The 57,671-nt window shown below is 48.3% G+C and carries 43 protein-coding genes and 1 riboswitch (1 of these 44 running past the window's edge); of the genes, 32 read left to right on the top strand and 11 right to left on the bottom strand.

Annotated elements, in window-relative coordinates; genetic code table 11:
• The 16 genes from HRU42_RS09430 to HRU42_RS09355 all read left to right on the top strand — a co-directional run.
• Positions 1 to 166, top strand: partial view of a YcfL family protein gene (locus tag HRU42_RS09430; protein ID WP_295030560.1) — the final stretch only. The gene continues 224 nt to the left of window position 1, outside the view; 166 of the gene's 390 nt are visible here — the last part of the coding sequence; its start codon lies off the left edge, out of view; it ends in the stop codon at positions 164 to 166.
• Between the two features lie 138 nt (positions 167 to 304).
• Positions 305 to 418: riboswitch (TPP riboswitch) on the top strand.
• A gap of 98 nt (positions 419 to 516) precedes the next feature.
• A complete protein-coding gene (locus HRU42_RS09425) occupies positions 517 to 2,691 on the top strand; it encodes a TonB-dependent receptor (RefSeq protein WP_295030559.1) in 2,175 nt (724 codons plus the stop codon).
• A gap of 119 nt (positions 2,692 to 2,810) precedes the next feature.
• Positions 2,811 to 3,071, top strand: a complete 261-nt coding sequence (locus HRU42_RS09420; RefSeq protein WP_144047032.1) for a hypothetical protein — start codon at positions 2,811 to 2,813, stop codon at positions 3,069 to 3,071.
• 103 nt (positions 3,072 to 3,174) lie between these two features.
• Positions 3,175 to 3,816, top strand: coding sequence for a nicotinamide riboside transporter PnuC (gene pnuC, locus HRU42_RS09415; RefSeq protein ID WP_295030556.1), 642 nt, complete (start codon positions 3,175 to 3,177; stop codon positions 3,814 to 3,816).
• A 52-nt stretch (positions 3,817 to 3,868) separates the two neighbouring features.
• A complete protein-coding gene (locus HRU42_RS09410) occupies positions 3,869 to 4,912 on the top strand; it encodes a phosphotransferase (RefSeq protein ID WP_295030576.1) in 1,044 nt (347 codons plus the stop codon).
• A gap of 114 nt (positions 4,913 to 5,026) precedes the next feature.
• A complete protein-coding gene (locus tag HRU42_RS09405) occupies positions 5,027 to 5,638 on the top strand; it encodes a DoxX family protein (RefSeq protein WP_295030554.1) in 612 nt (203 codons plus the stop codon).
• Positions 5,639 to 5,792: 154 nt separating this feature from the next.
• Positions 5,793 to 6,341: an NAD(P)H nitroreductase gene (locus tag HRU42_RS09400; RefSeq protein WP_295030553.1), complete on the top strand. Its 549-nt coding sequence runs from the start codon at positions 5,793 to 5,795 to the stop codon at positions 6,339 to 6,341.
• Between the two features lie 107 nt (positions 6,342 to 6,448).
• A complete protein-coding gene (locus HRU42_RS09395; protein WP_295030551.1) occupies positions 6,449 to 6,985 on the top strand; it encodes a GNAT family N-acetyltransferase in 537 nt (178 codons plus the stop codon).
• A gap of 282 nt (positions 6,986 to 7,267) precedes the next feature.
• The gene (locus HRU42_RS09390) at positions 7,268 to 7,720 is read left to right on the top strand and encodes a hypothetical protein (RefSeq protein WP_295030549.1); all 453 of its coding nucleotides are present in this window, start codon (positions 7,268 to 7,270) and stop codon (positions 7,718 to 7,720) included.
• A gap of 137 nt (positions 7,721 to 7,857) precedes the next feature.
• A complete protein-coding gene (locus tag HRU42_RS09385; RefSeq protein WP_295030547.1) occupies positions 7,858 to 8,247 on the top strand; it encodes a hypothetical protein in 390 nt (129 codons plus the stop codon).
• Between the two features lie 324 nt (positions 8,248 to 8,571).
• Positions 8,572 to 9,258, top strand: a complete 687-nt coding sequence (locus HRU42_RS09380) for an ABC transporter ATP-binding protein (RefSeq protein ID WP_295030546.1) — start codon at positions 8,572 to 8,574, stop codon at positions 9,256 to 9,258.
• Entirely contained in the window at positions 9,248 to 10,297 is a 1,050-nt protein-coding gene (locus HRU42_RS09375) for an HlyD family efflux transporter periplasmic adaptor subunit (RefSeq protein WP_295030544.1), read from the top strand. Before HRU42_RS09380 ends, HRU42_RS09375 begins: the two co-directional genes overlap by 11 nt.
• On the top strand, positions 10,294 to 11,493 hold the full coding sequence (locus tag HRU42_RS09370; RefSeq protein ID WP_295030543.1) for an efflux RND transporter periplasmic adaptor subunit: 1,200 nt from the start codon (positions 10,294 to 10,296) through the stop codon (positions 11,491 to 11,493). Before HRU42_RS09375 ends, HRU42_RS09370 begins: the two co-directional genes overlap by 4 nt.
• Complete coding sequence (locus tag HRU42_RS09365) at positions 11,490 to 12,698, top strand: HlyD family efflux transporter periplasmic adaptor subunit (RefSeq protein WP_295030542.1); 1,209 nt, start codon at positions 11,490 to 11,492, stop codon at positions 12,696 to 12,698. Before HRU42_RS09370 ends, HRU42_RS09365 begins: the two co-directional genes overlap by 4 nt.
• A gap of 79 nt (positions 12,699 to 12,777) precedes the next feature.
• Positions 12,778 to 14,034, top strand: coding sequence for an ABC transporter permease (locus HRU42_RS09360; RefSeq protein ID WP_295030541.1), 1,257 nt, complete (start codon positions 12,778 to 12,780; stop codon positions 14,032 to 14,034).
• A gap of 374 nt (positions 14,035 to 14,408) precedes the next feature.
• On the top strand, positions 14,409 to 15,446 hold the full coding sequence (locus tag HRU42_RS09355; RefSeq protein ID WP_295030539.1) for a Preprotein translocase subunit SecY: 1,038 nt from the start codon (positions 14,409 to 14,411) through the stop codon (positions 15,444 to 15,446).
• A 142-nt stretch (positions 15,447 to 15,588) separates the two neighbouring features.
• Here the strand turns inward: HRU42_RS09355 and HRU42_RS09350 are convergent, their stop codons facing one another.
• Complete coding sequence (locus HRU42_RS09350; protein ID WP_295030538.1) at positions 15,589 to 17,148, bottom strand: Vps62-related protein; 1,560 nt, start codon at positions 17,146 to 17,148, stop codon at positions 15,589 to 15,591.
• A 598-nt stretch (positions 17,149 to 17,746) separates the two neighbouring features.
• Here HRU42_RS09350 and iolB point away from each other — a divergent pair.
• The 7 genes from iolB to HRU42_RS09315 all read left to right on the top strand — a co-directional run bounded on the left by iolB (position 17,747) and on the right by HRU42_RS09315 (position 28,678).
• Complete coding sequence (iolB, locus tag HRU42_RS09345; protein WP_295030536.1) at positions 17,747 to 18,565, top strand: 5-deoxy-glucuronate isomerase; 819 nt, start codon at positions 17,747 to 17,749, stop codon at positions 18,563 to 18,565.
• 61 nt (positions 18,566 to 18,626) lie between these two features.
• Positions 18,627 to 21,149, top strand: coding sequence for a phosphoenolpyruvate--protein phosphotransferase (gene ptsP / locus HRU42_RS09340; RefSeq protein WP_295030535.1), 2,523 nt, complete (start codon positions 18,627 to 18,629; stop codon positions 21,147 to 21,149).
• Positions 21,149 to 22,333, top strand: coding sequence for a mannose-6-phosphate isomerase, class I (gene manA, locus HRU42_RS09335; RefSeq protein ID WP_295030533.1), 1,185 nt, complete (start codon positions 21,149 to 21,151; stop codon positions 22,331 to 22,333). Before ptsP ends, manA begins: the two co-directional genes overlap by 1 nt.
• Positions 22,334 to 22,398: 65 nt before the next feature.
• Positions 22,399 to 22,713: a PTS fructose transporter subunit IIB gene (locus HRU42_RS09330; RefSeq protein WP_295030531.1), complete on the top strand. Its 315-nt coding sequence runs from the start codon at positions 22,399 to 22,401 to the stop codon at positions 22,711 to 22,713.
• Between the two features lie 37 nt (positions 22,714 to 22,750).
• A complete protein-coding gene (locus HRU42_RS09325) occupies positions 22,751 to 23,839 on the top strand; it encodes a PTS fructose transporter subunit IIC (RefSeq protein ID WP_295030529.1) in 1,089 nt (362 codons plus the stop codon).
• A 5-nt stretch (positions 23,840 to 23,844) separates the two neighbouring features.
• On the top strand, positions 23,845 to 25,935 hold the full coding sequence (locus HRU42_RS09320; RefSeq protein ID WP_295030528.1) for a metallophosphoesterase: 2,091 nt from the start codon (positions 23,845 to 23,847) through the stop codon (positions 25,933 to 25,935).
• 82 nt (positions 25,936 to 26,017) lie between these two features.
• Complete coding sequence (locus HRU42_RS09315) at positions 26,018 to 28,678, top strand: glycoside hydrolase family 38 C-terminal domain-containing protein (RefSeq protein WP_295030527.1); 2,661 nt, start codon at positions 26,018 to 26,020, stop codon at positions 28,676 to 28,678.
• A gap of 617 nt (positions 28,679 to 29,295) precedes the next feature.
• Here the strand turns inward: HRU42_RS09315 and HRU42_RS09310 are convergent.
• The 5 genes from HRU42_RS09310 to iolC form a co-directional block, all read right to left on the bottom strand.
• Positions 29,296 to 29,424 carry a hypothetical protein gene (locus tag HRU42_RS09310; protein ID WP_295030526.1) on the bottom strand — a complete coding sequence of 43 codons (129 nt, stop codon included), beginning with the start codon at positions 29,422 to 29,424 and terminating at the stop codon, positions 29,296 to 29,298.
• A gap of 30 nt (positions 29,425 to 29,454) precedes the next feature.
• Positions 29,455 to 30,957, bottom strand: a complete 1,503-nt coding sequence (locus tag HRU42_RS09305; protein ID WP_295030525.1) for a CoA-acylating methylmalonate-semialdehyde dehydrogenase — start codon at positions 30,955 to 30,957, stop codon at positions 29,455 to 29,457.
• A gap of 65 nt (positions 30,958 to 31,022) precedes the next feature.
• Complete coding sequence (gene iolE, locus HRU42_RS09300) at positions 31,023 to 31,922, bottom strand: myo-inosose-2 dehydratase (RefSeq protein ID WP_295030523.1); 900 nt, start codon at positions 31,920 to 31,922, stop codon at positions 31,023 to 31,025.
• Positions 31,923 to 31,937: 15 nt separating this feature from the next.
• Positions 31,938 to 33,797, bottom strand: coding sequence for a 3D-(3,5/4)-trihydroxycyclohexane-1,2-dione acylhydrolase (decyclizing) (gene iolD, locus HRU42_RS09295; protein ID WP_295030521.1), 1,860 nt, complete (start codon positions 33,795 to 33,797; stop codon positions 31,938 to 31,940).
• A 13-nt stretch (positions 33,798 to 33,810) separates the two neighbouring features.
• Positions 33,811 to 35,727, bottom strand: a complete 1,917-nt coding sequence (gene iolC / locus HRU42_RS09290; protein ID WP_295030520.1) for a 5-dehydro-2-deoxygluconokinase — start codon at positions 35,725 to 35,727, stop codon at positions 33,811 to 33,813.
• Between the two features lie 395 nt (positions 35,728 to 36,122).
• Between iolC and iolG the strand changes: the two genes are divergently transcribed.
• The gene (iolG, locus tag HRU42_RS09285) at positions 36,123 to 37,109 is read left to right on the top strand and encodes an inositol 2-dehydrogenase (protein WP_295030518.1); all 987 of its coding nucleotides are present in this window, start codon (positions 36,123 to 36,125) and stop codon (positions 37,107 to 37,109) included.
• 150 nt (positions 37,110 to 37,259) lie between these two features.
• Positions 37,260 to 38,084, top strand: a complete 825-nt coding sequence (locus HRU42_RS09280) for a MurR/RpiR family transcriptional regulator (protein WP_295030517.1) — start codon at positions 37,260 to 37,262, stop codon at positions 38,082 to 38,084.
• A gap of 82 nt (positions 38,085 to 38,166) precedes the next feature.
• On the opposite strand, the gene HRU42_RS09275 is transcribed toward HRU42_RS09280, so the two are convergent.
• Positions 38,167 to 39,042: an endonuclease/exonuclease/phosphatase family protein gene (locus tag HRU42_RS09275; protein ID WP_295030516.1), complete on the bottom strand. Its 876-nt coding sequence runs from the start codon at positions 39,040 to 39,042 to the stop codon at positions 38,167 to 38,169.
• 582 nt (positions 39,043 to 39,624) lie between these two features.
• Here HRU42_RS09275 and HRU42_RS09270 point away from each other — a divergent pair.
• Both HRU42_RS09270 and HRU42_RS09265 read left to right on the top strand, forming a co-directional pair.
• The gene (locus HRU42_RS09270; RefSeq protein ID WP_295030514.1) at positions 39,625 to 42,450 is read left to right on the top strand and encodes a TonB-dependent receptor; all 2,826 of its coding nucleotides are present in this window, start codon (positions 39,625 to 39,627) and stop codon (positions 42,448 to 42,450) included.
• A 158-nt stretch (positions 42,451 to 42,608) separates the two neighbouring features.
• Positions 42,609 to 43,682, top strand: coding sequence for a phosphoglyceromutase (locus HRU42_RS09265; RefSeq protein WP_295030513.1), 1,074 nt, complete (start codon positions 42,609 to 42,611; stop codon positions 43,680 to 43,682).
• 177 nt (positions 43,683 to 43,859) lie between these two features.
• On the opposite strand, the gene cobN is transcribed toward HRU42_RS09265, so the two are convergent.
• Genes cobN through HRU42_RS09250 form a run of 3 tightly spaced genes read right to left on the bottom strand, consistent with a single transcriptional unit; the run spans position 43,860 to position 48,722 of the window.
• On the bottom strand, positions 43,860 to 47,819 hold the full coding sequence (cobN, locus tag HRU42_RS09260) for a cobaltochelatase subunit CobN (protein WP_295030511.1): 3,960 nt from the start codon (positions 47,817 to 47,819) through the stop codon (positions 43,860 to 43,862).
• 16 nt (positions 47,820 to 47,835) lie between these two features.
• Positions 47,836 to 48,192 (bottom strand): DUF2149 domain-containing protein, encoded by a 357-nt coding sequence (locus HRU42_RS09255; protein ID WP_295030510.1) that lies wholly within the window; start codon positions 48,190 to 48,192, stop codon positions 47,836 to 47,838.
• 2 nt (positions 48,193 to 48,194) lie between these two features.
• Positions 48,195 to 48,722 carry a MotA/TolQ/ExbB proton channel family protein gene (locus HRU42_RS09250; RefSeq protein ID WP_295030508.1) on the bottom strand — a complete coding sequence of 176 codons (528 nt, stop codon included), beginning with the start codon at positions 48,720 to 48,722 and terminating at the stop codon, positions 48,195 to 48,197.
• 186 nt (positions 48,723 to 48,908) lie between these two features.
• Here HRU42_RS09250 and HRU42_RS09245 point away from each other — a divergent pair, with 186 nt between their 5' ends.
• The 5 genes from HRU42_RS09245 (at position 48,909) to HRU42_RS09225 (ending at position 56,671) form a co-directional block, all read left to right on the top strand.
• A complete protein-coding gene (locus HRU42_RS09245) occupies positions 48,909 to 51,068 on the top strand; it encodes a TonB-dependent hemoglobin/transferrin/lactoferrin family receptor (RefSeq protein ID WP_295030506.1) in 2,160 nt (719 codons plus the stop codon).
• Positions 51,069 to 51,075: 7 nt separating this feature from the next.
• Complete coding sequence (locus HRU42_RS09240; RefSeq protein WP_295030504.1) at positions 51,076 to 53,529, top strand: proprotein convertase P-domain-containing protein; 2,454 nt, start codon at positions 51,076 to 51,078, stop codon at positions 53,527 to 53,529.
• A gap of 4 nt (positions 53,530 to 53,533) precedes the next feature.
• Positions 53,534 to 54,961 (top strand): DUF1566 domain-containing protein, encoded by a 1,428-nt coding sequence (locus HRU42_RS09235; RefSeq protein ID WP_295030503.1) that lies wholly within the window; start codon positions 53,534 to 53,536, stop codon positions 54,959 to 54,961.
• Positions 54,962 to 54,979: 18 nt separating this feature from the next.
• Positions 54,980 to 55,561: a DUF1566 domain-containing protein gene (locus HRU42_RS09230; protein ID WP_295030502.1), complete on the top strand. Its 582-nt coding sequence runs from the start codon at positions 54,980 to 54,982 to the stop codon at positions 55,559 to 55,561.
• Between the two features lie 417 nt (positions 55,562 to 55,978).
• Positions 55,979 to 56,671 (top strand): aspartate/glutamate racemase family protein, encoded by a 693-nt coding sequence (locus tag HRU42_RS09225; RefSeq protein WP_295030500.1) that lies wholly within the window; start codon positions 55,979 to 55,981, stop codon positions 56,669 to 56,671.
• A 363-nt stretch (positions 56,672 to 57,034) separates the two neighbouring features.
• On the opposite strand, the gene HRU42_RS09220 is transcribed toward HRU42_RS09225, so the two are convergent.
• Positions 57,035 to 57,292 carry a hypothetical protein gene (locus HRU42_RS09220; protein WP_295030499.1) on the bottom strand — a complete coding sequence of 86 codons (258 nt, stop codon included), beginning with the start codon at positions 57,290 to 57,292 and terminating at the stop codon, positions 57,035 to 57,037.
• Positions 57,293 to 57,671: the final 379 nt, after the last annotated feature.

The following is a 57,671-nucleotide window of genomic DNA, read 5'->3' as shown; positions in this document are numbered from 1 at the left end:
CAAGTTTACCTGGTATGACATAAATGGTTTTACCCTAGAAGATGAGGCCAGCCCATGGAAGTCATTAAAGTTACACGGCATGCAGCGTATGCAAGTCATGGCGATAGCGCCCAATGCCAACGCCGTTCGCTATGAGCTATATGTGAGAAAAGCCTTCTCTAATTAATCTTTTGTTGATTGAACGCGTACCGCGATAAAATAGGCAAACGTCGGCTTGGCCGACGTTTTTTGTGTCTCATGTGTATGTAAATTCACCACCCCATGGCATATCTTTGTCAATACCTTGTGTGATTCATGTATAATTGCGCCTGCCAAGGGGTGAGACTGTTTTTATATACCAGTTTCTGAGATGTCAGATGACAAACCCTTTGAACCTGATCCGGCTAATACCGGCGTAGGAATGGGCCAATAGGTTTGATGCTTTCGAGGTGTCTGTTAAGGACATCTGTAGTCGACCACAACATCCTTTCTCGCTTTTCCAGTTGCCGGATCTCAAAAATTATAATTTGGGGTCCTATGTTTATACTTAAATCTTTATGTTTTGATTCACCCGTCTTGCAGAGATTCTCTGTGCTATCGCTTGCGGTATCGACCGCACTAATCAGCCCAAACGCGTTCGCTGTTGAACCAACAGACACACCTTCCGATGAGATGGAAGTGATCGTGGTGACTGCTGATTTTCGCGGCTCGTCGCTCGATAAGATGCCGTCGAGCATTACGATTATCGATCAGCAGCAGATAGAAGACGAAGGCGCGCAGCACTTCGAAGATGTGCTTAACTCCATCGCAAACTTTAACTGGTCCGGCGGCAGTTCTCGTCCTAAATATTTCCAAATTCGTGGTGTCGGCGAGCAGGAGGAATACCAAGGTGCGCCAAATTCATCTGTTGGTTACATTATCGATGATATCGACATGTCTGGCCTGGGCATGATTGCCAGCATGTATGATCTGCAGCAAGTAGAAGTGCTGCGTGGTCCACAAGGTACGCGATACGGCGCCAATGCGTTAGCCGGCTTGATATACCTTAAGAGCAATGACCCAACCGATGTGTTTGAGCATGGGGCTGAAGTGTCAATGGGGGATGATAACCTGACGACGTTTAGCGGCTTTAGCTCAGGGCCGCTGACGGATTCGGGCAAATTACTCTACCGAGTCTCGATGCAGCAACATCAGCAGAATGGCTATCAAAACAACCTCTATCTAGATCGAGACGATACCAATGCCAGGAAGGAGTTTTCCGGTCGGGCGAAATTACGCTGGTATGCCAGCGACGATCTGCAGATTGACTTTACCTTGCTTCAAGCCGATTTTGATAATGGCTATGATGTATGGACCTTAGATAACAATGGCAAAAATACCTTCACCGATGCGCCGGGCGTCGATAAGCAACGCACCACAGGTAGCTCGCTTAAGTTTACTTATTCGGCTGCCGAGCAGTTCGAGCTCGTGTCCTTGACGTCATATGCCAAGTCTCGAACGCAGCATAACTATGATGGCGACTGGGCTAATTCTGATTACTGGGGGGGACTCGATTGTGACGGTGAGCCTTGTCAATACGATTATACCTGGGACAAACAGGGCGAGCGAAAAACCATTAGCCAAGAGTTTAGACTCAGCTCAACTCAAGCTGGACGTATCTTCGGCGGGAGCACCGATTGGTTACTGGGCGTTTATGGTATGCGCTTAACTGAAGACAACGACACAATTGAAGAATATAACGGTTGGATAGACACGCTTGCTGCCGAATATGAAGCGAATAATACTGCCGTGTTTGGCCAATTAGATTCAGATCTCGGTGCGGGTTATGCTTTGTCCTTCGGCCTGAGAGTCGAACGTCGAGACAGTGATTACAGCGACAGTGCTGGCGATGAATTTAGTCCAGGTGAAACCATGTGGGGCGGACATATTGCTCTGAGCAAGGCGTTAAACAGCAATCATGAAACCTATGCGCGTATCGCTCGTGGTTATAAGGCGGGAGGGTTTAACATGTCATTGCCAGCGGAACTGGCAGACAAGAAAGAGTATGATACCGAAACCTTATATAACTATGAGATAGGGCTTAAATCACGCTGGCTCGATGGCGCTGTGAGCACCAATTTATCGCTATTTTTTATGGACAGACGCGATCAGCAAGTTTCAGCATCTCAGCAGAGCTTCGACGATCCGCATAAATTTATCTTATATACCGAGAATGCAGGTAGCTCACACAACTATGGTGCCGAGCTAGATGCCAACTGGTATGCGACAGATAACCTCAAGCTATATGCCAGTCTTGGTTGGTTAGAGACGGCCTATGGCGATTATTCTTATCAGGATAAATACGGTGGGACGGTGGATCTAACCGGTCGTGAGCTAGCCCATTCACCTAACTTCACCTACAGTGCAGGAGCGACCTATCGCAGCGATTCTGGTTGGTTCGCGAACGTGACCACCAGTGGCAAGAGTGAGTTTTACTACTCAGACAGTAACGAATCTACGTCCGAAGCCTATATTATATTCAATGCCCGTGTCGGCTATGAAACCGAGGTCTGGTCGGCTTATCTATGGGGCAAGAACCTGTTTGATGAGCAATACGGCACACGGGGCTTTTATTTTGGTAATGAGCCAGATCAAGGCTGGGCAGATAAGCAATATATCCGCTATGGTGATCCACGCCAGTTAGGATTGACTGTCAGCGTCAAGTTTCACTAATGTATCCCAGCACGATAACATCGCTGCCGCTTGGGGCTGAAAGATTAAAACGAGTGTAACAAAACAGAAATTTAATGCTGTGACTCCGCCTAAAAAAGCGGGTCACCTGAGGTCAGAAAATGAAATTAACCGCCGAAATAAGTTGTTACCCGCTGCAAGATAACTACCTGGATCCTATCCTCTGGTTCATCGACCGTCTGGATAGCTATGAGAATATTGAACGTAAGACCAATGCCATGGCTACTCAGGTGTGTGGCGAGTATGGCGACGTGATGGCCATGCTGGCGACTGAGATGCAGGCTGCCCATGAAAAGTGGGGCAAGGCTGTGTTCGTGTGTAAGTTTATTGGTGGTGAGCTGGATTTGTCACACACTCAATAAAGTTATCGGATTAAGTTTACCTGTTTAGCCTATGCTCGCCTGACTTGTAAGAGTATGGCGAGCATCTGTTTTACGTTAGCAAAGTCTTATATCGGAAAAAATGATGATAGATTTTTGGTCCGCGCTCATGAGCACCATAAACGGTGCATTAATACAAGCAACGGCATTAACTGCCTGGGAGGCCGTTGCAGTAGTGCTAGCCGCAGCCTACCTGATACTGGCCATGAAGGGCAATATTTTCTGTTGGTTTGCCGCGTTCGCCAGCACGGCTATCTATACGGCGCTCTTCTGGAAAGTGTCGCTATTGATGGAGTCTGTGCTCAATGTGTACTACATGGCGATGGCGGTCTATGGTTTTCGTCAGTGGTCAAAGGGCAAAGGGGATGATTCTGGCATCGAAGTCATTTCCTGGAGTCTGAGACGTCATATTCTGCTTATACTCACCACCGCTAGCATCTCAGTGGTCGTGGGCTATTTAATGGCGACCTATACCCAAGCTTCCTATGCCTACCTCGACGCCGCGACCACGTGTTTCGCGGTTATGACGACCTATTTAGTCGCCAAAAAGGTGCTAGAAAACTGGCTCTATTGGGTGGTGATCGATTTCGTCTCCATCTATCTTTATCTGCAAAAAGGGCTCATGCTAACATCACTGTTATTTATCTTGTATGTCGGTATGGCCATAGGTGGCTATTTCTTATGGCGCACGGCGATGCGTGATCAAAAAATGGCATTGGCTCAATAGAGCGAGAGCATGACATATATAACATGAGATACAGCATGAGATATTGGATGTGATGAAGCAATTCCAAGGATTGACGAGTTTGCCCCAGGAGGTGAAGACTGGTCTGCAAGGGGCAGGCTTAGTGCTGTCCTCTTCTGTTTCAGTGTCTGTGTTGGCTGAGGGCCTGAGTAATCAAAATTACTTGATTCGAGATAGACATGCCAGTTGGGTATTGCGAGTGAACTCATTGGCGAGTAGTCAAATTTGTGATCGCGATGCCGAGGTAAAAAACTGGAAAATTGCGGCGGAGCGGGGGCTGGCACCAGATTTGTATTTTGTCAGTGACGACAGAAAATATTACCTCAGTGAATATATCGAGCAAGAGGAGGGGCAAAGTTGGGGTAAGTTGATCACCGCCAAATCGGCGCACCCCCTTATCGATGAATCGATACCTTGGCCCGGCGCAGAGTCAGCACTGTTGCGACTCTTGACCGAGTTAGCCGGACTCGAATGCCCAGAAAACAGTCTCAGCGTATCCAGGCAGTGGTCCATTTATCAGGCTTCTATGTATGATATATGGAGCAAAATTTGCAATGAGCAAGCGCTGGGAGGTGGGGGCCGTCAGCACAGAGAGTGGCGAGAGAAGCATCTTAAGCTCCTGTCTCTTAGAGACGACATCAGTCTATGGTTAGATGAACTCGATGCCTGCGCATTGGGGGAACAATACAGCCATAGAGATCTCAACCCGCATAACTTATTGTTTCAAAATGGCCGACTTCAGTGCATAGATTTCGAATATGCCTGCAGTTCACATCCGTTATTCGATCTGGCTGGCGTGTTATCGAGTCACGCGCTGTCGACGACGCAACGGCATTTTTTAATCGATGCCTATCTGGATAATCATCCGAATTTAACCCTTGACGCCAAAGCAGCATTGCCCGCGGCAATCAATATCTATTGGGTGTTTTCCGCCTGCTGGTCCCTGCTGATGTCTGCAGACGCGGGAACCGAGGTTGATGTAGAAGAAACTGTTGATTTAGCAGTAGATTCAAGCAATGAGAATAGGGCGAAATACCTGGATTGTTTCAGTCAATTTTATGCGTTAATTTCGCCCTAAGCCAGCAGGCACTGCCGCAGCATTCACCTTGTTTACTCTGAGTTCGATATAAAGATGAAAGATATTCCCTGTCAATATGGTCTATTCTGACAATAGCATTTGTCAGGAGTAAACATGTTAATGGTTAACGCGTATCAGAAGTTTTTAAATGTGGTGGAGCAGGTATCGGGTATCGCTCCCTTAGCGTTACGTTTGTACTTGGCACCTGTGTTGATGCAAGCGGGATATAATAAGTTATCTCATTTCAGTGATACTGTGGCCTGGTTTGGCAACCCTGATTGGGGGCTAGGCCTGCCTATGCCTGAAGTGATGGTGACTATGGCGGCGGGGACCGAGTTTGTCGGTGGTTTCTTGCTGATTATTGGTCTCGGGACGCGATTAATCTCCATACCTTTACTCGCTACCATGTTAGTCGCGGCTTTCTCCGTGCATTGGAATAATGGCTGGTTAGCCATAGCCGATGGTGGTTCCTGGTTGGCAAATGATCAAGTACTGGCTGCGGGTGAGAAGCTCAATGCCGCTAAAGCGATATTACAGCAACATGGCAATTATGAATGGCTGACTAGCTCAGGTAGTTTTGTCATCTTAAATAATGGTATCGAGTTCGCGATAACGTATTCGATCATGTTGCTCGCCTTGGTGATGTTAGGTGGAGGACGTTATACCAGTGTGGATCACTTCATCCGTAAGCGAGTCTCTAAACGTTATCCTGATACTAGTTTATAGCCTGAATACATCGCATAAAGTGACCTTTTCAGCTTGAAGATTGTGTCAATCCCACCACATTGGTGGGATTTTTATTTGCGTCTTTGTTATTCTTGCCTGTAAATCAAAGTTAGAACACTTGAATTATTCAAGCCCATCACCGAAGGAAATACTCTTGGACGCGACTGAATTATTGCTGACTCGCCAATCTTGCCCACGCCTTATAGCCCCCGCTCCCGATGAAGTTCAACTAAAAGTCATCTTAGACGCCGGTGTGCGTGTCCCCGATCATGGGGGATTATCACCTTGGGAGTTTATTATCGCTCAAGGCGAAGGCCTTAATCGTCTGGGAAATATTTTCTTACAAGCGGCCATTGAAAATGGTGCCGATGAGACGAAACAGGCGAAGGCCCAGTCTATGCCATTGAGGGCACCCATGGTGATCGTGGTGGTCGCTAAGCCTCAGCCTCATGGGAAAGTCCCTGAGCTTGAGCAGTTGATCGCGGCAGGATGTTCGACAATGGCGATGCAGCAGGCGGCTTTTGCACTCGGGCTGGGTGGTATTTGGCGAACGGGTGACTTGGCGTTCGATAAGCGAGTACACCATAGCTTAGGTTTATCTGATGGCGATCAAATCGTCGGGTTTCTTTATCTGGGGACTCAAGCGATAAAAGCCCCCTCGAAGCCAGGTAAGAGTGGCAGTGAGTTTGCTCGCTACCTTTAGCGCTGAAAAGTCATAGATAGCGTCGGCTAATATTGATCTTAGTTCGGCGGTAATCATGGTTGAGCTCATCTTTGTTAGCGGATTCTGTTAGATAAATAGGGATAAAATTGATTGTTTTAGAAACATCCAGACTCATTCTTAGGCACGCTGTATTGACCGATGTTGAGTTTATCTTAGACTTGTTAAACACCCCAGGCTTTATCGAAAACATCGGCGATCGTGGTGTCAGGGATCTTTGTCAGGCCCAGACCTATCTTATCGATGGACCGATATCCAGTTACCAACAACATGGCTTCGGTCTCTATGTGGTGCAGTTAAAATCCAGCGGAGAGCCAATAGGTCTCAGCGGCTTAGTCAAACGTTCTGTGCTCGACTCTCCCGATCTCGGTTATGCGTTTCTGCCTGCGTTCTGGGGGAAAGGCTATGCGGTCGAATCGGCTCAGGCGATAGTTAGCCACAGTAGAGACCTGTCTATTTCACGACTTTGGGGGGTCGTGAGCCCGGGGAACACAGCTTCCATCTCAGTGTTAGAGAAAGTGGGTATGGCATTCGATTCGACCATGGTCTGGGAAGAGGACAATTCAGAGGTCTTGCTTTATCGATTAGTGCACAGCGAAACCAGTGCTAATCGGGCGAAGATATAGTACGAATATATAGTACGAAGATATAGTGCTTGAACCTTTAACGCTAGAGCTGGCTGCTGCCTTATCTCTGGCAGTGGCGGATGGGTAACTCTGGCAACTCTGGTATGCCTAAGTGCCAAGCAAGACGCTTGATTAACTCCTGGCTAGCGGTCTACAATCCATGAACAATAACTTATGCAGCGCTTGATTAACTAGGCCTGTCTGAATATAGTCAAGGTTACGAGTTACGCCTTAGAGCCGTTTCATCTCAGGTGAAGCTGTATAACAAGAAAGGGATCCCCAATGCCGAGTTCAACTACTCGCTTAATATCGATTAAGAATCGACGTATTAGTCAAATAAAACATAGTCTTATTCTCCCTCTTTTATGCTTGGCACCGCTTACTGTTTCTGCGGCGCCTAGCGAAGCTGAAATGATATTTAGCAATGAAGTGATCGAGTGTGCATCCTATTACCAGATAAGTTCCGCTGCCATCTCTGCTATGAATGCGCCTCAGATGCAGGCTGTCGGTGAACGCTTGAAGAGTTCATCGGTCAAGGCCATCTCGATTGCTGAGGAGTATCAGGCTAAAGAAGATGTCGCCGATGGGTTATCGAGCGTTCAGCAGAAGCATTTGGCATCACTGCCGGACAACAAGAGTTTACGAGACTTGATGAGCAAGTATAAGGACAGCTGTAAAAGTTTACTTGCAGAACCGCAGCAGCGCCTGGACTATTGGATCATGGCCACCATGTAACTTGGCAGTGCTTCACAGCGTTATTATTGCTATAAAAAAGAGCCACTGGGCTCTTTTGTTGCAATAAAAATGTGCTCTTCTCTGTCTATCTGAATAGTACCATTCATTAGTGACACAGATTAAATGTGAGGATGTCTATGAACTATTATTTTATCGCGGCCGCAATTCTTGGTTGTTTGACCTGTATCGGTCACTTTACCTATGGTGTGAAGCAGTACCTTAATCCTATGCTAGCGGCGTCTTTCGATCCCGTGGCTAAAGCGGTCATGCACTGTGTATTTCATTATGTGTCGGCATTTCTGGTGTTATCGACCCTGGTATTAGCCGTCTGCGGTTTAGATCTGGTGTCATATATGCAAGGCATTAGCCTGGTGCTCTTTGTCGCACTGAACTTCGCCCTCTTCGCGGTATGGCAGATATATTTCGCTTTCTTCAGTGACATAAATGCGCCCTTCAAGCACCTTTTCCAATGGACTCTGTTCTCAAGTATCTCGGCCTTGAGCCTAATGGGGATCTATCTTACCTAATACCTACTCTAGTGGAACGGGTATTGGATTAATCAGGTCCTCACTAATCTGCGCCACGGGTGAATATTCGACTATGTGTCATTGCAGTGATTTTCGTTAATTATTATCTATTAACTTTGCAAAGTTAATTAAAATTAATTGCCTGTACACGCGTTTGTAGGGCATGGTATCAAGGCACTGAACAAGCATTGAACCTGATGAGTTCAAAGCTTTCACTAGTGGAATACCAAGCGGCATAAGCAAAACAATCGAACCCAGGCTAATAAAAATAACCACGATGACTAAATTCTAGGGATGGAATATGAGTGTCAGTGAGAGATTATTATGATAAGAGTGAATGGATTAACTAAAGAGTATCAGATGGGGGAGTCGTCAGTTTTTGCCCTCAGAGGTGTCGATTTCACCATTAAACAAAATGAATTTGTGGCGATCATGGGGCCATCTGGCTCGGGTAAATCCACCTTGATGAACATCATAGGTTGTCTGGATAAGCCTAGCTCGGGGAGCTACCAACTCAATGAGCAAGAGGTTGCCAGCCTGGATGATGATGCGCTATCCGCGGTGCGAAATAAGGACATAGGTTTCGTGTTTCAGAGTTTTCACTTGTTGCCTAGAATGAGTGCGCTGCAAAACGTGCTGTTACCGCTACGATTTGCCATCCCGCCTAATAACGATACCAGCTATGCCAATGAGCTCTTGATGCGAGTGGGCTTAGGTTCACGTCAAAATCATAGACCCAATCAGCTGTCCGGTGGTCAAAGGCAAAGAGTCGCCATCGCGCGGGCTCTGGTGAACAAACCTGCTATTTTATTGGCCGATGAACCTACGGGTGCACTGGACAGTAAGACATCGGTGGAGATCATGGATCTATTCACCGAGCTGCATAAGGCGGGCCAAACCATCATCTTAGTGACCCACGAAGAGGAAGTGGCAGCCTATGCCCAGCGGGTGATCCGCATGCGGGATGGCCATATCGTAGAAATAGAGGAGCGTGGTGTCTATGCGGCTTAATTTACATCGATCTCCATTGCTATCAAAACTTGTCTTGCTGACTGCATTTTCTTTACCGGTCAATATGCTGGTGGCCGGAGAAACGAATGTCAGTACAGCGACGAGTGATGTATCAGACTCAGGCGTTGCCAACCTAGGCGAGCAGACCTTGTTATTGACCGGACAGATCTCCTCGGTGCAGTCTCAATCCTTTATGGTGCCTAAGGCCGGTGATGCCTGGCGCTATCAAATCCAGTGGATGCTGCCCGAGGGCTCAATTGCCGAGCCGGGTCAGACCGTGGTGATCTTCGACAAGAGCCAAATTGCCAATCAGATCGAACAGCTAGAGGCGAGTCTGCTGCGGGTCACGGCTCAGGAGCAGAGTCTGAGTATCGATCTTACCGCCAGTGTGCTGCAGGCCAAATTCGATGTTAAACAGCAAGAATCTGAACTCGAGAAGAGTCGGCTCGATGCCGATGTGCCAGCGAATTATATCGCGGCTAAAGATTATGCCGAGAATCAATTTAACTTGATGCAGGCAGGCAGCGAGTTATCTAAGGTCGAACAGGCGCTCAAAGAAGTATTGGACAAACAAGCCGCCAGTAAGGCGCAATTAGCCATAGAACGGCGCCGCGCGCAATTAGAGTTAGCGCAAGCATTAAACGGCTTAGAGCAACTCGAACTCAAGGCCAAGATAAAAGGCCCTGTGCTCTATGGTAGCGATCCCTGGAGTAATAAGAAATTTGCCGTCGGTGATACCGTACAGATTGGCCGGCAAATAGCCAGAGTGCCGGCGATGGAAGAACTAGAGGTAGTCGCCTGGGTCAATGAGGTGGATGTCGACAAGTTAGCCGTGGGGAGCCGAGTGACACTCAGACTGGATTCACAGTCGGCCAAGCCGTTTAGCGGCAGTATTAAAAATATCGGCCGCCAGGCGCAGAAACAGCCAGCCTGGGGTCAGAGTAATTGGTTCAAGGTTGAGGTGAGTTTTGCGGCCGATGAAGATATCAAGATCGTTCCCGGCATGAGTGTCTTAGTCAGTACCGGAGCCGTATCATGAGCAAGGTATTTCAGATTTCACCGCTATCACATCGCTTGTTGCCCTCGAGTTTACTGCTTTCGCTTTCCTTGCTAACGGCATGTAGCGGGGCGGCAGTGACTTCGGTGGAGCTAGGAGTGTTAAGACAGAGTATCGAGGCTACCGGAGAGCTGGTATCCGCCGATACCGTATCTATGAAGCCGCCTTCGATCCGTAGGGTGTGGCAATATCAGGTCAAGCAGCTCGCAGCGGAAGGCTCCCTGGTTCAAGAAGGCGACATGGTCGCTCAACTCGACACCTCCGAACTGACCCAACGTCTATCGGTCAAGACGGCCAAGTTAGAGGCGACCCTGCAAGACATTGAAACATCTAAACTGCGTAATGCCAAACAGTTGGAGGAGCTGAGGCTAGCGCTCGCCGAGGCTAAGATGAGTTTCGACAAAGCGGAGCGTAAATTTAAACTGTCTGATGAAACTGTCGCCGCAATCGATAGAATCAAGTATGAGAAGGATGCCGTCATCGCCAAGGATAGGGTGCAACTCAACAAGCAAAAAATAGCGCTTGAAAATCAGAGTGCTAAGCAAAGAGAAGCCATGTTAGAGGGGGACCGACAAAAGTTCTCCTCCGAAGTCGCAGCACTTAAAAAGGGAATAAAATCCCTGACGTTAATCGCTCCCCGAGAAGGCATGGTGGTGTACGGTAATGATTCTCAAGGCAATAAGATTAAGGAAGGTCAGTCTGTTTTTATGGGAGATACGGTACTCAGTATACCGGATCTGAATCATATGCAGGTGAACATGACCATACCTGAGGTCGAGGCGAGTCGGGTCAAGTTAGGTCAGAAACTCAAAATAAGACTGGATGCGAATCCGGATAAAGTCTTTTACGGAGAAATTATCGAACTCGGGGCCGTGTTTCGTCATAAAAATCAGGATGTGCCTCTGGTGGTGTTCGATGCGGTGGCCAGCATAAATGAAGCGGATACCGACCTGATGAGACCGGGTATGACGGCAAAAATAGCCATCGATATCGCCAATGATAAACAGGAACTTCTGTTGTCACTGGACGCCGTTCATTACGAGGCTGGTCAGGCTTATGTACTATTACCTAGTTTGTTTGGCGAGTCTAAGCAAGCCGTTACCATAGGCACCATAGGCAAAGAGCTGGTATCAATAAACACCGGACTCGATGTGGGTCAGGAGGTATTACTGCCATGATGTTTAGTTTCAGAAACTGCTTACTGGTTTTTAGCTTGGTATGGATTGCGGGCTGCAGTCAACAGGCCAGCGACGGGGTACTCACCATGGATGTGAGCCGAGCCGACTTTAAGGTCGACATTCCGGCCACCGGAGAGCTAGAAGCCAGCGAGTCTACCTCAGTGAACGTGCCGGTAGGGTTACGTGGCCCACAGTCATTAGCCTGGATCTTGGAAAACTTCAGTCGAGTCAAGGCTGGGGATGTCGTCGCCAGAATGGATCCCACCCGTGAACATTATCGCCTCAAGATGGAGCAGTTCGATTTTGACAAGTTGAGCTTCGATAGTCAGATGCAGACAGAGAAGGACAAGACCATCAGTCAGGCACTCTCAACGGGTAGCCGAGTGACTAGCGAAGAAAAAGCATTAGCCGAACGTTTCTTCAGTGACGATGAGCGCGTCTATACCAAGATAGAGATTATCGATCAGATGCGTAATCAAGACTATCTTGTCGCTAAGATGCATTACTTCGATTGGGGGCTAGATCAGCATGGCGATCAGGCTGCTGCCGAGCAGGAGCTGATAAAGCTCAGGCAGAAAGGTCACTCAGCCAAGATAAACCGTTATGAGAATAACCTCAACCAGATGGAGATCATCGCCCCTCATGATGGCTTATTTGTCTATCAGGCGGGTTGGGATGGCTCGTTTCCTGTGGTGGGTGACATGATGTGGTCAGGTTTTTCCATCGGCCTCTTGCCCGATACCTCTGTGATGCAGGCGAAGTTATTTGTGCAGGAATCTGAGGCGGCGGGTCTCGCCATAGGAAAGACGGCGACCGTCTATCTGGATGCTTATCCGGATAAACCCTTCACCGGTAAGGTGACCCAAGTCGATGCCTTGGCTAAACCTAAGGAGAAGGACAGTCCGGTCAATTATTTCCAATTCACCATCAGCCTGGATAAAACCTTAGTGGCGATCATGCAGCCGGGCAGGCAAGTAAAGGCTCAGGTGCATCTGCTTAATCTGCAAGATGTACTGACTGTGCCTAATCAGGCATTGTTTCAGAAAGAGGGCCAATATTGGGTCTACCTTAAGACCAGTGCCGGTTTCATTAAACAGCCGGTGACGCCAGGGAGCCGTAGCCTGAATCGAACCGTGATCACCGATGGCTTAAACCAGGGCGATGTGATTGCACTCACGACGCCTCCCAAAAGGAGCCGAGTATGAATATCGTCACAGTGATCGCCCAGAGGCAGAACCAAGGTGATGTTATTGCGATTACCACACCTCCCAAAAGGAGCCGAGTATGAGCTTAGTCGATGAGAGTAAGATTTATATCGAAGGCATAAAGCAAGCCTTCGATGAGATGCGCCATCACAAGTTGCGTACGGCTCTGACCCTGTTAGGTATGATATTTGGTGTCGGCGCCGTGATAGCCATGTTGAGTGTGGGCGAGGGCGCGGAGCGAGAATCGCTGAAGATGATCGAGTCCATGGGAGTCAGAAATCTGGTAGTTAACGCCAGAACATCGGACGGCGAAGCGCTAAAATCGATTCGAGAGCACAGCATAGGTTTGAGTCTCAGAGATGTTGAGAGTGCCAAAGATACCTTACCCTTCGTGGAAAACTGGAGCGCCGAGAAGCAGATCAAAACCTTCAGCTTATTTAGCCTAGAAGGCCGTAGTGATGCTCAAGTTAAGGGGGTGACGCCCAGTTATTTTGACTTGAGCGCCCTGAAAATGAGTGAAGGCGGCGCCTTCGATTCAAAAGATGAGGCTCATTATCGACAAGTTGCCGTATTAGGTCCGGAAGCTGCCAGAGGCCTGTTTCCACAAGGAAAGGCTATCGGCAGCGTGATCAAGATAAATCATCAGTGGTTTACCGTGGTGGGTGTGTTGACCGATGCCCAGAGTGGTAAGTCAAAAATTCAGGGCGTTAAACTGGGTGGAGAGCGCAATGAGGTATTCATTCCTCTGGCCACGGCTCTGAAGAAGATGAATTTTAAGAGTCTGGAAGATGAATTAGATGCCTTTAAGGTGTCACTTGCCGAAGGGGTGGAGCCATCATTGGCGGCCAAGAGCCTGAGGCATCTGCTCAAGCGTCGCCATGGCGGCGAGCAAGATTATGACATAGTGGTACCGGCGGACTTGCTGGCTCAGCATCAGCAGACGCAACAGATATTCAATATTGTCATGGGCTGTGTGGCGGGGATCTCCTTGCTGGTGGGCGGCATAGGCATCATGAACATCATGTTGGCCACCATCATGGAGCGTACCACTGAGATAGGCTTACTCAGGGCGTTAGGGGCCAGGCGCAAGGATATTGCCCGCCAGTTTCTTATCGAGAGTATAGTCATCTCGGCCACGGGCGGCGTCATAGGCATAGGTGTTGGCCTCTTGTTGGCGTTCGTGATCTCTTCCGCCGCAGGTTGGCCGGTGGCCTGGTCCCCCTTTTCCATCGTGTTAGCGCTGGGAGTGTGTATGACTATCGGTGTGGGTTTTGGCCTCTACCCGGCCAAGAAGGCGGCTAAACTGGACCCGATCGTCGCCCTGCAAAGAGATTAGTCTCAGTTGCATTGAATTCATGATTCATGAGTGATAAAGGATGAGTCAATTTACGGCCTTGTATCGATAGCGATGCAAGGCCGTTTTTATGCCGATTGGGATAATCCCTAGAGTCGATATCAATCTGGCTGTGTTTGTCCGTACCTATATTAGGTGTTACTAAAAAATAACACTGTATCAATACGCGATGCACATAGGTGAGCAGGCTTTAAGCAGGTTTTTCAGCTGTGATTGAAAAAGCTTCAATAAGCGCTGTTAAACCATGCTTTATAAGGGAAATGGCTCGGTTTTCATGTATGCTGGCGCTCCATTTTTCTGTCTGCGCCGCCAAGCTGCAGACCAAGAGCATCGGCTCGCCGAAATAGAAGTCAGATATGTTTTACAATCAAGATTTAGCCCTGCGTTTTCCGAAAGGTAAGTTTGCCATGTGGAGCGTCTATAGCTTCACCGGCGCTTCCATCTTAGCCTCCATCGTATTCTCTTTATTGCTGTTTCTGTCCATCGATGATGACCCTGTTATGCAGTTACTGTTTGGCGGTTTGGCGGTGATTTTCGAACTGGGTAAATTTTTTGCCTGGTATGAGGTGGGTGAACGACATGCGAGACGTAACTATCCGGGCATGCTCTCTGCGTTGGGTTTCTATCTGGTGCTGGCCGTCATCTCCATCGGTGGCTCAGTGGGCGGTATTAACAGTGCCACCAATAAGGCTCAGGAACATGTGAATGTGCAGCAGAGCAAGGTGAGCGCTTACAACATGCAGATCCAGGCTATCGATGCACAGATCAAGCTTAATAATGTTGCCGCCGAAAAATACATTCAGATGGAGCGGATCGCCACCGGTGTGACCCGTATTCAGAAAGAGAATAATAAGCTGAGACAGGAGCAGCAAGCCCTGGCGATGGAACGCGATAACTTGCCCGTAGTCAGTCAAGGCTCTGTCATTGGCTTGATCGACAGTTTAGCCAGCTTCTTGAACATTCAGGCAAGCACGGCTCAACTCGGCCTGGTGGTCTTTCTGTCGGTACTGCTAGATTTCTTCGCCGCCTTCTTCGTCGGCCTCATCGGCGAGGAGAATCGTTTTCGCCATCAGTTCCACAACATGAAGCCGCTGACCATAGAGGGGTTTAACCCGGCAGAGAGTAAATCACCCGAGTTACTGTCTCATTTCGACGATGCTGACATAGTGGCTGAAGCCGAGAAATCACCTTACGAGCAAGTGCTGCAAGCATTAAGTCTGAATTGGGTGAATTGCAGTAAACGGGCGGTGAGCAAGTACTTAAATTTGTCCAATGATGAGGTGGATGAGATTTTTAAGCGGCTGTTTGATGAAGGAATAGTCAGCAAGAAAGCCAATAATCATTATCAGTGGCATGGGGTGACAAGGGCAGAACCAGAGGCTGACTCGCCATAATCTTATGAAGGTTATACGTTCGTTAGCCTGAGACGATTCAGACTCAATCGGCTGTAAATGGCAGGTAAGCGGTGTGTTTCAAGATAGTCGTCAAAGGTGTAAAAACGGCTTGGCAGCAGATGTGTGCTAAGCCGTTATGATGCTATTCTAAAGAAAAATGATCCGGATCTAAGGCCTCTTTTCTTATGGGACCCGTAGGACCATCTTCGAGCCGACACACGCCAATATCTACAATGTTATCGATACAGGCTTGTTGTGGATTTCCCCAACGTCCCTGATAATTCATCCAGCTGTGAACGCCAGCATATTGCCCCGGTGTTTGATAGACGATCACCTCAATATTATCTTTGGTATCCCAGACTATTCCTTTACTGGTTTTGTCGATCAAATCGATATAAACAATCGTTTTGTATACGATATTGCCGGTATAGCCATATAATCCATGTGAGCCCTCGGCTGAATACACCTCGGCGCCAAATCCTCCGTCTTGCGTCCCCAAGGCTAGCGTCTTATCGCCGAACATATAGGTATCGCCGTCACTGTGTTGGCTCAAATAAACCTGATAAGGGTAGCCATTGACAAATCGGACGGTCATATGTTCCCAATCACCCACATGGTTACCATAATATGTGTCGGCGTAGGTTAATGGTGGCCAGTCAATAAACTTGCCTCTATTGTAGGGATAGAACATCCAATAGATGATATCTGTCACTGTGTCTGTCGGCTTGATCCCGTCAGTGGTGATATTCGGCGACTTTTTCTGGATGATACTGGTATAAACAGGCACATCGTTCGAGGCCGGGTTTTGTCCCAGCAGGAATATCTGATTGGTGCAAATAGCACAGTCTAACGGGGTGGTTAGAAAGTTGTTGCTGTCGGCAATGTCGTTATTGTCACCATAAAATGGACTGCCACAGGGTGCATGATAGGGGACGGATGAGGGAAAAAACGATTCATCCTCGTGTAAGTATACTTTCGGGGCGAATTGACTGGCTAATGCTCTCCAATCATCATCGGTTACGGGGCCTTGGTTAAACCCTAGCCCGTCGATCTTAGCCTTGTCTAATACAAAAAATTGCTGGCTGCCAACATGGTGACTCTTCCGTGTAATAAATGTGTTGGCTGCGAGTCCTGCTTCATCGCCTGATACTACTGATGCTTGCCATACCCCTGTATCGTCATCGGCACCGGAGCCTGTATCATCCCAAACTTTAATATAGCTTCCCGCCTTTAGATAATCGGTTTTTACGCAACGTATCCAATCGCGATCGGGAGTATGAGAGTAGCTTCCGACAGCAACATGGCCTAAGCAAGTATATCCAGAGGGCGCTATGGGTTGCCAGAACTTGACATCATAGTCGCCTCCGGAGCCAGAATCATTCCAAACCTCATCATAGCCAGTGGGTTTTTTTAAGGCATCAGAGGCAATCGCTTTCACTGCAAATGCCAGCTTGGGTCTTGTATGGCTGCTCATAGAAACATCACCTAAACTGTAATATCCATCACTAAATTGAGCATGGGTTAAGTCAGGCCGCCAGATCGACAAGTCATCATCGGCATCCGTGCCGCTATCATTATATTTCCAGGAAAATTGAGTAACGGATTTCACGGCGAGTTTTATGTCGTTTGCACTGACATTAGTGCTTACGGCAGCATACAAAATTGCCAGTAAAAAAAGATATTTTTTATCATTGAAATTCATGGGACACCTCGTTGATTATCTTATTAACACTTGAATTGTAACTGAATTGTAACTGAATATGATTGTATTTCCAGTGCCGAACAATCTCGTTCCTAGCAGGATTAGAAATCAAGTCAACAATCAAAAATGCCAAAATGAATTAAAATGGAATCTTTATGCTGACTCCGGTAAGCCTTTAGTGCTGATCACTATTTGGCGCATTCGGCAGCGCGCAAGATAAGCGCGGCGCCTTATTGCGAACCATCGTTAGACTATTTCGATATAAATACGGGAATTTCTGCATGACTCAAGATCGAGGTTGGGACGACTCAAGCCAACAAGGTGATAGCTAAAAGATGATGTCGACATTATGCCCACCGTTAAAAATGATGCCGGCAAGTATTTACCTCTCCAGCATTGCCAGTGCAACAAAAATTCCGTATAGTCATATTTCGGTTTAAAAGTTCTATTTTGAGGGTTTGAAATATAAATCCCATTAAGATACCCTCTTATGGGGTTTAACATTTTGAGCGCTTTCTTGCAACACGCCGAGGTGGGGGGACCAATGAGTGCCTCGATGTCGAATAGCAGGATAAAATAGGCAGTGTAGAGGAGTTTTATGAGTCATTTACTGGTACATTCTGGCGGCGAAGACAGCTGTGGATGTGTCGTTCGGGTCACACCTGAGTCGGCGAATTGGCGTTATGTTGGTTTCGCCGTACATAAGCTGGCTAGGCACAAATTATTGACTAAAAATGCCAGTGAACAGGAGACTTGCATCGTGATCTTGTCGGGGAAGGTTAACTTTTTAACCTTAAATGATGAGGGTAGAGAGGTTCGTTTCGACGATGTTGGTGAACGCAATAGTGTCTTCGATCCCATGTCTCCTTACGCAATCTACGTCCCTGCTGGGATCGAGTACCAAATTGAAAGTATAACCCCCGCTGAGATTGCCTTATGCACAGCCCCAGGCGATGCCTCAGCCGAGGTCCGTTTAATCACACCGCAACAGATCTCGGTCGAGCAACGTGGTCAAGGGAGTAATAGTCGTCTGGTGCGCAACATATTACCGGAAAATGAACGAGCAGAAAGCTTGTTGATTGCCGAGGTGATCACGCCATCGGGCAATTGGTCATCATATCCGCCTCATAAACACGATACGGATAACTTGCCCCAAGAATCAGCATTAGAAGAAACCTACTATCACCGCCTCAATCCTCCTCAGGGCTTCGCCTTTCAACGGGTCTATACCGACGACTTGAGTGTAGATGAAACCATGACAGTGGTTGACGGTGATGTCGTTATGGTACCCGAGGGTTATCACCCGGTAGGAGTTCCCCATGGTTATGATTTGTATTATTTAAATGTCATGGCAGGTCCCAAGCGTGCCTGGGTGTTTGCTAATGATCCTGAGCATGATTGGATTGCCAAACAGTAATTCATTGTGGTCAAACAGCCCTAATTTATTACCTGTCTATGTTGAATAATGAGTGTGATACATGAATCTAGAAATATTATTTGAGTGCCCATTACCCAATGGGATCCATGCTCGCCCAGCCAGTGTCTTGGCCGAGATTTGCCAGGGTTTTAACGCCGAAATATACCTAGATAACCTGCGCAATGGCGAACGTGCTTCTATGGCGAGCGTATTGGCGATGATTTCCGCCGATGTGTTGCTTGATGACCGGTGCCGCATCGCCATCGCGGGTGAAGAGGCCCATGGTGCATTTGAGAAACTTTCACATTTTATCCAACATGATTTTCAACATTGTGATGAGGCATTGCCTGAGCTACAGCAAGAGGTTGCCATTAAACTACCTAGATCCCTAACACTGACTAAGCCAGATTATATTGCGGCAGTCTCGGTGAGCCAAGGTGTTGCTACTGCCAAGCCTATGGTGTTAGGTCAGCATCGTTTTTCACCTGAAATGAAGCAGATTCAAGGGCAAGGCGTCGCGCTAGAGAGTCAGCGTATACAGGATGGCTTGCGAGCGTTAGGCCAGTTACTCAGCGATGAATTAAACGCCCTAGGGCTGGGGAGTCAAAGTACCCAAACACAAGTCTTAAACGCGCATTTAGCGATCGTAAAAGATCCAGAATTGGCGCAACGCATAATTGGCTATTTGGCGCGAGGGGCTGAGGTGTCTTGCGCACAAGCGATCATGAGTACGATCGATTATTTCAATGAACGCTTGGGTCGCGCCGAGAATGTGTATTTACAAGAACGGGCTTTGGATATTCAGGATATCGGCAGTCAGTTAATGCGACTGTTATATGGTGATGAAGCGGTGAGCCAAGTCGTCTGCCTCAATGAAGCCAGCATAGTCATCACTGCAACATTAACACCCAGTGCGTTTATCGCGCTAAGCGGCCCTCACTTATTAGGTTTGGTATTAGAAAGTGGTGGCCATACATCCCATACCGTGTTGTTGGCACGCGCAGCGGGAATTCCTGTGTTGGTGGGTGCAGACAAGGCGGTAGATTTTTGTCGTGGCTCAGATAGCGTCACCCTCGATGGCAATTTAGGAATATTACTGCGCAATATTCAACAGTCAACTCAAGGTTTTTACCAATTAGAGCAGAAAAAAGCCGTCGCGCTCGCCTCATGTTATCAGCCATTCAAACACATTAACGCCAGCACACTGGATGGACTGGGAATTGAAATTGCTGCGAATATAGCCTTGTCACCAGAGGCTAAAGGCGCCTTTCTCCAAGGTGCCGATGCTATCGGTCTGTTCCGTACTGAAATGCTGTTTATGGATCGAGACAGTGCGCCAAGCGAACAAGAGCAATACCTGTGTTACCAAGAAGCGCTGCAAGCGGCCAATGGTAGCGCGGTGATCATACGTACGTTCGATGTAGGCGGCGATAAACCCATTAGCTATTTTAATATTGGCGATGAAGACAATCCATTTTTGGGTTATCGAGCCGTGAGGACCTATCCTGAATTTTTAGCGTATTTTACCACTCAATTGAGGGCGTTAGTGCGTGCCGCAGTCTTTGGTAACTTACGCATCATGATCCCTATGATTGCGAGCGTGGAAGAGATGCGTTGGGTGCGTGAACAGTTCGATGAGGTCATTGCTCAATTGCAGCAGGACAACATCGAGCATGCTAAACCTGAGCTTGGCATGATGCTCGAGATCCCTTCTGCAGCCTTCATGATTGATAGTCTTGCCCAATACGCTGATTTTTTTTCCATTGGCAGTAATGATTTAGCACAGTATTTCCTCGCTTGTGATCGTGGCAACAAGCGTTTATCCGCCCTTTATAGTAATTATCACCCAGGGTTTATTCGTTTACTCAGCCAGGTTGTCGATGACGCTAAGACGGCAGGACGTTGGCTAGGTCTGTGTGGCGAGATGGCCGCAGACAACCAACTATTGCCCCTATTGGTGGGGTTAGGGCTCGATGAAATAAGCATGGCTGCACCTGGTATTGCCAAAGCCAAGGCTAATGTGGTGAGTTTAGATCACCGAGCGTGTCATGCCTTGGTCAAACGGGTGATGGCGTGCCCAGATATTGAGTCGGTAAAAGCGCAGCTGGCCGAGTTTCATCATTCGGGAGTCAGTAAACCCGTCCTCGAACGTGGGCTTATCTTAACGGATTGTGACGTGAGTTGTCGTGCAGAGGCGATTAAAATACTGGCGGATAATCTCCTGGTGCAAGGGCGGGTCCGGAGCAGCGACGCTATCGAAGAAGCATTATGGCAGCGTGAAGATATGTTTAGCACAGGTTTGGGTTTTGGCATCGCTATCCCTCACTGTAAAACCGACGATGTGATGCACAACAGCATCAGTCTGTTGCGTCTGCAAGCGCCAATAGAGTGGGAAGAAGGCGGTGAGCCGGTCGATATCGTATTTATGCTGGCGGTGAAAAACAGTGATGGTGGCGATGTTCACATGAAATACTTTTCAAAATTGGCGCGTAAGATTGTGCATGAGTCTTTTCGTCATGAACTGAGAACCTGCCCGGATGACGCGTCGCTGTTGACATATCTGAGCAAGGTATTGGAGTTATGATGGCTGACGACACCATATATTACCTGCAGAACACCACACAGGCCTATCACTGGGGACACCCTAAAGCGATGGAGAAGCTATTTTCCATCGCGAACCCAGAGCAGTTGCCACAGGCAGAAATGTGGATGGGAGCCCATGATAAGGCACCCTCTTTCATTCAGCGGCCCCAGGCGATGAATGCATTTATATCTGAAAATCCAGAGCAGGTACTAGGGGCGGAAATTAACGCACGCTTCTGCGGGAAATTACCTTTTTTATTGAAGCTGTTATCAGCCGAAAAACCCTTATCCATTCAAGCTCACCCCAATAAGCAAGCGGCCGAACGAGGTTTTGCCAGAGAGAATGCCTTAGGGATCCCACTCACAGCAAGCCAGAGAAATTATCGCGATGATAATCATAAACCCGAGCTGATTTATGCGCTGACACCATTTAAAGCCATGAATGGATTTCGCAGCATCGATGAGATTGTGCGTCTATTCACGTTCATCGATAATTCGGTGTTAGGTGTCTGGTTAAGTGATTTACAGCAAGCGAATGACAGTGACGGTTTAAAAGTTTTTTATCAAAGCCTCATGGCACTGCAAGATGTAGAGAAACAGTGTCTACTCGATGATGCGTTAGTCGCGGCTAATCAGAGCGATGAATTGGCGCTGCAGGAATTATTGACCCTATATCAATATTACCCCGGGGACATAGGGGTGCTCTCACCCTTGTTATTACATGTCGTCACTTTAGCGCCTGGAGAAGCCATGTTCCTCAAGTCGGGAACCCTGCATGCCTATCTGCAGGGCACAGGTTTAGAGATTATGGCTAGCTCAGACAACGTATTACGGGGCGGCTTGACCAATAAGCATATCGATATCCAAGCGCTAATTGAGACCATTGATTTTGAACCGACCGATGCAACCGAGTTGAGAGTACACGCTGTTGTTACCCAAGCTCAGACATCATTTCCTGTGCCAGTGTCTGACTTTAGCTTCAGCGTCATCAATGCATTCGATGAGGCGCAGAGCTATACGTGTCGCAGTGCAGAAATTTTATTTTGCTTGCAGGGCTCAGTCACTGTCCGCACATCTGCTGGACAATGTCTGGTGCTGAATCTGGGGCAGTCGTGTTTACTCACCGCTCAAACCCGAGAATACAGTATTGCAGGTTGTGGTCGTGTCGCCCGCGCCAGCGCGTAAGCTAAGCCATTGGTTAGCTGAGTACAAGGTGTTAATTTTTAACGTCGTAATAAAAGGAAAAATCTATGTTTATTATTTGTGTAGCCGCATGTCCGACAGGCATCTCGCATACCTATATGGCCGCTGAATCGTTACAACAAATCGGTAAGGAGTTAGGTCACGAAATTAAAGTTGAAACCCAGGGAAGCCTAGGGATCGAGAATGAAATTACCGCCGAAGATATTGCGCGAGCCGATGGCGTTATCTTAGCCACCGAGATAATGATCGAGGGAGTCGAACGCTTCCAACATCTCCCCCTGTTGGAATGCGGCGTAGCGGACCCGATTAAACAGGGTCGTGAAGTTATCGAGGCCCTCGTGCAAGAAATCCACAACACTTAATACATCAACATCTTGAGTGAGAGTAGAGTAATAGAATATGGCGACATTTAACAGCAAGGCTGGTGTACAAAAGAAAGGGCTAATCACTGAGTTGCGTGGTGCGCTGATGACAGGTGTATCTTATATGCTCCCCCTGGTTATTGCCGGTGCGGTGATCATGGGATTTGCCCGCATTGGAGCATCGTTTTATGGCATCGTGGATATCTGGGATAGTGCCCATGCGTTAAGCGATAATAGTATCATTCGTCTACTTTACTCGTTCGATCAAATAGGCTCGATAGGCTTGAGTCTTATGCTACCTATCATTGCGGGTTATATCGCCTATGGTATCGCCAATAAACCCGCCTTAGCCCCGGGCTTAATTGCGGGAGCCTTGTCGCAGCAGCTGGGCACAGGTTTCTTAGGTGCATTAGTGGCGGGATTATTGGCGGGGTATATCGTACGCTACATGGTGAGATATATTCGCCTGCCCGGAGCCTTTGCCAGCATAACCCCTATATTCTTGATCCCATTTGGCGCGACGCTGTCTAGCTGTCTGATCGTGATTTATGTTATCGGTGAGCCCCTGTCTAGCCTCAACCAGTCACTGGAAAGTTCGTTACAGATGATGTCAGGAACCAACAAGGTGTTGCTGGCGGCCATCGTTGGCGGCATGGTCGGTTTCGATTTGGGGGGGCCGGTCAATAAAGCCGCCATTACCAGCTCGCTGGCACTATTGGCATCTGGGATTTACGACCCCAATACGGCGGCGCAGGTGGCGATTGTCGTACCACCGATTGGCTTAGGTCTGGCCATTTTTATCTGGAAAAGTCGCTTTCAAGGTCCACTACAAGAAGCGGGGAAATCTTCATTATTGATGGGCCTAGTCGGTGTTAGCGAGGGGGCCATTCCTTTCATACTCGCTAAACCTCAACTGATCATCATTAATGTCATTGGCTCTGCGGTGGCTGCGGCATTAGCCGTGGGGCTAGGCGCCGTCAATAAGGCACCTATCAGCGGCTTTTATGGTTGGCTGGCAGTCGATGGCTGGATGATATACGTATTCTCCATCGCGGTTGGCGCCGGGATCATCGCTGTGGGTGCCGGCCTACTGGTTAAACCAGAACCTCAAACAAGCGGCGGATAACGTCGATGAAGCCATTTACCCTGATGCAAAAAAAACGGACTCAAGGTGCCCAGATCCAAAGACGCTGCTTGTGGCTGATGATGGCTTGCCTAGGTACCTGGGCTTGCCAGTCACCTAGCCATTTGCCTCCATCGTCAACTGAGGTTCAATCATCTGAGCTTCAAATCGCCTTCATGCCGGATATTCATTTCCATGATATCTACGCCGATTTTGACGATGACTCTTTTGCAGGATTAGTCAGTGCTCGCGGTGGCAAATCTGCCACTATTCGCACCATGTCATCGCAACTTAAGTCTACTCGGCTATTTAATGAAAATTATTTTGCCCTGTTAGCTGCCCTAGACGATATTGTGTCTCGGGGGGTTAAATTAGTCGCCCTGCCAGGGGACTTTAGTGATGATGGTCAAGTCGTGCATATGCGCGGCCTGGGTAAAATATTGGATCGCTACGCCGAACAATACGGTATCGAATTTTTCTCGGCACCGGGTAATCACGATCCAGAACGCCCATACGCTCGTCCGGCGGGTAAGGCGGATTATCTTGGTGCAGGTGGTCGCGAACAACGCATATTTAGCAAGGGAATGGCAGAGTGTCAGGACTATAAGCAGAATTGGACTGTGATTGATGCCGGTTACCCCTTAACCACGATTTGTAGCGAAGAAGTGAAAGTACTTGGCTATCTAGGGGTGATGGCGCAACTGGAGCAGCATGGATTTTATCCAAAACCGAATTATCTATATTGGGAATCGCCTTACAGCCAATATGAATATCTCGACTATGACGTTAATCAGGCTCAATCTCAAGCCAGTCTTGTGCAGCGTCAATATGAAATCTGTCACCAAGGAACCGGGGGGCAATATCGGCAAGCTCACTATGACAATTGCCTGCAAGTCCCAGATGCCAGTTATGTGGTAGAACCTGTGGATGGCTTATGGTTATTGGCTATCGATGCCAATGTGTATGTGCCCAGAGACGAGATCAATGCAGGCGATCTTGCCGATCCGTTTAATTTTTCAGCTTCGGGCAACGCTGGATATAACAAGATGGTTAGCCATAAGGCCCATGTGATGGTGTGGATTGAGTCAGTGGTCAAGCGTGCGGCTGCGATGGACAAGCAATTGATCGCATTTAGTCATTTTCCTATGGTCGAATTTTATGATCAACAATCGAATGCCATCGAGACGCTGTTTGGTGCCAATAATTTTCAATTAGTGCGCCGCCCTGATGAGGCCGTGAGTCAGTCTCTAGCCGCCACGGGACTCAAGGTGCATGTTGGGGGGCATATGCATATCAATGATACCGGGATCAAACATAATAAAGAGGGCCAATTTCTATTTAATATTCAGGCGCCATCGATCGCCGCCTATGTGCCTGCCTATAAGTTAATGACCCTCAAGACTGATGGTGATATCGAAGTCGAAACCATAGTGTTAACGCATATCCCACGCTTTAACGAATTATTTGACCACTACCGTGAGGAATACCAATACTTGGTCAAACAGGGCGCAAACACACAGTGGGATCCCGGCATTCTCGATGCGACCAGTTATGCTGAATTTACCCAATGGCACATTCGAGAACTGACTCGGCAACGTTTTTTACCCCAGGAATGGCCCATCGAAATACGCACGTTATTATTTGCCCTCACTGGCCGAGACATCTTAGTGCTATCACGGTTAAACCGGCCTATCACACTGGCACAACTGACTCGCGGCGAATTTAGTTTGTCTCAGTTGCAGGACACTCATGACTGGGAAATGGCTGTGCAAGCAGCCGCACAAGATGCTGTTGGGGCAAACTTAGATTTGGCCGATTTTTCTCAGTGGAATGGTTTCGATCTTGCGGTTGATTTCTATCGTCTACGCAACGCAGATCAACTCGCATTACGTGATATCAATCAAGGGCGTTTGCGGCAATACACCTTACTCACTCGCATCCTCGCAGAACAGCAGCATGCTAATGCGCTCACGGACAGTGTGTTTGTCAAACAATTTGGCGGGTTATTCGAGATACTCGATGGTTTTCGCCATGGTTTACCCAATGACCATTTCATGCTGGATATGACTGAGGGGACCATTACCGATCTTAAACATTAAATCGCGCTCACGAACAGCGACATATTGTGTGCGGACTCGCACCCACATCCTGATTGAACAATCATAGCGAAGAGAATTAATTATGCAGCAGATTTATGTTGTGCCTCATACTCATTGGGATCGAGAATGGTATTTTTCGGTCGAACAATCACAGGTATTGTTACTCGAAGCCTTACCGGTGATCCTGGCCGCGCTGGAAGAGGGCAGCCTGCCTTATTTTGTCCTCGATGGACAGAGTGTGATGCTGGCGGATTATCTAGACTTGATGCCACAAGAGACACAGAGAATAAAAGCATTAGTCAGTGCAGGCAAGCTGCTAGTGGGGCCTTGGTATACCCAGACCGATCAGTGCGTGGTCGGTGCCGAATCCATGGTGCGTAACTTATTGTACGGCACCCGGGATTGTGCGCCTCTGGGCGGCCACATGAATGTAGGATATGTGCCCGACTCGTTCGGTCAGACCGAACAATTGCCGCAATTTTTTAATCAATTTGGTATCAAATACGCGGTCTTTTGGCGTGGTTTGTGGGATGGTATGAGTCCCAAAACCGAATTTAATTGGCAGGCTAAGGATGGCAGTGAAGTGATCACCGCCGTGATTCAGAAGGGTTACAGTGGCATGAAGGGAATGCCCAGTGATGAGGAGTTTAGTCAGACGGGTCTTAAAAATATTAAGCTGTTGCTCAGTGGCGTCGCGTCTTTCAATCATGGTAAGAACACCTTGATCATGGCGGGTAATGATCAGCAGCCATGGGATGCTCGTCTGCCTAATTTGCTCAATGAAGAAAATGCTCGCCAAACACAATATCATTACCAACTCGCTAGCTTTAATGACTTTTTCCAAGCTTTAAAACAGGATAAGCCATTGAAAAATGTGAGCGGTGAAATGTTGGCCGGGAAATATTCCCGTACTCATCGAGGTATTTATTCTACCCGTTATGACATTAAGAAAGCCAATGCAGACATTGAAAATCTGATCACCAATCAACTCGAACCCCTGCTGACCATAGGCTGGAGCATGGGTATGTCATATCCACATGGTTTAATTGAGAAAATATGGAAAACTATCATGCAGAGTCATGCACATGATAGTATTGGTTGTTGCAATACCGATCCGGTTAACGCGGCGGTGAAACAGCGTTTTACCGCGTCGATGGCCCTGTGTCGTCAGCAACTCGATCTGCGTCAGCGCCAGATAAGCCAGTGCATTGTACCTGGGCTCGAAGGCGAAAAGCTGGTGCTGTTCAATACCTTGCCACACCCTAGAACAGAGCTAGTGAAGATCGAGATTGTGGTGCCAGCATCGGCCCATGATGCATTTACTATCGTCAACAACCAAGGTCAAGCCCAGCGATTGCAAGTGTTATCAGTCGAAGCGGTTAACTTGAGTTCGCTAGTGCAAGATTTGGCCGCTGCGTTGAAACCTGGCCAAGTCGGTGATCCGATATTGTATCAATATCACTTGTTGGTGGATGCGGGTGAAATACCGGCCCTAGGGTATAAAACACTCTATATCCAACATAATACCCAATCTAGGTCGCTCGAACAGGCTGAAATATACGCGGCGAGCCCCTCGGAAGCCAAGATAAGCAATGATAAACTTAGCCTCAGTCTCGTCGATGGGACCCTGACGCTCGTTAATCGTCAGACAGGTCAAACGTTATCGGGCTTGCTCGAACTGGTCGATGGCGGAGATGATGGCGATAACTATGACTTCTCACCCCCAGTGCAAGATTGGTTGATCTCCACCCGCGGACAAGCGCCAGAGGTGCGTCTGCAGCAAGGCTACCTAGCGAGCACTATGTGGCTGGAATATAATCTGTCGCTGCCAGCAGATCTGAGCGAGCGCCAGCGAGGTTGCGCTTCGGTGAATGTGCCCGTCAAGGTGTGCTTGAGCCTAACTCGGGGGGCTGAAAGTGTCGATGTCACTGTGAGTCTTAATAACACGGTAGCAGATCATCGACTCCAGGCAGTATTTAGAACCGATATAGACAGTGATGTTTCCTATGCCGATCAACCATTTGGTACCATAATGCGTGCCAGTCACCCGCCAGAACTCGATGAATGGCAATCACAAGAATGGACATCGAAACCCTTGCCCTTGTATCCCATGCAGAGTTTCGCGGCCCTAAATGATGGCCAACAAGGCTTGGCAGTGATCACTGAGGGTATTCGAGAATATGAAGTCAGTCTGGATAATGCCAGTGATCTCGCTATTACCTTATTTAGAGGGGTAGGCGCCTTGGGTAAGCCGAATTTGGTCTACAGACCCGGACGCTTATCTGGCATGTCTACCCTTACCCCAGACTCACAGCTATTGGGCGAGTTAAGTTTCCATTTTGCGCTCTTGCCCCATAGAGGCGATGTGGTGGCGGCAGGCGTGGCCAGGCAGGCTAAACAATTCTTAAGTCCTATCGAAAGTTTCCATGATAGTGGCTTCAATCGGTTTAGCATCAATCGGGTGGAGAAAAAATTAGCCGATGAATTTAGCTTGTTAACCTTAGACTCTAGGCTGGCGGTCAGCGCGATAAAGAAAGCAGAAGACAGCGAAGCCATTATATTACGTATGTTTAACCCATCGTTTGCTGCTCAGGATATCGGGTCTTTATCGGGTGAATACATCACCGGGGATGTGTTTCGCTCGAGTATGGCTGAAACCCGGGGTGAGAAGTTGGCTAATCTAACCCAGTTGGGGCAAGCACGCCCCCAGGAGGCGGTGACCCTGTTGATCGAAAAGTCTTAAGCATTAACCTAACATTAGCCAAGGATGGCGATATCGGCCTAGCACACTCACAGCCATTTTTAACCAGGGATACCAGGATTGTCCACCTACCTCACGCATGTCCCCCTATCTGGCAAATAGTCAGCAGCAGTATCAGCCCTAGCACTAAAGAATACCATTGCGAGTCAGTATCTGATCATTGAGCGGGAGTTCAAAGCGCTGTAGGCAAGATCACTATATAGCTCCTCGGTAACTGCTCCTGCGTTACTCTCGATAATAGCTCCTGCATTACTCACCCTTCACCCTTCCATGGCTGGTACCTCCTGCATCTGATCGCCAGGGGCCAATGATACTCCCAATATCATGATAGCATTCCCTCCATCCATGTAGGTCAAGGAGGGATGTCTTATTTTGTATGGAACAACATTGACCATGCAGTCGTATATCGAGAACATGTAACCTAGCATAAAGGGCTTTGCCATTTGTTGTACACATCAGCCGCACAGCGTGAGGCTCTCAGTGTTTCCACTTCTGTGTTACGTTGACTTAAAAGGGAATAACCATTTCCTCATCAATTGCGCCTTGAATTTAAAAAACGGAGAGTCTCTGAACTGACCAGATACTTATAGGGAATGGTATTAATCTTGAGGATCAGTCATGTTGTGAATGCCGCGGCTTGGGGTGAACACCGGTGAGCGCGATAGACCCGAGTCGACATGAAAATGCCGTTCACAGGCTAAGTGAACGGCATTGAGTGGCATCGACATGTTGCACCTTACAGGCAAACCGTGGTCGATTTATCCCATCGTTGGCATCGAAAAGTCTGCCGAGCCTGGTTGATCTTTCGGCCAGCGCGCGGTTACCGCTTTCATCTTAGTGTAGAAACGCACGCCATCGGATCCGTGCATATGCAAGGGGCCGAATAAGGACCGCTTCCACCCTCCAAAGCTATGAAAAGCCATAGGTACCGGGATAGGGACATTGACGCCAACCATACCCACTTGAATATCTTCTACAAATTGACGAGCATAGTTACCGTCGCGAGTAAAAATAGCCGTGCCATTGGCAAATTCGTGGCTATTGATCAGTTGAGTGGCCTGTTCATAGCTGTCGACACGGACAATGCATAATACCGGACCAAAGATCTCTTCGTCATAGATACGCATGCCAGGTTTGACGTGATCAAATAGGGTGGGTCCGACGAAATAGCCTAATTCATTATCCGGGCAGACAAATGTGCGTCCGTCGATAATCAAGCTGGCCCCATCTTCGACCCCAGCTGTGATGTAGTTGCGAACCTTATCGGCATGTTCTTGGCTGATGAGGGGACCCATGTGGGATTCATTGTCCGACTTTGTTCCTGGCCCCACCCGCATGTCATCGATGGCGACCTTAAGCTGCTCAATCAAGTTATCGGCGACGATATCCCCGACACATACAGCCACAGATATGGCCATACAACGTTCGCCGGCAGAGCCATAAGCGGCCCCCATCAGAGAGTTAATCACTTGTTCGGCATCGGCATCGGGCATAATAACCATATGGTTCTTAGCGCCGCCTAAGGCCTGTACGCGTTTACCTTTGGCGCTGGCAGTGGCATAGACATATTCGGCGATGGGTGTTGAGCCAACGAAACTTATCCCATGAACTCGTTCATCATGAAGCAGCTCGTCCACCGCGACCTTGTCACCATTAATGACGTTGAATACGCCATCGGGTAGACCCGCCTCAGTCAATAATTGCGCTAAACGTAGTGGCACCGAAGGGGCTTTCTCTGAGGGTTTTAAGATAAAGCTATTGCCACATGCGAGGGCGATCGGAAACATCCACATGGGTACCATAGCCGGGAAGTTAAATGGCGTAATGCCCGCACACACCCCCAGGGGCTGCATCATGGAGAAACAATCGACGCCACGGCCGACATTTAATGAATATTCCCCCTTGAGAAGGTGGGGGATACCGCAGGCAAATTCGACCACTTCTAAGCCGCGTTGTATTTCGCCCATGGCATCAGAATGAACTTTACCATGCTCTAGGGTGATGAGTTGAGCGAGCTCATCTTGATGCTGTTCGACTAAACTTTTGAACCTAAATAGAACTCTAGCACGGTTGAGTGGAGAGACCTTACTCCACCCCGTAAAGGCTGTCTGAGCGACATCGATGGCCGCGCGTACATGCTCTGCCTCCGAGAGTATCAGACTGGCACATTGCTGACCTGTCGCAGGGTTATGAACGGCGATTGTTCGACTCGTCTGGTTTGTGTGATGAACACCGTCGACGTAATTTCCTAAAGTTTGCATTGTTTGCCTCTGGCTGGTTAAAAATGACCTGATTGAATGTTAGGGGCAGTGACCCATCGGATGGTTTAGCTTATTATTTCAAGGCCAGCGCGTTCACATAAGGCACGTAAATTCACTGCGCCTAGGGTGGCGTAGGTGAGAGGGTGAGCCACGGCTGGGTCTTGTTCTGCCTCAACCACTAACCAACCTTGGTAGTGTGATTTTTTCAGAGCAAAGAATAAGGTCTGATAGTCGATACAGCCGTCCCCGGGGACAGTAAATACCCCATTAAGCACGGCATCAAGAAAGCTTAAGTTACGGTTCTTTACGTCGATAAGTACCGATCCACGCACGTCTTTACAATGAATATGACAGATACGATGGGCATACTTTTGCTGTAGGGCGAGCGGATCTGCGCCGGCATAAGTCAGGTGTCCAGTGTCCAACAGCAGGCCAACCTCTGGTCCAGTATGTGCCATCAGTGCATCGATATCGGCTTCAGATTGTACTATCGTGCCCATATGGTGGTGATAGGCGATGCGCACTCCCTGGGACAAACAATATTGCGCTAACTCTGTTAAACGCCGTGCAAATTCCGGCCATTGAGACTGGGTTAATACCGGGCGTTGTGATAAAGGGGTGTGTTGCTGGGAATGAATGCAATCAGTCACTTCACAATACACCATGACGCTAGCGCCCAGCTCCTTTAATAGGGTCAGATGGCTTTGAATGGCGACAATCTCCTCGGCGACACTGCGGCTTAATAATTGTCCGCTGAACCAGCCCGAGACCAGAGATAAACCTTGTTCTGCTAAAATAGGCGCCAGCTTGTCAGCCTCTCTGGGGAACTTGTTGCCCAACTCGAAGCCAGAGTATCCCGCTTTTTTTCCCTCACTTAGACACTGTTCGAGTGGTGTTTCTGCACCCAATTGGGGCATGTCATCGTTGCTCCACGTCAATGGATTAATGCCGATCCTTACACTCATTAGTTTCACTCCCGATTAATATGGTTGCTTTTGTTTCGCGTCCAAGTACTTCGAATACGCCAGTTTAGTTTGCTGTCGTGCAGATATTTCTGGTACCGCTACGTCCCACCAATATCCTCCCTCTGAGGTGATATTAGGGTCGGTATCCAAGCTGATCACATAGGTCATATCACTCGCAACAGCGCGTTGCAATGCTTGCTCGAGCGCGGCAATGCCCTCGACCCGTTCTGACTGAGCGCCCATCGCCGCCGCATGGGCGGCAAAGTCCAACTTAGGCGCGCCACTGTCTATGGTGCGGCAATCTTCCAGCATGTTGTTAAAGGGCGCCCCGCCAGTGGCGTGCTGTAAACGGTTGATACAGGCATAGCCACGATTGTCTAGCACCACCACGATGATTTTGTAACCCAGCATCACCGAGGTCGCAATTTCACTGTTGAGCATCATGTACGAACCATCGCCGACCACCACGAAGACGTCACGGCTAGGGTCTGCCATCTTGACGCCTAAGCCCCCTGCAATTTCATATCCCATACAGGAGAAGCCATATTCGACATGATAGCCCTTAGGATCGTCGGTTCGCCAAAGCTTGTGTAACTCACCAGGCAATCCTCCAGCCGCGCACACGACAACATCGCGTTTGGCACTGGCGCGCTTTACCGCACCTAAGACGTGTGCATCACTTGGGAGCCCGGTTGGGGTGTTAGGAGTCTCAGTGGCCGCGGTGACGGCTGCATAATAATGATTCCATCGGGTCATGGCATCACGACCCTGTTGCTGCCAATCAGGTGAGACGGTCCAATCGGACAATTGCTCACTTAGCGCTGCCAGTCCTAACTTGGCATCACCAATCAAGGGGGTGGCGTTATGCTTAAAGGCATCAAACTTAGCGACATTCAATTGAATTAATACCGATGTTTGGTTGTTAAATAGGGTCCTAGATGCTGTAGTGAAATCTTGTAAACGAGTGCCTACGGCTAAAATAACGTCAGCCTCTCGTGCCAGTTCATTCGCCGCTGGCGTGCCTGTGACCCCAATAGAGCCGACAGTGTTGGGATTGTCCCAGGCTAGGGCACCTTTTCCTGCTTGAGTTTCTGCTACCGGGATGCCGTGAGCTTTGGCAAAGCGAGTCAACTCAGTGATCGCCTTGGCATAATGGACACCCCCGCCGGCAACCAATAAAGGCCGTTTCGAGGCTTTGAGGATCTTTACCGCCTCGAGCAACTGGCGTGAATCGCTGGGCTGACGGTATGCGCGATGAATGTGCTCGGCGAAGAAGCTCTCTGGATAGTCATAAGCTTGGGTCTGCACATCTTGGCACAGTGCCAGTGTTGCAGGTCCACAGTGTTCCGGATCTAGCAGGACCTGTATTGCCGCTGGTAAACTGGTAATGATTTGTTCTGGCCGAGTAATGCGGTCAAAGTAGCGGCTCACGGGGCGAAAACAGTCGTTGACACCTATGGTCGGATCGCCAAAGTGTTCTATTTGTTGCAGCACAGGATCTGGGGTGCGGCTGGCAAAGTTATCACCCGGTAAAAACAGGACTGGCAAACGATTAACATGGGCTAAGGCTGCTGCCGTTATCATGTTGGTCGCACCAGGACCGATAGAGCTGGTACAGGCCATCATGCGCTGTCGGTCATGTGCCTTGGCATAGGCAATTGCCGCATGAGCCATGCCTTGTTCATTATGAGCGCGGTACGTAGGGAGCAGATCTTGGGCCTGATGTAATGCACTGCCTATCCCAGCGACATTGCCATGGCCAAAAATAGCAAACACACCTTCGAACAGTCGGAAGGTCTCGCCTGAGATGTCCACTTTCTGCGCGGCTAGGTATTTTACTACCGCTTGAGCCATGGTTAACTTTATGGTTTTCATGAATATTTACCTGCTATTTTGCGTTGCGTTCACGCCAATATCCGATTAATGTCAAGTAGTTATCGCTTACCTTCTCGATCAGTTGCTGGTCGTCTATCTCGCCTTTCAACCACTGGAGTGCAGGAGGGCCAAATAGGGTTCTCCCCACAGCAAAACCTTTGCATATTTCGAAGCCTGCACTCTGATTAAATCCTTGACGAAGTGCTTCTTGGGAGGCATCTAATCCAAGCAGCACGACACCACGACAATGTGGATCGCGACTGGCAATTAAATCGCTGATCTGTTGCCAGGCTGTGCGACTGGGGGAGGGCAGTTTCCACCAGTCAGGAAAAATCCCCAGGTTATAAAATCTTTTCATGCTGTTCACTATGGTATTGTCATCCTGATGGCAATCTTTTGGTGGAATAATTTCCAGTAAAAATTCATGACCGCTGCCGATACAGGCTTGGTACAGTTCTTGTACTTGGCGTTCTTGCTGCAATCGCAATGGGACTGGGTCGTCCAAGTGATAGAACACCAGGCATTTAACCACATGCTCCCTAGGCCAAGTTTTTAGGCGTTCACTGATATTGCGCCCACCTTCGAGTTCCAAGGGGCGAGAAGAGGGCAGCTCAACGGGGCGGCCGATCCACCACCCTCTGCCCGTCACATCATTGAGCGCATCTTGACCATATGTATCGTCGATCAAGACGCCCACCTTGCCTTCGATGCCGGCTCGTGCTGCCCCACGTTCGGTGGCCTTGACCAAGAGTTGCTTTAGGGCTGGGATCCGCTTGGGATCGGCATCGGCTTCGGTAGCCATGTCATAAAATTGCTTGCGGTGATCGAACGCGAGTACACATAATTCTTGCCGAGGGGCTTGATGACGTGAGGTGACCCGATGCAAATAATTGAGCCGGGTATCGCGATCGGGTCTTGGTACCGTTTGGGCGCGTTCGAGGTAGTCGTCTAGCTCTTGGGCCGACGGAATCGCTGGTGCGCAACCATGACGTGAAACGACTAAGGCACCACAGGCATTGGCATAGGCTGCACACCGTTCGAAGGGTTCACCCGCTAGCCAGCCGCGCAAAAACCCACTGATAAATGCATCGCCTGCACCCAATACGTTGAGTACTTCTACCTGAACGCCGCAGTAAAGGTGAAAGTCTTGCTCAGTGGCAGGGATCTCACCATCGAGCACGGTGCAACCTAATGGACCGAGTTTTAATACGATAGTCGCAGTGCTTAATTGGCGGATATTGTTTAAGCTGGCAATAATATCGTCGCAACCACCTGCTATGTTAATTTCTTCTTCGGTGCCGACGATGAGATCACAATCAGGCAGAATTGTTTGTAAATGAGAGGTCACATTAGCCGATGAAACGAAACGGTTTTCACCCTCACCCAGTCCGGTTAATCCCCATAAAACGGGACGATAATCAATATCGAGAATGACCTTGCTACCGGCATCTTTAGCATAGTCGATGGCTTGACGACAGGCAGCATAGGTGGTTTGCGTCGACAGGTGGGTACCGGTCAATAATAAGGAATGGCTAGAGGCAATGAATTCACGGTTGATGTCCGCCTTGGTTAGCGCCATGTCAGCGCAGTCATGGCGATAAAAAATCAATGGGAAGGTCTCACGATCTTTGATCCCCAAGATGACGAGCCCGGTCAGGTGGTCGGCATCGGTTAATACCTGGCTGGTGTCAACGCCGGCACGGGCTAATTCTTCTCGAACAAAACGGCCCATGTGTTCATCGCCAACGCGAGTCAACATGGCTGATTTTAGGCCGAGACGAGCGGTACCATAAGCGATGTTTGCGGAAGACCCGCCCAGGTACTTAGCAAAACTGCTCATATCTTCCAAGCGGCTACCTATCTGTTGACCGTAAAAGTCAACCGCAGCTCTGCCTAGACAAATGATATCGAATTGTTTGTGTTTGTTCATATAAAAATATGCTCCAGATAGAGACGTATTGGGCTGGAATTGACACCTAAACTACGGCTTATAACTGATAAAATAATTTACGGTCCCGTGACTAGCCTAGCTTAATCTCGGCCAACGATTAAATCGCTTTACTCAAAGTGATAATCTACTATAGAATAAATATTCCACGCAAGCAATAGTGTGGAAAATATAGTTTGCGCATCGTCCGGTTAAGCTCACTAGGCAAGAAACTATAGGCCTATAATATTTTTATGTTGAATATATATTCTGTACTTGTATATTTAGAATGAATTAGGTGTATTTTTAATCCTTGCATACATGAGCTTGTAGACGGGACTTGATATGACTGCAAACGTTATCGGATATCACCATCTTTAATAAGGAACTTTGGCTTTATGATTAATATTTGTTTATTTGGTGCTGGGAGGATCGGTGCTATTCACGCAGCCTGTGTCAATCAACATGCAGATGTGCGTATTCGTTATGTGGTTGATGTTTATGCGCCAGCCGCAGAAAAGTTAGCGTTAGAGTGTGCTGCGACTGTCACGGATCCCCAAACGGCATTAGCCGATCCTGAGATAGATGGGGTTATTATTGCCAGTTCGACCGATACCCATGCAGATTTAATTGAGCAAGCAGCCTTGGCGGGTAAGGCCATTTTTTGTGAGAAACCCATAGACCTTGATATTGATAGGGTACGACACTGTTTAGCTGTGGTAGAAAAAACAGGCGTACTTTGTGCCATCGGCTTCAATCGACGTTTCGATCCTCAATTTGAAAAACTCAAACGCGCCATCGAACAGAGTCGAGTCGGACAAGTCGAAATTATCAGCATCACCAGCCGTGACCCGTCACCCCCTCCAGTAGAATATATCAAGGTCTCTGGTGGACTCTTTCGAGACATGATGATCCATGATTTTGATATGGCCCGTTGGTTACTCGATGAGGAGATCGTGGAAGTTTTTGCTACCGCAAGTTGTCAAGTCGATGCGGCCATAGGCGAGGTCGGTGATGTAGACAGTGCACTGGTGACATTAAAAACAGCCAGTGGCAAACTTTGCCAAATAAATAATAGTCGCCGTGCTGTTTATGGTTATGATCAACGGATTGAAGTCTTTGGCTCCAAAGGCATGATTCAGGCCAATAATAATCTTGAGTCTAACCTAGTTGTCACCGGCGAACATGGGTCCTTGAGTGAGAAACCTCAACATTTTTTCCTCGAACGTTATGCACAGGCCTACCGCTTGGAGTTAGACAACTATGTTAGTTGCTTGCGTGGTGAAGCTGTACCTGTCGCATCGGCCGATGATGGCATGCGAGCGTTATTATTAGCCGACGCGGCCCTAAGATCCCTACAAACAGGACACGCCGTGATCTTGTAGTCGAACTTGATACTGACAGCGCGTATATCAGGACTTAGATGCTTGTTATTTGGGGAAAATATTCTTATGGTGTAGAATATATTGTCTGGATTTTTTATTCATTCACACTGTTAGAGTTAATGAAATGTTACATATGATGGTAGATTATAAATGTCTGATGCACTAAAGCGAGATTACGACAGTTTACGACTAGAGATCACCCAGCGTCACAAGACGCTGAGTAAACGTTTGGGGCAAATTGCGAAATTTGCGTTAGATCATCCAACCGACATGGCATTGGAAACCATTGCCAGCATTGCCAAACGAGCCGATGTGCAGCCATCATCTATCATTCGATTTTCAAAGGCCTTTGGCTTTTCAGGCTTTTCTGAAATGCAAAAAGCGTTTAAGACCCGAGTTGTTGAACATTCTGCCAGCTATAAAGAAAGGGTTAGCGCGATCGATGTGACCGATTATGATCCTGAGCAGGGAGGAGGACATAATCTGCTGAAGCAATTTTGTAATGCAGGCATAGTGTCACTCGAGGAATTATGCGCCAGTGTCTTGTCACAAGATATCGAGTCGGCAGTCAAGTTAATCAATGAAGCAGAACATATTTATATTATGGCTCAGGGTCGGTCGTTTCCCATTGCGACGTATCTGGTCTACGCGCTTAATCATTCTGACTGTCGTGCCCATTTATTAGATGGCATGGGCGGTATGCTCCTCGAGCAGGCGCGTGTTATGACCAGCAAAGATGTGTTAATTAGCATTACTTTTCCACCCTATTCACCTGAAACCGCCAAGGTGGTGGCAGTGGCGTCTAAGACTAGCACCCCGATCATAGTGATCACAGACAGCACATATAGCCCGGTATCGAGCGCAGCTCGGGTATATTTTGAAGTACATGATGCCGAAGTGCATGGCTTTCGCTCGCTTAATTCCTCTATGTGTATAGCACAAACATTGGCTACATCCGTCGCTTTTCGTGAATAGTCCCCTTATTCATGGTGGAAAACGTCCCTAATGCACATCACGTTAGGGACGTTTTTCTGTGGTTGGGCTTAAGATCATTGAGCTAGGGGAAATTAATTTCAGCGAGTAACGGATAATGATCCGATGGGAGTCGACCATTGAAAGAGTCCGATAGCACACCAAAACGTCTAACCTTGATTGAATCGCTGGTGAAAATGTAATCGATTGGCGCATCCCCCATGGCGGCGATATTAAACTCGGTGAAGGTAAAATTCGAGCCATAGGGTTTCAATTCACTGACGCGAGATGCATCATAAAGAGCATGCTTGTAGGGGGTATTATCGGTCAATACTTGATAGGGTTTATCTGCTGGAGTGGTATTGAAGTCACCGGTGACAATGACAGGAGATTGGTTGGCTATCATATCGATACGGCGGCGAATTAATTGTGCACACTCTGCCCTGGATTCTGCGCCTTTATGATCAAAATGGGTATTAAAGAGGTAAAAGTTGTCGCCACTGGCGCGTGTGAATTGTCCCCAAGTCACCGTTCTGTTTAAATCTGCATCCCAACCTTTAGACGGAACATCCGGTGTTGGCGAACACCAAAATGTCCCTTGCTGCTGTAACGTTAATTTATCTTTACGATATAAGATGGCGGTAAACTCTCCTGCTATTTCACCATCGTCCCGCCCGACGCCAAACCAGGAATACAGAGGTAACAGCCCTTGTAAATCAGATAGTTGCCCCACCAAGGCTTCTTGAACACCAACTAGATCCGCGTGATGAAATTGAATCAATGAAGCAACAAATTCCTGCCTATGAGGCCAGGCATTGGGACCATCACTGGGGTTATCATATCTAATATTAAAACTCAGCACATTGAGTGATTCTGAATCTTGAGGCTGACTCGTACATGCTATGCCAATGATGCTGAGCCCTATGGCGGCTGTCACACCGATTGTTTTAATGGGTATCATTCTTGCTCCTGATTTCGATGAAAATACTGTCCAAATGAAATTGGTGGAATATAAATGCCAATAACATGACGCGTGAAAATAATATTTCTCAAACCTGGTGATGTCAATGGCATATTTATCAACAGAGCGCGTTTCTGTGGTCATCTGGACACGATAGCCTGACATGTAACGAACTTGATGGGGGTCAATTGATCCTTACTGGCCAGGATCTGACTGACTTGCCCTAGCCGTGATCATCTCACTGTTGCCATTGATGCTAGGTGGGCGCGTTAGTCAGTCATCATGTTGTAATAAAGTGTCGCTAGAGTTATCTAGGTGATCGGCAGTCAAGTCTACACTGGCCAGATCGGCTCCAAATCTGTATTTATCCTGATATTTCTATGATAGCCATAAAGTTTTGATACATTTTTAAGCTCTTTTCGGAATTTAAATGTTGAATACCTGTTGCGTGGAATTTAAATTCTGATAATGTGGTCGTGACTTGTTATGGGTATGTGACGACTTGTGTGAGTGGTTCGGGATTAATGTTAAGTCAGAGACAAGTTGCAAGAATTAGATATTATAATTACAGGGGATGAAACCATGTGTTCATTACAACAAAATAATACGTTAAGTAACTTTAAAAAAAATAAATTATGCAGTGCTATCAATAGTGTATTTGTCAGCGCCGTCTTGGTCGGGGCGACATTTGATGTGCTCGCTGCCGATGAGAATAACCCATCGACTCATGTTGAAGATGTGGAAGTCATTGAAATAACTGGCAGCTATAGCCGCAGTTTAGAAAAAGCCATCGATATCAAACGCGCTAACGTGGGCTTTTCTGATTCAATTGTGGCGACGGATATCGCCGACTTTCCCGAACAAAATTTAGCCGAGGCACTACAGCGCATGCCTGGCGTAACCATAGAACGTAATAAAGGTTTAGGTTCTAAGGTGAATGTACGTAGTTTACCCTCCGAATTTACCCATGTTTCAATCAATAACCTTGCGACAGCATCAGGCAGTGGCGGCCGTGATGTTGAATTCGATATCTTTGCTGCTGAAATTATTCAGAGCGTTAGCGTAAAAAAATCACCCACTGCCGCGGATGAAGAGGGCGGGATAGCAGGCTCAGTCTCAATCACCACGGCACGTCCCTTCGATTATCAAGGCAGAAAGCTCATCGTATCGGCGGAGGCCGCACATAATTCCATTTCCGAGGAAGTCGATCCCAGATTTTCCCTCTTAGCCAGTGAAAAGTTTGGTGACTGGGGAGCATTAGTTTCATTCTCGTCTTCTAAAAGAACCAACCGTACAGATTCTAATTCGGGTATCGATTTAAGACCCATGTTTCGCTGGTTAGAGAAATCAGGCTCAGATTCGAAACAAGCACAATCAGATCAGGCTGCAGACGTGTTGGAACGCGACGTGGGTATTACCATCCAAGATAGATTTGATCGTGACGAAACTGGCCGTGTGGCGTTTATCAATAAAGTGGCCGATCGTTCCTATATCACTGAACAAGAAAAGTGGGGCGCGACGGCTTCATTACAATTTAAACCCAGTGATGCGTTTAGTCTTACCTTCGATGCCATGCTAGGTGGGTTTGAAAGTATTGAAAATACCTATGATGCCGCCGGTTATTCTGCATCGAGTAGCAGTACCTTAGAGCAAGTTCATAGCTATGATAATACGACATTATCTGAATATGGCATGACGGTATTAACGGATGCATCTTATGCCGATACCCAACATGAATTCCTGAGTAGAGAGAATATTGATAATACCGAATATAGCCAATATAGCTTACGGATGGATTGGGAAGTGGCGGGTTGGGACATTAACGGTCTCTTGGGCTATTCTGGTGCCGAAAAGGTATCTGATTATGCCAATTTAAAGCACACGGCCTATGGTCCTTCGCGCGCTCGCTTTACTGACACCGGCGCCGAGACCATATTGAGTGATAATCCAGACAGCTTCGATATGTACAATACGCCGAGTGCCTATACGTTTGTTCATTATGATGTCGATTTTGAAGAAATCACAGATGATAAATATGCGGTACAACTTGATTTTCATCGGGCATTAGACCTAGAGTTTTTTCCAGCCCTAGCCAGTGTTCAATTTGGCGTGAGATATACCGATAAATCTAAAGTACGTAACTTTGGTAACGATCGGGTCAAGGGACCCTCCGAGGGAGACAGTTCATGGGGTGGTAATCGTTCTCTGCTCGACAGTGACCTAACTGAGATCTCAGATTTACTGCCTGGTGGCGATTATTTGTCCCAAACAAACAGTGACTTGTCTTGGTCTCAGGTATCTAATTCCTATGCGAGAGACGAATTTAGATATGATGGTTTTAAGGTGGATTTTGAAGAAGAAGAATTTTATCGTGTCGATGAAGAGACCGTTAGCCTGTACGGAATGGCAGATTTTGAATTTGAAATAGCCAGCTTGCCAGTGTATCTCAATACCGGTGTGAGAATTGTTGATACGTCTATTTTATCCTTCGGTTACCATCAAGTTCAAGATCAAAATGGCTCGACAGGTTACACAGATGCGCCAGTCTCTAAGAAGGGCTCATATACCGATGTGTTACCCAGCATGAATCTGAGCGTAGAACTGACAGATGATGTGTTATTTAGGGCGGCAGCATCGGAAACCTTGATGCGTCCAGCATTGGAAGATATTGCCTATAAGCGTACTGTGAGTCAACACGAGTTTAAATACCGCGACGGTAACCCAGATCTGTTACCTACTTATGCTAAGCAATGGGAAGTCGGTGTTGAATGGTACATGGTCGAAGGCGGTATTTTGGCTGCCTCCTACTTCAGCAAAGAAATCGAGGGGGTGGTGCGTGAAGCCCAAACGGGTGTCGTCGAAGATGTCACTAGGTACAATGATGATGGTAGTGTCGATGGTTCTTTTGATTTCGATGTGTATCAAAAAGTGAATGCCGATGGGTCATATACCGTTAGCGGTATCGAGTTGATTGCGCAATTCTCTCTGGGATTATTTCATGAATCTTTGGAAAACTTTGGTATAAATACCAACTACACCATGTTAGATAACTCATTAACAGGTGATTCGGATATTAATATACCAACACCACCAGAAGGTTTAGCGGATAAGACATACAATGCCACCTTTTATTATGAAAACGATACCTTCGATGCTCGTATTTCTTATAACTACAAGGATAAGTATGTAGATTATATCCAAAATGATCTTTATCCCGTATATCGCGATGAGTATGGTCAAACAGATATCTCGATTGGTTATAAAGTCATGGATAATATTAAAATCAGCTTAAAAGGCATTAATATAACCGATGAAGCTGTCAGGGGTTATACCATAGCGCCACAATTCCCAAATATGCATGAATATACCGGACGTCGTATCAGCCTAGGCATTCGTGCCGACTTTTAGATGATAAAGCTTAGATAGAGAGCTCACATGCTCCCTGCATTTACCCGTCAAAGGTGATGCAGGGGGCATTGTTGATATTAATGTCAACCATGTGATTTCAGTCAAGCAAACCTGTTTGCATAGGCTTGTGCTATCTGAATCATGCAAGAGGGAAAAACATGTTTAAAAAACTAATTGCGGTGCTCGCCTTGAGCAGCAGCTTTATGACCATTGCGGCCGATAATCTTATTCTAGTGTCCATCGATGGTTTACGCTGGCAAGATGTGTTTAACGGTGCACAGATGAGTATCTTAGAGGACAAGGATGCGGCTGCTCGACCACAAGAGCTAAAAGCTGATTTTTGGCATGATGATCTGCAACAACGCCGAGAAAAGCTGATGCCCTTCTTGTGGCAGACAATAGCCAAACAGGGCGCACTCATCGGCAACAGAGATCAAGGCTCTAACATGTCGGTAGCCAATCCATTTATGTTCTCTTATCCAGGTTATAGCGAAATATTAACCGGGATTGTCGATCCTAAGATAGACAGTAACGATAAGATCAATAACCCCAATATTACATTTCTCGAGTGGCTCAATAGTAAGCCTAAGTATAAAAATAAAGTGGCTGCATTTGCGAGTTGGGACGTATTCCCCTACATCATCAATAGCGAGCGTAGCAAGATCCCAGTCAATGCTGGGTTCGATAGCAGCCCGGAGACTGACAGTTACAGTCAGTTACTTAATCAGTTACAGACAGAGATCCCCAGCCCTTGGCACAATGTAGGCTTCGACGCGTTTACTCACCGCTTTGCGATGCATCATCTGGCGTTAAATAAACCTAAAATCACCTATATTGCCTATGGCGAAACCGATGACTTTGCCCATGACGGTCTCTATGACCAATATTTGTATGCGGCCAAACGCACCGATAGATATTTGCAGGAGTTATGGGAGTTCATCCAATCGACGCCTGAGTATAGAGATAATACCGTGATGCTGATCGTCGTCGACCATGGCCGCGGGGCTCAGCTTGCGGATTGGGGCAAGCATGGTGCTAAGTATGACGTTGGCTCAGAGCAAGTGTGGTTAGCCGCCATTGGCCCGGGTGTTAAGTCCGCAGGCACCATAACCACGCCACAAGAAGTGAAACTCAATCAAATTGCGGCCACGGCGTTAACCTTACTCGGTGAGCAGACCAGCGACTTCAATCCGGCAGCCGGTAAGCCGATAACCTACATACTGTCAAAATAAGGCAATCTCTTAAAGACATGCAACAGGCTAAGGTTCGACTCCGCTGAGATCCGAACAAGGTTAGCTATGTGGGGTTTATGTTTAATCAACAACGGCAGGGCGTTAACATGCACTGCCGTTTTTTTATGCACGAAAATGTGCGTGGGTTAGCCTAGGATTTTTATCAGCTAAGGTCCTTTACTGTCTGAGGCTCTTTATCAGCTGAGGCTCTCTCGCCAATAGGGGCCTGGCCGCGCCGGCGAAGAAGATAAACAGCAAGACGAATAAGGGTAGCAGATACCAGTAGTCATCCTCTTCTTGCTCGCTAGGTTTTTGCACCTGCTCTAGTTTCTGCCCGCTGACTTCTTGTTTCGCCTTGGACGTATGAGTCTGAGCCGGCGCCGCCATGGCTGGTGCCAATGGTGCTAGGCCAAAGCCAACACCTTGTGTCTCGACAAATTCGGTAAACTTGTCGTTGTCGGTGACCACATCGAAGCGATTAGCGAGACTGATATAGGTTTCCAGCATTTTCTTCAGCGTCGCCTCGTCGGCCTTCCAGTAGTCTTTACGATTGGCTTCGAGCATGCGCTCCAACATCTGCGCCAGGGCGTGGGCATTATTTTCCTCGAAGAAGGCCTGCATATCCAGCTGGTACTTGTCTTCGACATAGACCTCGAATATCGACTGCCAATGATCGTCCCGCACCAGCTCTGGGGTCATCACCTCCCAGCCCCAGAGGCTGTTGATACGATCCAGTATGGTGGTGGCGCCGGCATAACCCGACTCCTGCATGGCTTGGATCCAGCGAGGATGCAGATAACGGCCGCGCATCTCGTTATTGAGGAAACTGGCCATGGTCTGCGCCTTTATCTTGTCCTTACGCCGTAAGTTACTCACGTACATTTCGGGCGTCTTGCCGTCGAGTTTACGCACAGCCTGGCCCATGCCGCCGAAATACTGGAAGGGATCGTCATTGGTCAACAGGGCATAGAGGTTGGTCGAGCGGGAGAATATCACCGCATCGGTACCGGATAACACCTTGCCATAGAGATCCACGTCTTGTATTTTCTCGCTCCAGCGGCTCTCATCCTTGCCATAGGCATAACCCATACGTTTAAGGTAACGCTCGCTCATGGCATCATCGGTCTCCCAGCTGCCAGAATCTAAGGTCTGATCCGCCAATCCCGTGCCGTAGTTACCCGAATCGTTAGAGAAGATGCGGATACTGGAGAGATAATCCGCTTCCTCCGGTGTCTTGCCCTGCTGCTCCAGCTGTAGCTTCAATGTTTGAGAGTGACGATAGGCGAAGTTATTGTCCTCCTTCATCTTGGCTATAGTGTCGATGGCGTCTGCCATCCATAACATGACATTGGGAAAAGCGTCACGGTAGAGGCCAGTCGCCGATACCACCACATCGATCCTTGGGCGTTTGAGCTCACTCATTGGAATGACCTCAATGCCGATGACATCATCTTGCGCATCCCATGTGGGCCTGATCCCGAGGGCATGGAGGATCTGCACCTCTAGTGCGCCATGATGACGCATGGTTTCGAGTGACCAGAGAGAGAAGGCCAGTTTCTGTGGGTATTTACCATGCTTTTCTCGGTAATCTGCCACCGTCTGCTCTAACAAGAGCACGCCTGCCTCATAGGCTTCTTTCGATGGTACCTTAGCCGGGTTGAAACCGATAAGATTGCGTCCGGTAGGCACAGATTCCGGGCTACGGATAGGATCGCCGCCATAAGACACGGGAATATACTTGGCCGACATAGCGGCAAGCAGGTTTTCTGTTTCGGCGATATTGGCAAAATTGTCCCAATATTGTTGCGCCGTGGTGAGCCAGGCGTTTAGCTCTTCGCTTAAGCCTTCGAGTTGTTGGCCCTGAATGTATGCCTGTAGCAGTTGGAACCCGGCTAAGGCCTCGAGACGAGTCACGTTCAGCCTGTCTGTTTGCTCATCGGCGGGCAGCGTTAGGCGGTGGTCATTTTCGTAGGCCTTGGCCGCCTTGGTGAAATCATCGCCCAACATCTGCAGCATGGTGCTATACAGGTGTTGCTCCTTGGGTAACAAGCCGAAGGTATGCACCCCAAGCGGCTGAGCCTGCTCGGCCATCTCGGTAAGTTGATCTTGAAGTCGGGCCAGATTCTGATCGAAGTCACGGTCAAACTCTTCCCTGTTCATGGCCAAATCTTTTAACAGATTGAGGGCTTCGACGTTCTTGGTGATCTGGGTCTTGGTATTCTCCCTCGTTTGCCCTTCATCTAACAGCCGATAATTCGATAGTAGATCGTTGAGTTTAGCGATATCGGCATACAGGCCAGCCTTGGCAAAGCCTGGCGTCAGGTGGCTGATGGTGGTTGCCCGGCCGCGGCGTTTTGCCTGCATGGCCTCGCCGACATTATCTATGATGTAAGGATAAAATACCGGCACATTACCCACGGCCAGGTTGGGCGAGTCATCGACCGACAGGCCGCGCTCCTTACCCAATAACCATTCCTGTGAGCCATGAGTCCCTAAGTGGATGAAGGCATCGGCGTTAAATATCTGCTTGGCGTAGAGATAGATGGCCAGGTAGCCGTGGTTTATCGGCGTCTTCATGTCGTGATACAAGGAGCCGTGCTCCGAGATGTCGTTGCTGCGCCCCCCTTGAGGAAGCACGATTAGGTTACCCAGGTTCATTCGCGGAATGATGAAGGCCAGCTCACCCTTTTTAGTGGTGATCATGGGGCTGTCTTTGGCCTGTCCCCAGCGGTCGTTGATGCCTTCTTGTACCGAGCCTGGCAAGCTCGCAAACCAGGCTTCATAATCGGCCAGGGGCAAGAGGTCGGCGAGATCTTGCGCTAACAGACCACTGGCGTCTTCGTTACGATAATAGGGACGCAGTAGCTTGCCTGCCGCCTCGATGATCTCCTTGGCAGGTTTTGGCTTGACGTTATAACCGTCTTGTCTCATCGCCTTGGCTATCACCTCGAGTGAGGCGGGAACGTCAAGAAATGCGGCGCCTATGTTCTTCTCTCCGGGAGGATAGTTCCAGATAAACGCGGCCACTCGCTTGTCTTCATTGGCCGTGATGGCGAGTTTGGCATGCTTGATGGCGCGCTGGATAAGCGCGTCCATCTGCGCCGGCATCACCTGCTTATTGCCCTTGTCATTAGCGGTTATGATGACAGGATCGATACTGCCGGTGTCTTCGGGCATCACCAGGAAGAATGGGGTTAAACCCGGCGATATTCCAGCTTGAGCCTGTGCAAACTGTTCGCTGTCACCGTCAACATAGTTGAGTGCATGGATCACTGGGATGGTTAACTGCTCAAATTCTTCCCGGCGCTGCTTAACATAATGCAGTGAGCGGTAGTTGATCATCAAGTTAGCGCGTGTTTGCCCCTTGTCATCTGTCAACAAGTCCGTGTATTTTAGCTTGTCCTCCTTATCGTCGTAGAAGAAGGCGAAGGCCCGTTGGCCTTCAGCTTCTATGCCGTTGATCATGGCATCGATCACCTCTTGCTGTTCATAATCGATGGCAGAGCGGTGAATGCCGATGGCGATAACGGCTTGTTGCTCTGTGGGGGCAAGCCAGGTGAAGAATGCCTGCTCCTCATCGGTCAACAAGTCAGGATATTGGGGATGATACAGGCCAGTCACAGGGGTGGTTCTAGGTGCATCAGCCTTTATTTTACTGATGTGTAACACATCAGTGGCGATATAAATCATCAGGTTTTTGTAGTTTCTGCCTCCGGCATGACGAAAGTAATCTGCCAGTCGCTGACTCTGTTCATCGGCAAGGTTCTGATTGAATGTGTCACCTTCGAGATCCCCCAGAGAGACAATTTTCAACTTGGGGAATTGCTTGGCTATGACTTCGAATTTCTCGAACATATACTGAGATAACGCGGGATTGATGCCATCTAGCATCACCAGATCGGCGCTGCGCCATTGCGCGGCTATCTCTTTATCTGACTTGCCCTTGGTGATGAGTTGAATGAGTTCAAATGGCTGCTCTTTTGCCAGTCTGGTTAACAGTGCCTTCTTGGGCGCCGAATTATAATTCGACATCACCATAAGCACACGCTTGGCACCTGTTTGAGTGTCAGCCGAGGTGTCTGCCTGGGCAAGGCCGGGTAAAAACATGGATATCAGGATTAATACACGTAGGAACATGAAGTTTTCGCTCGCTTTATAGCTTGTTATTTGTGGCAGTTTGCTTATCTGAGGTGGCAATTTCGCCGTCTTCGGGGACATAGATCATCGAGCCGTCGACCATCTTATAGGCGATGCCGGCACGGGCACCTTGACCGCTGCCAATATTGCCCGATGATTTGTAATGTTTGATCTCCTTACCTTCCTTGACGATGATCTCCATGTTGGGCTTGCCAGCATTCTTCACCACAGTGACATTTTCTGCAGAAAATGTGTTCAAGGGGTTCTGTGCGATGGCGATCAGCAGGGCGGCGATCAGCACCAGAAAAATATCGATCAGGTTGACGCTGGACAGGATAGGGTTGAGCTCTTCGTCTTCATCTAAGAAACGCACCTTCACTCTCCCCTTAACTTGCGGATATTAATCAGCTCGCTGGCGAACCAACGTTTCTTTACCGATGCTGGCCAGAAGGTGAGGGTGGCGATGACCAGACCCCAGATCACCGAGGCAAAGGCGATGATAAGGCTCTCGCTGATCCCTTGAATATTACCGTCGGCGAGGGCCTTGAGCGCCGGCCCCATGGGCACCATGGTGGCAATGAGTCCCAGCATGGGGGCTACGCGAGTGACGACACGTAAATTTTCAAGCTTCTTGAGGGCGAAGATTTCTAGTTCATCTTCACAGGCATTTGGGTTATTGACGAAATAGTTGTGTATGGGATAACCCGAATACCATTTTCGTTCTTTGATTTGAATCGTCAGCCTGTATAACTGGGCATTCTTACGCCTGACGTAAAACAAGCCTGCGAATCGCCCCATGGCATAGATGGCATAGATCAATAATAAGACGATACAAATGAGTACCGGTGTCATCAAATATTCAGACAGGTTAGCGAGCAGCCCTTCGAGCAAGGCGATGTTCATGATTTGTGGTTCCTGTAAAAAAAGCAGGAATAATATATACATGTGCGCTCAACGCAAATAATAATCGATCTCATTACTGTTAACGTGATCAACATCATGTTAACGAATGTTTCTTTGTAATCTAAATGGTAATCATTACTATCTAAGTGTATGGTGCTGGCCTTTCGCAATTACAGCACGATGTTTATGAAATTATTACCCATTTCAATTGCCGTTATTACCAGCATATACAGTGGTTTATCATATGCAAAGGTCGAATCCCCAACAAAGAGTGAACACAAAAAAGACCAGCTGGAGGTGATCAAGGTTATCGGCACCCGCTTGGAGAAACCTCTGACCGAGATATCGGGTAGTGCCGTGGTGATCACAGCAGCAGATATCGAAAACTTGGTGGCCACCGAACTGTCTGATCTGTTTAGAAATGAACCCGGCGTCTCTGTGACGGGCTCTGCGGGTACGCCGCAGAACATCACCATTCGAGGCATCACAGGCAACCGAATCCTGATGATAAAAGACGGCGTGCGCATGGCCGATGGTTATGGTGCCAGCGACATTAACGACAGTGTCGGACGTTTTAACTTCGATCTCGATGATGTTAAATCTATCGAGGTGGCCAAGGGCCCCGCATCCTCATTCTTCGGCTCGGGAGCCTTAGGGGGGGTGGTGAAAGTCGAGACCAAGGAAGCGGCAGATTACCTCTATCATCATAAAAATTACCTGTCGTTAAAAGGCTTGTACAGCGGCGTCAACGAGCAGAAAAAGATATCTGTCACCGCTGCGACTAAGGCATTTGATATTCCAGTCATGTTACGTGCGAGTCAATGGCAGGGCCATGAGCAACAAAACTATGCGGGTACGCGATCCCCTGCCGATATCGATGGCACCAGTATCTCTTTCAATACTAACCTTGTCAGCAATAAGCACTGGCTATTGAGCGTCAACACTGACTGGCAGAGCCAGAGTAAATCGACACATTGGGCACCGGATACCGTGCCACAGCCTGATGGTGCTTGGGATGTGGTAAAGCGCAATAGAGATGAAGAACAAAGCTCAATGGTGCAGCAGGTCAAGATGCAATACTCGCCCGAGTCCTTAGCCTGGTTCGATAACCTATCGAGTCAGATTTACTATGGCGAGACTGAAAACGAAAATAACGTAAACGATGTACTCACACGGACATTTCTTAACGTACAAGAGCGATATCGTAGATACGAGAGTGATGAAACATTTAAGGAGGAGACCTATGGCTTCAGCATCGACATGGACCTGAGTACTGAACTATACGCCATGGAACATAATTTCCTCTATGGTGTAGAAGGGCTGCGCTCGCTCCACTCGCGCGCCAAGGCGCGCACTATGATTGAGAACGGTAAACAAACCTACTGGTCAAATCAGTCCTTTGCCGATGCCAGCACCGACTCATTCAGTGTCTATATCTCAGATGATATTAGCCTGAGTGATAATTGGGGGCTGCTACTCAGTAGCCGCTATGACAGCAATAGCCTGACACCAGAACAAACTGAAATATCAAACATTAAACTGGAAGATAACGCTTCAGATAATGTCTCTTCCAGTGTCGCGTTAAGCTATGATCCCGGTGAAGATATCAATGTCTATCTCGCCTACTCTCAAGGCTACCGCACCGCGCCTTACGACAAGGTCTATGGCAGTATTCCTCACCTGTTTGCCATGCCGCCGTTTGAGATCATCCCCAATTCTGATTTGGATGAAGAAACCAGCGAGAGTATTGAGCTGGGCATGCGCTGGCAGTGGCAAGATCTGGACATAGCGGCGAGTTATTACTATAGCCAGTACTATGGTTTCATCGATTGGATCGAGGTCGGTCTTCGCATGAGTGACGGCGTATTTGAACGCCAATTTGTTAACATCGACAACGCCAGCTCCTGGGGCGGCGAATTCAACCTAGATTATGACTTGACTGAAAACCTGGACGTCCAGTTTCAAATGGGCTGGGTTGATGGCAAGAATAATGATACTGGCGAGAAGTTACGCACCTTGACCCCACTGGAGGGCTCGGTCTCCCTCAACTATCAATACGACAACTTACGCCTCTCGGGCCTGATTAACGGAGCGAGTGAGATGACTAATGTCACCACCTGTGTCGATTCTCGCACCGGCCCGCAGGATTGCCCGGTACCTGCGGGCTGGGTGATTGTCGATCTAGCCGCCCAATATGAAGTCTACGCTCACTTCAAAGTTAATCTGTCGATTAAAAATCTACTCGATAAAGAGTATGTGCGCTACCAAGATGTTGCTGGCACGTCAGGCTACCAGCCCACTCAGCCAGGCCGCACTTTTAGCGCCTCAGTCTCTTATCAATTTTAGGTGAAGTATGCAACATCAGTTTAAATTAGCGGCTGTAGCTCTGCTCGTTAGCGGTGTCTGCGGAGCCAGTGAGTTACATTTTCTGACTCCCTCGAGCCCCACCCCGCTAGCAGGTGCAGGTCAGGCCAATGCTTATCTGAGCCAAGAGTTTTCAAGGGCGCATCAACTTGCCTACGAACGCCGCGGCGTATTCGGCCATTACTACAGTTTCTATCCTCTGATAGATGGGCTACCGCTATTTTCCGTGGTGGATGCCTTAGCGGTGAACCGAGCCGGCATGCCCTTTCGCTACTATCAGGCGTCGGTTACTTTCTTGCTATCACTCACCTGGCCTGAGTCTGATCTTGAACCCGAGTCGAGTGCCATTGCCCTGGCTATCGGCATCGAAGCGGATAATTTCGCCATCCTAGGTCTAGCCAAAGGTTGGTGGTTAACCGAGGCGTCGGGCCTTGAGCCCGTGTGGCAGGTGAAGGTTAAACAGCTCGAACCTGAGGCGACGTTTTCTTTCTACATCGACTTAGACCATAAACAATTTTTGGGCCAGGAGCGCACGGTTGAAGCGTATCAGCCTGACTTTACCCCCGGTGACTTGCTCACAGGCAAGAGTCTCGAGGCGCTGGTATTCGATCCCGATCCTAAGACCAAGCTGATGGATGAGAGTCTGGAGCAACAAGCCTTGACGGACTTGTTACCAGACGCTGCCTATAGCCGAGTCGAGCTGCAAGATCTTCAGGCTGTCGAAGCGGGCTTCATGCTCAGCGGACCCTATGCCAAGGTGGTGGACTTAGCCGAGCCCGTTAATCCATCTCCCTTGCTGACAGGGGAGATGGAGTGGCGCCGTCATGACGATGAGTTTGTTCAGGTCATGGCTTACTATCATCTGGACAAGGCTCAACGTCATCTGCAGAGCTTGGGTTATCAAGACACAAGCCAGATATTTTATGCGCCCATCGAGGTGGATGCTCGCGGCGGCACTAACGATCAGTCGGCGTTTTCTTTCCTCGAGAATAGGATCTTGCTCGGCATCGGCGGGGTGCCCGACGGTGAAGATGCTGATGTGATCTGGCATGAATTTGGCCATGGTTTGCTGCATTTCATCAATAATAGCGATAAGGGCGGCGACAGTGGTGCCATAGGCGAGGGGTTTTCCGATTTCTACGCCGGAGTGCACAGCTTCAGGGATCCTCAAGGCCAAATTTTTGAGCCAAATGTCTTGTTTAACTGGGATGCCAGATTCGGTAATCGTAAGCCCAGAACATTAAACGATCAATCGGCTAAATATAATCCTAATTATAACTATCCGGCTCACCAGTGGGTCAAAGATACTTTAGGCGATCAGCTCTGGTCGACCCCCTTATTTCAGGGGATGCGCCGGGCGTTCGAAAGCCATGGCGAGCAGGCTATCGATGATTTTGAACGCATCGTTATCGAAGCCATGTATGGCATGGGTGCTGGGGTGCGTATGGATCAGCTCGCCCTATCGACGCTGGACATGGCCGCGCGTATGCACCCGGATAAAGACTATGCCGCCATCTTGCAACAGCAATTCGATAAGCATGGTTTGATCTTAGACCCCATCGAATTAATTATCTCCAGTGCGGTGAAGCAGCAGGCCGGATCTGTGCCGCTAAACCTTTCTCTGCAAAATCTTGCGGTGGCAAAACTAGAAAATATTAGCTTGAGTTTCGTAGACTTACCCGGCGGTGTCGAGGTGAGTGGTGATATGACGCCAATGACTGAATTGCTCGCCGGTGATAGCAGGGCGATAGACGGACAATTTACCTTAGTGCTTGGGGACAAGTTAACCTGTGGTCAGAAGATAATATTGCCCGTCGATATGCATTATACCAGTGATATTGCCGCGATAAATCACTCCCGCCTCGCACTCGGTGTGACCATAGGCGAAGGAGCTTATCAGACGGCCACAGGCACCGGCGGAGACTTGCTCGATGCCACGGCCAATGATGTCGGTTTGACTAGGGAGATGGGGGTGAACAACTTCTATCTGGATTTTAGTCAGCAAGATTTGAAGATTAATCAAGATCTTACCCTGTCACTGCACATAGAGCATCCCCAATTTGACCAGCTCAGCATCAAGCTCATCAGCCCGTCGGGTCTGCAGGTCGATATCTGGGACCGAGGTTATTACCCGCGTACGAGTTTCGATCAGACCTTGCCAAATAGTGTGGCCGATATCGACTGGTCCGCAGTCATAGATGAGAGTCTGACGGGCAAGTGGCAGCTGCAGATCATAGATCACGACGCCGGTAACGAGGGCCAACTGCTTTCATGGGGCTTGAGCCAGGTGAGTGAATACACCTGTAGTCAGCCAGATGTTAGCCCACAACCAGATGAGACACCCGATGAAAAACCTAAAGATTCAGGTGGCAGCCTAGGCTGGACACTGTGGATGCTTGGTTGCGCTTATATAACACGAAAATATGGAAAAATGGAGAACTAGTACCATGAACAAAACCCTAAGCCCTCTGTATCTCGCACTGGTTTGTGCCGGATTAACCGCCTGTGGTTCGAGCGATGATTCGACCACAACACCGACTATTGAACCCGCTAAGGTTTATAGCGTTAGCTTTGCTGCCGATACCAGTGTCGATGGTCAGGTCTGCGCCGATGGTAACCAGAATTTCGTCTGTGATGCGGGTGAAACCCAAGCCGATATGACGGCCGGTGTCGCGACGCTGAGCAGCGAAGATGTGGCCGTGCTCAATAATTACTACATAGTACAGAGCCAAGATGCCGGCAGTGACAAGCCCATGATGCGCTACCTTGCATCTGCGGCTATTGCCGATAAGAGTGAGGTGACACTCAATCCGGTTTCCAGCATGGTGTCTGGTCTTATGCTGAACGGCATGACACAAGAGAAGGCATTAGCCTCGATAGCAACAAGCCTAAACAAGCAGTTTACGCTTGAGTTGCCAACCGATGCCAGCCTGTTACAGCATCATGATGCTTTGACCGATTTTAAGCCTAAATTTGACACCATGTGGCAAGCGATAGGCGCTAAGGCGGCTCAATCGCCGACGTTACTGGCCGCGATGAGCCAGCATCTGGCCTCATGGGCCGGCATGACTGACGAAGAGATAACAGGTTTTGCAGAAGATATCGTAGGTTACGCCAGTCAGCTAAATTCGGCTTATCCCATGACAGACACAGGGATCACCTTGTTTACCGATGGCAGTTCATTCGCCGCTGAAAACCGAGATGAGCAGTTTGCCGGACAAGATGCCGACTATGGCCTAGATAAAACCAACAATGATAACAGTGACGGGCTCGCGGGCTTCAGTTATCAGAAACTCGATGCCAAGGGCGAGGCATTGGCCGCCGATGCTCAGCTGTGGAGCTGTGTTAAAGATCTCAATAGCGGGCTTATTTGGGAAAATAAAACCGCCGATGGCATAGGTGTGCAAGATAAAGATCATCTGCTGATCTATATCAAGGATGAGCGAGTGATCAACCAAGGTGAGATTGATGAGGCCAGCTGTGATGATGCCAATGGTATCTGTACCACGGCGCAATATCAGACCTATCTGAATGGGCTAGATGATAAACAAGGTTTGTGCGGTGTTAAAGATTGGCAATTACCGACTTTCGATCAGCTATACAGCCTGGTCAACTTCGCCTCTACTGATTCAGGTAGTGATGATGTGCAGATGGCTGTCGACATCAAGTTCTTCCCCAATACGGCGGATAATGATTATTGGACCAGTACGCCTTCGGTAGAAAATTATGCCTCGATGGATCAGTCTGCCTACATGTGGACCTTAGGTTTTAACCGCTGGTATATGGGGGCCACCACGTCTTACTCATACTGTGTCACTCAAGATGATTGTGATTATCCATCAGCCTTGCCAGTCCGTCTTGTCGGTGTTAAATAAGAGAATTAGGGAAATATAATGAATAAATTACTATTAGCGGCGGCGATAACCCTGAGTTTTTCTGCGACGGCAGTAGAGCAAGCCTGTGAAATGAGTTTCGACGCGACCACACCGACCGCAAGATTTATCGATAACAATGACGGCACGGTGACAGATCAAGCCACTAAACTGATCTGGATGCGTTGTTCTGTAGGCCAAAGCTGGAACAATGAGACTAAATATTGTGATGGTATGCCCGTGACTGTCTTCTGGCAAGGAGCGCTGCAAGCGGCCGACAACGCCAGAAATAATCAGGCAAATAAGCTATATCACTTCGCTGATAAGACAAATTGGCGCGTGCCTAACATCAAAGAGCTGATTTCTATACGCGAGCAGCGCTGCGTGTATCCTGCGATGAACAGTGTGATCTTCCCTAATGTCGATGCGATTGCTCAGGCGGAAGGCGGTTATTCCTACCTCTGGTCATCCACTCCGGTCATTGCCGACGAAGGAATAATGAATTTAGATGTGACCGCTGGCGCTGTGGTGGCCAGTACCTCGGTGGTGGATTATGCCCGCGGTGTGCTCTTGGTCGCCGACCCAGCACCCGAACCTGAATAAGGCTAGCCTGCGCGGTAAACACCGAGCCTAGGGTAAACATAAGGGCTATTGTTGAGAGAATGACTCATCAATAGCCCTTTGTATTTGCTGCCAGTTTATGCTGCTGGCTCGTTTTACAGCGTAATTAACCTAAGCGAGTTAGGCTTCAACCAACTCGGCTTCTATTATGTTATCGGCGTAGCTTTGCCTCGATGCTTACGACTCGATATTCACCTTGATATGCACTTCGATAGTCGCCTTGAACGTCTCTGGCCATGGCATCGGGTAAGACACTCGATGCGCTGACTCAGTCTGTTAATCTTGCGGTACAAGTTTGCTGATCTGGCTCACTGTGATCATAAGGTCAAACCGGTTAGTCTATCTAGAAAATTCAGGGTCTAATAAACAAGGGCCAGACAAGACGGTCAAGGAGAGAGGGTGAAAACCATAGGAATGATAGGCGGCATGAGCTGGGAGTCTACGGCGAGTTATTATCAGGCATTAAACCAGGGCATAAAGCGTGAACTCGGTGGATTGCATTCGGCAAAAATCGCCCTCTATAGCGTAAATTTTGCCGAGATTGAACGCCTGCAACACTTAGGCAAGTGGGATGAAACCGCCGAGATACTCGCCGACGCAGCGCGCTCGGTTGAAGCCGCGGGGGCAGATTTTTTCATGATCTGTACCAACACCATGCACAAGGTCGCCGAAAAAGTAGAGCAAGCAGTAGGGATCCCACTGCTGCATATCGCCGATGCTACTGCCCATAAGCTTATTGCAGACGGAGTCACAACCGTTGGGCTATTGGGCACACAATTTACCATGGAGCAGGACTTTTATAAGGGACGCTTGACCGAGCAATATGGTATCGAGGTGCTAACGCCTGAGCCTCAAGATAGAGAACTTATTCATCGGGTTATCTATGAGGAGCTATGCCTTGGCAAGGTGGAACCAGAATCTCGCCAGTCCTACCTGAAGATCATTGAACGCCTTTATGTTCAGGGCGCACAAGCGGTGATTCTAGGTTGCACCGAGATAGCGCTATTAGTTGGCCAGCAAGATACCCAGGTTCCCTTGTATGATACGACGGCCATACACTCAGAAGCCGCGGTTAAAAAAGCACTCTTTTAAGCAACAGCATCATCAACCAAGTGAGTAACGGTGCTCAACCCCTTCATCTATCCAGTGATAAATACAGGTTTACCTTCTATAAATGTGTCGATAGAAGCGAGTGTTTTAAGGCCATTAGGGTTGAGGATTTTGTAACTCGTCTTTGGACAGAAATGGGTTTACTTGTCGGATAACAAGTTTCAAATATTTTTTTTGATTGCTTCATTGGGCGGGATTGGGTTTGGTCATTGTCTGGTAAACATAGCTTCATGTTTATCTATCACCTGCCGTGGGCTTAAGTGCAAACACTTCTGTGACACGCCACAAGCACTGTCCCTGTGGGCTCTACGACATCATCCCTGATGCCGAAGGTCACAGCCGCGTTTACACCAGAGTATTTGCTTCTTCGATTTGAATTTTACTGGCTAGTAACTCACTTTTGGACAAAAGCTTCTTAGAGTTAAAGCTCTTAAGATGATGAGTCTCATTAGGGAAAGTATGGCAATCGGATATACGGTAATGCCGCATTAGGGTGTGAGCAACGCTACCACCAAGCCTAAACCATTGCGCCGTAAACACGAAACTAACCTTGAGATAAAATACCAAGCGTTGGGAATCACTCTTAAATTCTTTGCTATGCATATATGGTCATTACTTTAGTGACTTTGCAAGAGCTACTACAGGGCGAGATCGCGAACCCACTTTGGACACAAACGAGCTAGAGCTTTAACTGACGAGATTTTGATTAAAAAAAGTATCTTAGTTTATTCGAAATCTCTCTAATTCGCTCTGCCCCCTTTATCCGTAATTCGCTCTGACCCCTTTATCCGCTTTATCCGTTTTCTCATCGATCACCACCCAGCTCTATTCGGTGGTAGTTGTGGATTAAGCGAGCTAATAACACATCGGCGATCGTGGCGTTGCTGATCATGTGGTACCACTCTTTTATCGACAGAGCCATCAACTATGCCTGTCCATATTAGTTTCTATAGGAATAGGGGGAGGTGAGTCGAGGCATTTT

The sequence above is a fragment of the Shewanella sp. genome (assembly GCF_013214165.1).
Lineage (GTDB): Bacteria > Pseudomonadota > Gammaproteobacteria > Enterobacterales > Shewanellaceae > Shewanella.
This window is presented reverse-complemented; position numbering and strand designations above follow the sequence as displayed.

Bases quoted from the DNA above. Each gene is read 5' to 3' on its own strand.
- HRU42_RS09380 (WP_295030546.1), top strand. From the start codon at position 8,572: ATGATAAGAGTGAATGGATTAACTAAAGAGTATCAGATGGGGGAGTCG.
- HRU42_RS09310 (WP_295030526.1), bottom strand. From the start codon at position 29,424: ATGTCGATGCCACTCAATGCCGTTCACTTAGCCTGTGAACGGCATTTT.
- HRU42_RS09250 (WP_295030508.1), bottom strand. From the start codon at position 48,722: ATGAACATCGCCTTGCTCGAAGGGCTGCTCGCTAACCTGTCTGAATAT.
- HRU42_RS09360 (WP_295030541.1), top strand. From the start codon at position 12,778: ATGAGCTTAGTCGATGAGAGTAAGATTTATATCGAAGGCATAAAGCAA.
- HRU42_RS09385 (WP_295030547.1), top strand. From the start codon at position 7,858: ATGAACTATTATTTTATCGCGGCCGCAATTCTTGGTTGTTTGACCTGT.
- iolB (WP_295030536.1), top strand. From the start codon at position 17,747: ATGAGTCATTTACTGGTACATTCTGGCGGCGAAGACAGCTGTGGATGT.
- iolG (WP_295030518.1), top strand. From the start codon at position 36,123: ATGATTAATATTTGTTTATTTGGTGCTGGGAGGATCGGTGCTATTCAC.
- HRU42_RS09425 (WP_295030559.1), top strand. From the start codon at position 517: ATGTTTATACTTAAATCTTTATGTTTTGATTCACCCGTCTTGCAGAGA.
- iolE (WP_295030523.1), bottom strand. From the start codon at position 31,922: ATGAGTGTAAGGATCGGCATTAATCCATTGACGTGGAGCAACGATGAC.
- HRU42_RS09315 (WP_295030527.1), top strand. From the start codon at position 26,018: ATGCAGCAGATTTATGTTGTGCCTCATACTCATTGGGATCGAGAATGG.
- iolC (WP_295030520.1), bottom strand. From the start codon at position 35,727: ATGAACAAACACAAACAATTCGATATCATTTGTCTAGGCAGAGCTGCG.
- HRU42_RS09220 (WP_295030499.1), bottom strand. From the start codon at position 57,292: ATGCATAGCAAAGAATTTAAGAGTGATTCCCAACGCTTGGTATTTTAT.
- HRU42_RS09355 (WP_295030539.1), top strand. From the start codon at position 14,409: ATGTTTTACAATCAAGATTTAGCCCTGCGTTTTCCGAAAGGTAAGTTT.
- HRU42_RS09375 (WP_295030544.1), top strand. From the start codon at position 9,248: ATGCGGCTTAATTTACATCGATCTCCATTGCTATCAAAACTTGTCTTG.
- HRU42_RS09370 (WP_295030543.1), top strand. From the start codon at position 10,294: ATGAGCAAGGTATTTCAGATTTCACCGCTATCACATCGCTTGTTGCCC.
- HRU42_RS09405 (WP_295030554.1), top strand. From the start codon at position 5,027: ATGTTAATGGTTAACGCGTATCAGAAGTTTTTAAATGTGGTGGAGCAG.
- iolD (WP_295030521.1), bottom strand. From the start codon at position 33,797: ATGAAAACCATAAAGTTAACCATGGCTCAAGCGGTAGTAAAATACCTA.
- HRU42_RS09325 (WP_295030529.1), top strand. From the start codon at position 22,751: ATGGCGACATTTAACAGCAAGGCTGGTGTACAAAAGAAAGGGCTAATC.
- ptsP (WP_295030535.1), top strand. From the start codon at position 18,627: ATGAATCTAGAAATATTATTTGAGTGCCCATTACCCAATGGGATCCAT.
- HRU42_RS09305 (WP_295030525.1), bottom strand. From the start codon at position 30,957: ATGCAAACTTTAGGAAATTACGTCGACGGTGTTCATCACACAAACCAG.
- HRU42_RS09265 (WP_295030513.1), top strand. From the start codon at position 42,609: ATGTTTAAAAAACTAATTGCGGTGCTCGCCTTGAGCAGCAGCTTTATG.
- HRU42_RS09390 (WP_295030549.1), top strand. From the start codon at position 7,268: ATGCCGAGTTCAACTACTCGCTTAATATCGATTAAGAATCGACGTATT.
- HRU42_RS09330 (WP_295030531.1), top strand. From the start codon at position 22,399: ATGTTTATTATTTGTGTAGCCGCATGTCCGACAGGCATCTCGCATACC.
- HRU42_RS09240 (WP_295030504.1), top strand. From the start codon at position 51,076: ATGCAACATCAGTTTAAATTAGCGGCTGTAGCTCTGCTCGTTAGCGGT.
- HRU42_RS09275 (WP_295030516.1), bottom strand. From the start codon at position 39,042: ATGATACCCATTAAAACAATCGGTGTGACAGCCGCCATAGGGCTCAGC.
- HRU42_RS09270 (WP_295030514.1), top strand. From the start codon at position 39,625: ATGTGTTCATTACAACAAAATAATACGTTAAGTAACTTTAAAAAAAAT.
- HRU42_RS09320 (WP_295030528.1), top strand. From the start codon at position 23,845: ATGAAGCCATTTACCCTGATGCAAAAAAAACGGACTCAAGGTGCCCAG.
- HRU42_RS09230 (WP_295030502.1), top strand. From the start codon at position 54,980: ATGAATAAATTACTATTAGCGGCGGCGATAACCCTGAGTTTTTCTGCG.
- pnuC (WP_295030556.1), top strand. From the start codon at position 3,175: ATGATAGATTTTTGGTCCGCGCTCATGAGCACCATAAACGGTGCATTA.
- HRU42_RS09420 (WP_144047032.1), top strand. From the start codon at position 2,811: ATGAAATTAACCGCCGAAATAAGTTGTTACCCGCTGCAAGATAACTAC.
- HRU42_RS09410 (WP_295030576.1), top strand. From the start codon at position 3,869: ATGAAGCAATTCCAAGGATTGACGAGTTTGCCCCAGGAGGTGAAGACT.
- HRU42_RS09350 (WP_295030538.1), bottom strand. From the start codon at position 17,148: ATGAATTTCAATGATAAAAAATATCTTTTTTTACTGGCAATTTTGTAT.
- HRU42_RS09235 (WP_295030503.1), top strand. From the start codon at position 53,534: ATGAACAAAACCCTAAGCCCTCTGTATCTCGCACTGGTTTGTGCCGGA.
- cobN (WP_295030511.1), bottom strand. From the start codon at position 47,819: ATGTTCCTACGTGTATTAATCCTGATATCCATGTTTTTACCCGGCCTT.
- HRU42_RS09245 (WP_295030506.1), top strand. From the start codon at position 48,909: ATGAAATTATTACCCATTTCAATTGCCGTTATTACCAGCATATACAGT.
- HRU42_RS09280 (WP_295030517.1), top strand. From the start codon at position 37,260: ATGTCTGATGCACTAAAGCGAGATTACGACAGTTTACGACTAGAGATC.
- manA (WP_295030533.1), top strand. From the start codon at position 21,149: ATGGCTGACGACACCATATATTACCTGCAGAACACCACACAGGCCTAT.
- HRU42_RS09365 (WP_295030542.1), top strand. From the start codon at position 11,490: ATGATGTTTAGTTTCAGAAACTGCTTACTGGTTTTTAGCTTGGTATGG.